Annotated in this window: 47 protein-coding genes (2 of these 47 only partly in view); 19 read left to right on the top strand and 28 right to left on the bottom strand. The window is 68.4% G+C overall.

Going from position 1 to position 56948, the window contains the following annotated elements; genetic code table 11:
- On the bottom strand, positions 1-1001 hold the 5' portion of the coding sequence (gene edd, locus BM133_RS00705) for a phosphogluconate dehydratase (RefSeq protein WP_093430941.1). Its footprint begins 835 nt before the window's first position; the window shows 1001 of its 1836 coding nt (coding positions 1-1001); its start codon is at positions 999-1001; the stop codon falls past the left edge of the window.
- Positions 1002-1192: 191 nt separating this feature from the next.
- Positions 1193-1753, bottom strand: coding sequence for an OmpA family protein (locus BM133_RS00700; RefSeq protein WP_093430940.1), 561 nt, complete (start codon positions 1751-1753; stop codon positions 1193-1195).
- A 147-nt stretch (positions 1754-1900) separates the two neighbouring features.
- Here BM133_RS00700 and BM133_RS00695 point away from each other — a divergent pair, with 147 nt between their 5' ends.
- Together BM133_RS00695 and BM133_RS00690 are read left to right on the top strand one after the other, a co-directional pair.
- Entirely contained in the window at positions 1901-2617 is a 717-nt protein-coding gene (locus BM133_RS00695; RefSeq protein WP_093430938.1) for a gamma-glutamylcyclotransferase, read from the top strand.
- On the top strand, positions 2614-3153 hold the full coding sequence (locus BM133_RS00690; protein WP_093430937.1) for a superoxide dismutase family protein: 540 nt from the start codon (positions 2614-2616) through the stop codon (positions 3151-3153). The genes BM133_RS00695 and BM133_RS00690 overlap by 4 nt, the downstream gene beginning before the upstream one ends.
- 4 nt (positions 3154-3157) lie before the next feature.
- Here the strand turns inward: BM133_RS00690 and BM133_RS00685 are convergent, their stop codons facing one another.
- Positions 3158-3733, bottom strand: coding sequence for a nucleotidyltransferase family protein (locus BM133_RS00685; protein ID WP_093430935.1), 576 nt, complete (start codon positions 3731-3733; stop codon positions 3158-3160).
- 29 nt (positions 3734-3762) lie between these two features.
- On the opposite strand from BM133_RS00685, the gene pdxH reads away from it, so the two are divergent.
- Entirely contained in the window at positions 3763-4416 is a 654-nt protein-coding gene (gene pdxH, locus BM133_RS00680; protein ID WP_093434928.1) for a pyridoxamine 5'-phosphate oxidase, read from the top strand.
- Between the two features lie 105 nt (positions 4417-4521).
- Here pdxH and BM133_RS00675 read toward each other — a convergent pair whose 3' ends face one another.
- Positions 4522-5724 carry an OmpA family protein gene (locus tag BM133_RS00675; protein ID WP_256219027.1) on the bottom strand — a complete coding sequence of 401 codons (1203 nt, stop codon included), beginning with the start codon at positions 5722-5724 and terminating at the stop codon, positions 4522-4524.
- A 27-nt stretch (positions 5725-5751) separates the two neighbouring features.
- Here BM133_RS00675 and BM133_RS00670 point away from each other — a divergent pair, with 27 nt between their 5' ends.
- A complete protein-coding gene (locus tag BM133_RS00670) occupies positions 5752-6105 on the top strand; it encodes a hypothetical protein (RefSeq protein ID WP_093430934.1) in 354 nt (117 codons plus the stop codon).
- 141 nt (positions 6106-6246) lie between these two features.
- Here the strand turns inward: BM133_RS00670 and BM133_RS00665 are convergent, their stop codons facing one another.
- The 4 genes from BM133_RS00665 to msrA form a co-directional block, all read right to left on the bottom strand.
- A complete protein-coding gene (locus tag BM133_RS00665) occupies positions 6247-7197 on the bottom strand; it encodes an AEC family transporter (RefSeq protein ID WP_093430932.1) in 951 nt (316 codons plus the stop codon).
- Between the two features lie 176 nt (positions 7198-7373).
- On the bottom strand, positions 7374-9473 hold the full coding sequence (locus BM133_RS00660; RefSeq protein WP_093434924.1) for a TonB-dependent receptor: 2100 nt from the start codon (positions 9471-9473) through the stop codon (positions 7374-7376).
- Positions 9474-9551: 78 nt separating this feature from the next.
- Positions 9552-9956 (bottom strand): hypothetical protein, encoded by a 405-nt coding sequence (locus tag BM133_RS00655; RefSeq protein ID WP_093430930.1) that lies wholly within the window; start codon positions 9954-9956, stop codon positions 9552-9554.
- 25 nt (positions 9957-9981) lie between these two features.
- Positions 9982-10533: a peptide-methionine (S)-S-oxide reductase MsrA gene (gene msrA, locus BM133_RS00650; protein ID WP_093430928.1), complete on the bottom strand. Its 552-nt coding sequence runs from the start codon at positions 10531-10533 to the stop codon at positions 9982-9984.
- A 104-nt stretch (positions 10534-10637) separates the two neighbouring features.
- Between msrA and BM133_RS00645 the strand changes: the two genes are divergently transcribed.
- The 4 genes from BM133_RS00645 (at position 10638) to BM133_RS00630 (ending at position 13998) form a co-directional block, all read left to right on the top strand.
- Complete coding sequence (locus BM133_RS00645) at positions 10638-11315, top strand: TetR/AcrR family transcriptional regulator (RefSeq protein WP_093430926.1); 678 nt, start codon at positions 10638-10640, stop codon at positions 11313-11315.
- A 92-nt stretch (positions 11316-11407) separates the two neighbouring features.
- Positions 11408-12085, top strand: a complete 678-nt coding sequence (locus BM133_RS00640; protein ID WP_093430924.1) for a protein-L-isoaspartate O-methyltransferase family protein — start codon at positions 11408-11410, stop codon at positions 12083-12085.
- Positions 12086-12098: 13 nt separating this feature from the next.
- Positions 12099-12434 carry a rhodanese-like domain-containing protein gene (locus BM133_RS00635; protein WP_093430922.1) on the top strand — a complete coding sequence of 112 codons (336 nt, stop codon included), beginning with the start codon at positions 12099-12101 and terminating at the stop codon, positions 12432-12434.
- 22 nt (positions 12435-12456) lie between these two features.
- The gene (locus tag BM133_RS00630) at positions 12457-13998 is read left to right on the top strand and encodes a TolC family outer membrane protein (RefSeq protein WP_093430920.1); all 1542 of its coding nucleotides are present in this window, start codon (positions 12457-12459) and stop codon (positions 13996-13998) included.
- 44 nt (positions 13999-14042) lie between these two features.
- Here the strand turns inward: BM133_RS00630 and BM133_RS34390 are convergent, their stop codons facing one another.
- The 4 genes from BM133_RS34390 to BM133_RS00615 all read right to left on the bottom strand — a co-directional run bounded on the left by BM133_RS34390 (position 14043) and on the right by BM133_RS00615 (position 19925).
- Positions 14043-14498 (bottom strand): hypothetical protein, encoded by a 456-nt coding sequence (locus tag BM133_RS34390; RefSeq protein ID WP_143100044.1) that lies wholly within the window; start codon positions 14496-14498, stop codon positions 14043-14045.
- Positions 14498-16882 carry a M23 family metallopeptidase gene (locus tag BM133_RS00625; protein WP_093430918.1) on the bottom strand — a complete coding sequence of 795 codons (2385 nt, stop codon included), beginning with the start codon at positions 16880-16882 and terminating at the stop codon, positions 14498-14500. The genes BM133_RS34390 and BM133_RS00625 overlap by 1 nt, the downstream gene beginning before the upstream one ends.
- A gap of 260 nt (positions 16883-17142) precedes the next feature.
- Positions 17143-18534 carry a 3-deoxy-D-manno-octulosonic acid transferase gene (locus BM133_RS00620; RefSeq protein ID WP_093430916.1) on the bottom strand — a complete coding sequence of 464 codons (1392 nt, stop codon included), beginning with the start codon at positions 18532-18534 and terminating at the stop codon, positions 17143-17145.
- An 8-nt stretch (positions 18535-18542) separates the two neighbouring features.
- On the bottom strand, positions 18543-19925 hold the full coding sequence (locus BM133_RS00615; RefSeq protein WP_093430915.1) for a phosphomannomutase/phosphoglucomutase: 1383 nt from the start codon (positions 19923-19925) through the stop codon (positions 18543-18545).
- A gap of 111 nt (positions 19926-20036) precedes the next feature.
- Between BM133_RS00615 and BM133_RS00610 the strand changes: the two genes are divergently transcribed.
- The 3 genes from BM133_RS00610 (at position 20037) to BM133_RS00600 (ending at position 23202) form a co-directional block, all read left to right on the top strand.
- Positions 20037-21641, top strand: coding sequence for a DNA-3-methyladenine glycosylase 2 family protein (locus tag BM133_RS00610; protein WP_093430913.1), 1605 nt, complete (start codon positions 20037-20039; stop codon positions 21639-21641).
- 6 nt (positions 21642-21647) lie between these two features.
- The gene (locus tag BM133_RS00605) at positions 21648-22145 is read left to right on the top strand and encodes a methylated-DNA--[protein]-cysteine S-methyltransferase (RefSeq protein ID WP_093430912.1); all 498 of its coding nucleotides are present in this window, start codon (positions 21648-21650) and stop codon (positions 22143-22145) included.
- Between the two features lie 124 nt (positions 22146-22269).
- Positions 22270-23202 (top strand): DMT family transporter, encoded by a 933-nt coding sequence (locus tag BM133_RS00600; protein WP_093430910.1) that lies wholly within the window; start codon positions 22270-22272, stop codon positions 23200-23202.
- Between the two features lie 109 nt (positions 23203-23311).
- Here BM133_RS00600 and BM133_RS00595 read toward each other — a convergent pair whose 3' ends face one another.
- Positions 23312-23965 (bottom strand): DUF1345 domain-containing protein, encoded by a 654-nt coding sequence (locus tag BM133_RS00595; protein WP_093430909.1) that lies wholly within the window; start codon positions 23963-23965, stop codon positions 23312-23314.
- Positions 23966-24160: 195 nt separating this feature from the next.
- On the opposite strand from BM133_RS00595, the gene BM133_RS00590 reads away from it, so the two are divergent.
- Complete coding sequence (locus BM133_RS00590; protein WP_093430907.1) at positions 24161-25000, top strand: hypothetical protein; 840 nt, start codon at positions 24161-24163, stop codon at positions 24998-25000.
- A gap of 57 nt (positions 25001-25057) precedes the next feature.
- Here BM133_RS00590 and BM133_RS00585 read toward each other — a convergent pair whose 3' ends face one another.
- Genes BM133_RS00585 through BM133_RS00575 form a run of 3 tightly spaced genes read right to left on the bottom strand, consistent with a single transcriptional unit; the run spans position 25058 to position 28570 of the window.
- Complete coding sequence (locus tag BM133_RS00585; RefSeq protein ID WP_093430906.1) at positions 25058-26599, bottom strand: acyl-CoA synthetase; 1542 nt, start codon at positions 26597-26599, stop codon at positions 25058-25060.
- Between the two features lie 5 nt (positions 26600-26604).
- A complete protein-coding gene (locus BM133_RS00580; protein WP_093430904.1) occupies positions 26605-27741 on the bottom strand; it encodes a DUF5938 domain-containing protein in 1137 nt (378 codons plus the stop codon).
- Positions 27742-27766: 25 nt separating this feature from the next.
- The gene (locus tag BM133_RS00575; protein ID WP_093430903.1) at positions 27767-28570 is read right to left on the bottom strand and encodes an SDR family NAD(P)-dependent oxidoreductase; all 804 of its coding nucleotides are present in this window, start codon (positions 28568-28570) and stop codon (positions 27767-27769) included.
- 258 nt (positions 28571-28828) lie between these two features.
- Here BM133_RS00575 and BM133_RS00570 point away from each other — a divergent pair, with 258 nt between their 5' ends.
- On the top strand, positions 28829-29461 hold the full coding sequence (locus BM133_RS00570) for a TetR/AcrR family transcriptional regulator (protein ID WP_256219026.1): 633 nt from the start codon (positions 28829-28831) through the stop codon (positions 29459-29461).
- 12 nt (positions 29462-29473) lie between these two features.
- Here BM133_RS00570 and BM133_RS00565 read toward each other — a convergent pair whose 3' ends face one another.
- The 4 genes from BM133_RS00565 to BM133_RS00550 form a co-directional block, all read right to left on the bottom strand.
- Positions 29474-30487 carry a LysR substrate-binding domain-containing protein gene (locus tag BM133_RS00565; protein ID WP_256219025.1) on the bottom strand — a complete coding sequence of 338 codons (1014 nt, stop codon included), beginning with the start codon at positions 30485-30487 and terminating at the stop codon, positions 29474-29476.
- Positions 30488-30517: 30 nt separating this feature from the next.
- On the bottom strand, positions 30518-32146 hold the full coding sequence (locus BM133_RS00560) for a tannase/feruloyl esterase family alpha/beta hydrolase (protein WP_093430898.1): 1629 nt from the start codon (positions 32144-32146) through the stop codon (positions 30518-30520).
- Positions 32143-33594 (bottom strand): FAD-binding oxidoreductase, encoded by a 1452-nt coding sequence (locus BM133_RS00555; protein ID WP_093430897.1) that lies wholly within the window; start codon positions 33592-33594, stop codon positions 32143-32145. Before BM133_RS00555 ends, BM133_RS00560 begins: the two co-directional genes overlap by 4 nt.
- A 61-nt stretch (positions 33595-33655) precedes the next feature.
- The gene (locus BM133_RS00550) at positions 33656-34975 is read right to left on the bottom strand and encodes an MFS transporter (protein ID WP_093430895.1); all 1320 of its coding nucleotides are present in this window, start codon (positions 34973-34975) and stop codon (positions 33656-33658) included.
- Between the two features lie 256 nt (positions 34976-35231).
- On the opposite strand from BM133_RS00550, the gene BM133_RS00545 reads away from it, so the two are divergent.
- The gene (locus tag BM133_RS00545; protein ID WP_093430894.1) at positions 35232-36065 is read left to right on the top strand and encodes a phosphate/phosphite/phosphonate ABC transporter substrate-binding protein; all 834 of its coding nucleotides are present in this window, start codon (positions 35232-35234) and stop codon (positions 36063-36065) included.
- A gap of 82 nt (positions 36066-36147) precedes the next feature.
- Positions 36148-36852: a glutathione S-transferase N-terminal domain-containing protein gene (locus tag BM133_RS00540; protein WP_093430892.1), complete on the top strand. Its 705-nt coding sequence runs from the start codon at positions 36148-36150 to the stop codon at positions 36850-36852.
- A gap of 13 nt (positions 36853-36865) precedes the next feature.
- On the opposite strand, the gene BM133_RS00535 is transcribed toward BM133_RS00540, so the two are convergent.
- The 7 genes from BM133_RS00535 to BM133_RS00505 form a co-directional block, all read right to left on the bottom strand.
- Positions 36866-39358 (bottom strand): penicillin acylase family protein, encoded by a 2493-nt coding sequence (locus tag BM133_RS00535; RefSeq protein ID WP_256219024.1) that lies wholly within the window; start codon positions 39356-39358, stop codon positions 36866-36868.
- A gap of 106 nt (positions 39359-39464) precedes the next feature.
- On the bottom strand, positions 39465-39704 hold the full coding sequence (locus BM133_RS00530) for a hypothetical protein (protein ID WP_093430889.1): 240 nt from the start codon (positions 39702-39704) through the stop codon (positions 39465-39467).
- Between the two features lie 119 nt (positions 39705-39823).
- Positions 39824-41296, bottom strand: a complete 1473-nt coding sequence (locus BM133_RS00525; protein WP_093430888.1) for an efflux transporter outer membrane subunit — start codon at positions 41294-41296, stop codon at positions 39824-39826.
- Entirely contained in the window at positions 41293-43308 is a 2016-nt protein-coding gene (locus BM133_RS00520) for a MacB family efflux pump subunit (protein ID WP_218158337.1), read from the bottom strand. Before BM133_RS00520 ends, BM133_RS00525 begins: the two co-directional genes overlap by 4 nt.
- Entirely contained in the window at positions 43305-44477 is a 1173-nt protein-coding gene (locus BM133_RS00515; RefSeq protein ID WP_093430885.1) for an efflux RND transporter periplasmic adaptor subunit, read from the bottom strand. Before BM133_RS00515 ends, BM133_RS00520 begins: the two co-directional genes overlap by 4 nt.
- 107 nt (positions 44478-44584) lie before the next feature.
- Positions 44585-45889, bottom strand: coding sequence for a lysine N(6)-hydroxylase/L-ornithine N(5)-oxygenase family protein (locus BM133_RS00510; protein ID WP_093430884.1), 1305 nt, complete (start codon positions 45887-45889; stop codon positions 44585-44587).
- 106 nt (positions 45890-45995) lie between these two features.
- Complete coding sequence (locus BM133_RS00505) at positions 45996-47675, bottom strand: cyclic peptide export ABC transporter (protein ID WP_093430882.1); 1680 nt, start codon at positions 47673-47675, stop codon at positions 45996-45998.
- Positions 47676-47949: 274 nt separating this feature from the next.
- On the opposite strand from BM133_RS00505, the gene fhuF reads away from it, so the two are divergent.
- The 4 genes from fhuF (at position 47950) to BM133_RS00485 (ending at position 53299) form a co-directional block, all read left to right on the top strand.
- Positions 47950-48753, top strand: coding sequence for a siderophore-iron reductase FhuF (gene fhuF, locus BM133_RS00500; protein WP_093430881.1), 804 nt, complete (start codon positions 47950-47952; stop codon positions 48751-48753).
- A 151-nt stretch (positions 48754-48904) separates the two neighbouring features.
- The gene (locus tag BM133_RS00495) at positions 48905-49792 is read left to right on the top strand and encodes a formyltransferase family protein (protein ID WP_093430879.1); all 888 of its coding nucleotides are present in this window, start codon (positions 48905-48907) and stop codon (positions 49790-49792) included.
- The gene (locus BM133_RS00490) at positions 49789-50919 is read left to right on the top strand and encodes a GNAT family N-acetyltransferase (RefSeq protein WP_256219023.1); all 1131 of its coding nucleotides are present in this window, start codon (positions 49789-49791) and stop codon (positions 50917-50919) included. Before BM133_RS00495 ends, BM133_RS00490 begins: the two co-directional genes overlap by 4 nt.
- 166 nt (positions 50920-51085) lie before the next feature.
- Positions 51086-53299 carry a TonB-dependent siderophore receptor gene (locus tag BM133_RS00485; protein WP_093430877.1) on the top strand — a complete coding sequence of 738 codons (2214 nt, stop codon included), beginning with the start codon at positions 51086-51088 and terminating at the stop codon, positions 53297-53299.
- A gap of 91 nt (positions 53300-53390) precedes the next feature.
- On the opposite strand, the gene BM133_RS00480 is transcribed toward BM133_RS00485, so the two are convergent.
- On the bottom strand, positions 53391-56948 hold the 3' portion of the coding sequence (locus tag BM133_RS00480; protein ID WP_093430876.1) for a non-ribosomal peptide synthetase. Its footprint extends 537 nt past the window's final position; the window shows 3558 of its 4095 coding nt (coding positions 538-4095); its start codon lies off the right edge, out of view; the stop codon is at positions 53391-53393.

The following is a 56948-nucleotide window of genomic DNA, read 5'->3' as shown; positions in this document are numbered from 1 at the left end:
ATGATGTCGGAGAGCCTGGAGAAATCGTCCCAGTCGATCACGATGCCCGCGGCGCGGGCCACCGCGACCCAGTGGATCAGGTGGTTGGTGGAACCGCCCGTGGCCAGCAGCGCGGCCATGGCGTTGACGATGCAGCGCTCGTCGACCATCTGGCCGATGGGCGGGCAACTGAATGCGGCTTCGTTCGCCTTGCCCAGCACCGTGCGCACCGCCTCGCGCGTGAGCGTTTCGCGCATCGCATCGCCGGGCTGGATGAAAGCCGTGCCGGGCACGTGCAGGCCCATGGCCTCGAGCAGCATCTGGTTGCTGTTGGCGGTGCCGTAGAAGGTGCAGGTGCCCACCGTGTGATAGGCGGCCATCTCCGCGTCGAGCAGGCCCTGCCGGCCCACGAGGCCCTGCGCCGCTTGCTCCCGCACCTTCGACTTGGCGTTGTTCGAGAGGCCCGAGGGCATCGGCCCCGCAGGCACGAACACGGTCGGCAGGTGGCCAAAGTGCAGCGCGCCGATCAGGAGGCCCGGCACGATCTTGTCGCACACGCCGAGAAGCAGCGCGCCGTCGAACATGTCGTGCGTGAGTGCGATGGCGGTGCTCATCGCGATGACATCGCGGCTGAACAGGCTCAGCTCCATGCCGGGCGTGCCCTGCGTGACGCCATCGCACATCGCAGGCACGCCGCCTGCCACCTGCGCCGTGGCACCCAGGCGCCGCGCCTCCTGCTTGATGATGTCCGGGTAGCCCTGGTACGGCGCGTGGGCCGAGAGCATGTCGTTGTAGGCGGTGACGATGCCGATGTTGGGCGCGCGCTCTGTCACCACCCTGAACTTGTCGTTGGCCGGGATGCCGGCCACGGCATGCGCCACGTTGGCGCAGCCCATGCGGTCGGAGCCGCGGTCGCGGTCGCGGATGTCGGCCAGCCTTGCCAGGTAGGCGCTGCGCGTGCCATGGCTGCGCTCGCGGATGCGATCGGTGACGTCGCGGACGGTGGGGTGTGTGCTGCTCATGGGGGTAGATGGCTCTTGCTGCGTGTCGCCGGAGCGACTGGGGGCCTGGAGGCCCATCGTACCAAGCCAGACGCGGGAGGCCGATGAAATCCGGGCGCCAAACGATACGAATTTACTCAGGCATGGCCCACCGTGCGGCGGGCATGAAAAAGCCCGGCGTCACCGGGCTTTTTTTGCGGAGCGGAAGGGGCTCAGTCCACCAGCCTGGCCTCGACGCGGCGCGCCTCGGCGTTGTTGCCCGAACCCGCGGTCACCTCGGGCTTCTGAAGGTCGATCTTGCCGGCCGGCACGCCCAGGCCCACGAGCACGTCGCGCACCATCTCGGCGCGCTTCTTGGCGAGCGATTCGTTGAGGGCGGCATCGCCCGTGGTGTCGTGAAAGCCCGAGACCACCACCTTGCGGCCGCTCTCCACGCCCTTGATGACGGCGGCCAGCGCCTCGGCCGCACCCGGTGCGAGATCGGCGCTGCCGGTCGCGAAGTAGAAGTTCACCACGCCGTTGACCACGCGGATGCTCGCGCCGTCGGGGATCGTGACCGTCACCGTCTCGGTCACTTCGGCCAGCTTGGGTGCCTCGCCGGGCGGGGGCGAGGAGATCACCACGGCCGGTGGCTTGCCCTGCGCCGCGGCGGCGCCGGAAGCGCTGTGGCCCTTGTGCCAGATCACGATGCCCACCACGAAGAAGATCACCAGCGCGATCAGCGCCATGAGGAAGCCGAGGATGAAATTCTGCTGGCCGTCGTCGTCGCTCATGGGTGGGCGTGCTCCGTAATTGAGGGGGCGGTAAATAATGGTGCGGTGAACCATGACACCGAAATTGTAGGCGGCGCCCCTGACAGCCCCGTGTCGGACCCCGCGCCGAGTCTTTCGCCGAACCCCGGACCACCCGGCCTGGACCCCATGCCCAAGCCCCTGCGCGACCCGCAGCCCATGCTCGAGCGCGCGATCGCCGACTGGGGCGGGAACGACGACCTCTGGCTGTTCGGCTACGGCTCGCTGATCTGGCGGCCGGAGTTCGGCTTCATCGAGCGGCGCCCGGCCTGGGTGCACGGCTGGCACCGGGCACTGAAGATGTGGAGCCGCGTGAACCGCGGCAGCGTGCAGACGCCGGGCCTCGTGTTCGGCCTGCTCTCGGGCGGCAGTTGCCGCGGCATGGTGTTCCGGGTGCCCAGGGCCGAGGGGCTGGAGACGCTGCGCCGCCTCTGGCTGCGCGAGATGCCCACCGGCGTGTACGACCCCAAGTGGCTGCGCTGCGGCACGGCCGAAGGCCCGGTCGACGCGCTGGCCTTCACGCTCTCGCGGCGCAGCCCCAATTTCACGGGCGATCTCAGCGACGAGCGCTACCGCCACATCTTCGCCCACGCGATCGGCCGCTACGGCAGCTCGCTCGACTATGCGCAGCAGACCCTGCTCGAGCTGCGGCGGCATTCGATCCACGATGCGGCGCTGGCCCGGCTGGTGGCGCTGGCCGAGGCCGAGCAGGCATCCGCGGCGGCCGCCGATTGCGATGCGCCCCCGGCTCCGGTATATGTTCCGGGGTCTTCCGACAAATCGTCCCCAACTTCTTCCCAACCTTCATCCGGGCCTTCATCCGGACCGTCCAAGGAAAAACCATGAACCATCGTCGTCTCTTCGCCACCGGCACCGCCCTCCTGGCCACCGCCGTGCTCGCCGCCTGCGGCAGCATGGGCGGCAAGCCGAGCACGTCCGTCGAGCTGGTGCCGACCGCCGCGATCACGCCCAACCCGACCCGCGGCACGGTCAAGCTCACCGCACTGGACCACGGCGTGCGCGTCTCGGGCGAAGTGCGCGGCTTGGTGCCGGGCAGCGAGCACGGCTTCCACATCCATGAAAAGGGCGACTGCGGCGACAACGGCAACGCCTCGGGCGGCCACTTCAACCCGAGCGGCGGCACGCACGGCAAGTTCGCCGCGCCCGGCAGCCATGCGGGCGAGTTGCCCAGCCTGGTGGCCGACGCCGGCGGCGTGGCGCGCTTCAGCGTGGACGACCACTCGATCTCGCTGACAGACGGCGCCACCAACAACGTGGTGGGCCGCGCACTGGTGGTTCACCGCGACCGCGACGACTTCACGACGCAGCCGGCCGGCAACTCGGGCCCGCGCATCGCCTGCGCGGTGATTCCCAAGGGCTGACCGGCTAGCGCGCTTCGCGCTCCAGCCACAACGCCTCGGCGCGCGCCAGGGCCTCGGGCGTGTCGATGTCGGTCACGATGCCGGCGTCGTCCACCACGAGGTCCGCGACCGAATCGATGGCGCGCATCGACCGCAGGACGGGCGCTGCGCCCAGGTTCCCCTCCAGCGCCGCGAGTTGCGCGCGGCAGCCGGCGGCAAAGGCGACCGGATGGCCTCGCTCCCCCCTGAACTGCGGCTGCACGGCATTGACCCGGCCGTTGAGCGCGCCGGCCACCGCCTGCAACGTCTCGGGCCGCACCAGCGGCAGGTCGCCCGGCAGGATCAACCAGCCGATGGCATCGGGCGTGGCGCGCACGGCGGCGGCGATCGAGTCGCCCATGCCCGGGTGACCCGCGTCCTCCAGGCGCCACGGCAGGCCGCTCGCGCGCACGGCATCGAGCGTGCGTTCGAGCACCGGCTTGCCCGCGAGCAGCGCCCACAGCTTGGAGCCCGAGCCGCCGGCCGCGATGAAGCGCTCGCCCCGGCCCGAGGCCAGCACGATCACCGTGGGGGAGTTCACCTTTGTCGCCTTCATCGTCATGGTCCGAGTATGTGCGCAACAATCCCGGCATGACTTCCCCTCTCTCCAACGAAGCGCTGGCCGCGCTGCGCAAGAGCTACGAGCGCGCCGAGCTCGGCGAAGCCCACAGCGCGGGCGATCCATTGAAGCAGTTCGAGCGCTGGCTCACCGAGGCCATCGACGCGCGGGTGCCCGAGCCCAATGCGATGACGCTGTGCACCGTGGGCAGCGACCTGCGGCCCTCCAGCCGCATCGTGCTGATCAAGGGCTGCGACGCGCGCGGCCTCGTCTGGTACACCAACTACGAAAGCCGCAAGGGCCGCGAGCTCTCGGGCAATCCGTATGCGTCGCTGCAGTTCCACTGGGTCGAGCTCGAGCGCGTGGTGCGCATCGAGGGCCGTGTCGAGAAGGCCGGTGCCGACGAGAGCGACGCCTACTTCGCGAGCCGCCCGCTCGACTCGCGCATCGGCGCCTGGGCCAGCCCGCAGAGCGAGGTGATCAACGGGCGCGACGTGCTGGTGAAGAACGCGGCCGTGGCCGCGGCCAGGCACCTGCTCTCGCCGCCGCGTCCGCCGCACTGGGGCGGCTACCGCCTGGTGCCGGACCGCTGGGAGTTCTGGCAGGGCCGCAAGAGCCGGCTGCACGACCGGCTGCGCTACCGGCTCGAAGGCGCGGACTGGGTGCGCGAGCGGCTCGCGCCCTGAATCCGTTCGTGGACCACCGCGGAACCGGCTCCGCCGGGCCGCAGGTGTTGCCCCCGGCGAGGGGGAAGGAGAAGCGGCACGAAGCGCGCGAAGCCTGGGAGAGTTTCAAGTGTCGCAGCCGACGACTTTGAATTCGACGCGACGATCGAGCGCGTCGCTCGCATCGTCCGCGCCCGTGCCGACGATGTTCTCGCGAAAGCCCATGCCCGATTCGCGCAGCTTCTTCGCAAGCGGCGGCGCCTCGGTCACCAGCCGCGACTTGACGCTCACCGCGCGCTGCAGCGACAGCCGCTCGTTGACCGACTCCGAGCCCGTGCGGCTCGTGTGCCCGGTCACCACCACGCACGAGTCGATCTGCGCCGCCTGGCGCGCGATCTGCCGCAGCCACATCGGGTAGGCGGCGCTGATCTTCGGATCGGAGAGGAAGTCGGTCGAGCCCGGCTTGAACAGGAACTTGACGCTCAGGTTGTTGGTTTCCAGGCCCAGGCGCGCGATGGTGCCGAAGGTCTTTTCCGCGTCGGCCGTGCGGCCCAGCTGCGATTGCGTGAGGTACATGCCGCTGTAGATGCGCAGCTGCTGCCCGTCGGGCCGCCTGGCCGCCGCCTCGTAGCGGCCGAGCGCCTCGCTCATGCGGCCGGCTTCGTAGGCCGCGGTGGCTTCCTGCAGCACGGTCGAAGTCGGCAAGCGCTCCAGGTACAGCGCATCGGCCGCCTGCCCCGGCTGGGTCTCGGCGGTGCGGATGTAGCCCTCCACCCCGCGGTCCTTGCCGTTCACCGGGCTGTCGCGAAAGAACGCGGTGGGCCGCGTGTCCAGCGTCGCATCGCTGATGCGCGCGACCGACTGCGCGATCACCACGCCGCTCTTGATCTCGGTGAGCGCCAGGTTCAGGCGGTAGCGCCCGCCGGCGGTGGCGTCCTTGTCGCGCATCAGCGTGCCGTTGAGCACGTACTGCGCGGTGCCCATCTCGGCGGTGTTGAACGGCGTCACGGTGAACTGCTTGAACTGCGCCTGCATGCGCTGCACGATGCGCTGCTCGGCCACGCGCGTCACCTCGGTCTGCTGGCCGCTCGCGCCTTCGAGCAGCGGGTCGATCACGATGCGGCGCTGCGAGAGCGACTCCACCTTCGCAAGAAATGCCGGCAGCTTCTGCGTCTGCACGATCAGGTCGTCCACCGCCTGGTTGACGGCCTGGTCGAAGGGCATGGCATTGCCGGGCGCGGGGCGGTTGGCGCAGGCGGCGGCGAGCGCGGCGGCGCACAAGGTCAGCACGCGCAGCGCGGTGCGCACTTGTCGAGTGGTGGTGTTCATCATCAGCACTGGCTCCTCAATGTCTTCATGTCTTCGTCCGACAACGGCTCGCCGACGGCGGCGCGCATGTTGATGTCGGTGCAGCGCCTGGAGGGCGCGGGCCTTTTCGCAACGGGCTCTCTCTGCGCTTCGTACGGATGCGGCGCAGGCGCGGCCGATGCCGTGGCCTGCGGCCTGGGCCTTGCGTTCGGCCTGGCTGCGGTGGCGGGCTTCGCTTCGGCCTCCGCCGGCTTTTCAGGCGCCTCGCGCGGCACGTTGACCGAGAGGCACGGCGTGCGGCACGGCTTGCCGTCGGCCGCCGCCTGCGCGGGTGGGCCGAAGAGCGCGATCACCGTCGCGACCACCGCCATAGCAACAAGAGGCGAAGAGCACGCCGGGTAAATCATCAGCCGGCAAATGTAGGGCGGCAGGCGCCGTGCGCCATCCCACCAAACGGCCACCCCTGCCAAACGGCATAGGGGCTCGCGGACGGCCGATAAAGCGAAAGACCGCCGATCGGCTGCGAAGGGAAGACCGAAGGACTCAGGGGAGCCGCTGCACCCACACCATCACGAGCGTGAGGGTGCTCAGCGCCAGCACCGTGGACACGGCCACGCTGGCCGTGACGAGGTCTTCGGCCGTGCGATAGCGCTGCGAGAACAGGAACACGTTGGCGCCGATGGGCAGCGCCGCCGCCACCACCATCACGGTGAGCGGAATGCCGCGCACGCCGAGCAGCCAGCCGATGCCCGCCACCAGCAGCGGATGCAGCAGGTTCTTCACCAGCGCCTGCACCAGCGCGCCGCGCCAGTGCCGCCCGATGGGCGTGAGCGCGAGCGTGATGCCCACCATCACAAGCGCCACCGGGCCGAAGGCCTGGCCGAGCAGCTGGATGGGCTTGTCGATCACCTCGGGCATCACAAGGCCGGTCTGCGCGAACAAGAGGCCCGCGATGATCGGCAGCGGCACGGGGTGGATGATGGCGTTGCGCAGGGCGCGCAGCACGGTGCGCGCCATCGAGCGTTTCTCTTCGCCGCTGACCACCGCGTGCTCCCGCGCGACCGCCAGTTCGAGCACGAGCGTGGCACTGGTCATGAGCACCAGCGAGTGCAGCGAGATGAGCGTCAGCAGCACCAACATGCCCGCCTCGCCATAGGCCAGGCCGACGAGCGCGATGCCGATCATCACGGTGTTGCTGTAGGTGTTGGCCAGCGCGATCACCGCGGCCGTGCGGTTGAACCCGCGCAACGCAAGCGTGCCCGCGAACAGCAGGCCCGAGGCAATGAAGTACGCCGCCACCGGCTTGAGGCTGAGCTCCTGCACGTGCACCGTGCTCATGGCGCGGAACAGCAGCGCGGGCGCAAGCAAGAGGAAGATGAGGTTCGACAGGTCCTTCACCGCATTGCCGCCGATCCATCGGCGCCTGCCGGCGAGATAACCCGCGGCGATGAGGATGACGACGGGGAGCAGCGAGGAGATGACAAAGGAATTCACCGCATCGAGGATAGCCGTTCAGGGTGCGTGCACAGGCCACCGGGTACTCCCCTCCGCGAATGTCCCCCGGGCTTCGCCCTCCTCCTTTATTTCGCTGCGGGGAGCACCCGATGCCCTGCGCACGGGGCACGGGGCACGCTGCCGAGGTGCGGCCGGTCAACGACCGCACCGGTGGATCAGAACGTCACGCGCAACCCGACCTTCAGCGAACGCCCCGGCAACGGCGCGTTCGGATACACCGTCGTCGTGAGGATCGACGTCGGGCTGTAGGCCAGCTTGTTGGTGATGTTGTCGATGCGCGCATACCAGGTGAGGTTCGCGCGCTGCACCTTCATGCGGTAGGAGATCGCGGCGTTCCACAGCGTGTAGGCATCGGTCTCGCGCGCGCCGACGCTCGGCACGTGGCGTTGCGCCGCGTTGTAGTCGAAGCCCAGGCGCGCGCTCCACGGACCGTTGCCGTACACCAGCGTCGCGCCCGTGCGGAACGGCGCGATGCGGGGCAGCGGCTCGCCGGTGTCCAGGTTCTTCGCGCGCACCACGTCGCCGCGCCATTCGAGATCGAGCGTCGACGCGGCGGTCATCGGCGCGAAGCCGTCGGTGCCCAGCAGGCGCAGGTTGCCGCTCGCCTCCAGGCCGGTGAAGCGCGCGCGCACGCCGCTGTAGACGTACTCGGCCAGCGTGTCGGTCGCGGCCGGGTCGGTCACCACCTGGCCTTCTTCGTCGAGCGTGCGGCCCGATGCGGTGAGGCCGATGTAGTTGCTGAAGCGCGTGACGTAGGCGTTCACGCGGGCCGTGTTGGGGCCCGACTTCCATTGCGCGCCGAGGTCCAGGCCGGTCGACTTTTCCTTCTGCAGGTTCGGGTCGCCGAGTTCCCACGCGGCCGTGGCCACGTGCGGGCCGTTGGCGAGCAGCTCGTAGTCCTTCGGTGCGCGCTCGGTGTAGGCGAGGTTGGAGGTCAGCTGCCACTGTGGCGTGAGGTTGAAGAGCGCGCCGAACGCCGCGCTGTGCGGATTGAAGGTGCGCTCGCCGACGGCGAAGCGGGTGACCGACGGATCGTCCGGATAGCCCAGCGACCGGATGCGGACCTTCTCGGTGCGCGCGCCGAAGCTCAGCTTGCCCCACGAGGCGCCGTACTCTTCATAGAGGAAGAGCGCGTTCGAGCGCGTGCGGCTGTGCGGCGCGAAGGCTTCTTCACCGTCGGCGGCGAAGCGGTTGGTCTCGCTGCTGAAGCCCACCAGGCCTTCGAAGTTGCCGATCTTCTGGTGACGCGCCTCGATGCGCAGGTCGTTGCTCATGTTGGAGAACGTGGTGCCCGCCTCGGGGCCCTCGAACTCGGTGTGGCGGTAGTCGGTGTGGCTCAGCTTCGCGTGGATGCTGCTGATGATGCCGCCCGGGCGCCATTCGCCTTCGAGCGCGTAGCGGTCGGACTTCATGCGGATGGTCACGTCGTCCTCGGCCACGGTGCCGTAGTTGCTGCGGTAGGTGCTGGCCGAAGCGCCGATCCAGCCCTGGTCGAAGAACAGCGTGCCGCCGACCGCGCCGCCATTCGCCTCGTTGGCCGAGTTGCAGATCTTGCGGGCGCGCCACGGCGAGCCGGGCTTCTCGCAGTTCAGGTCGATCGGCACCGAGACGTCCTTGGAGTCGCGGTTGAAGGCATCCACGTGCAGCGCGAAGCGGTCGTTGCCGCCTTCGAGCACCACGCCGCCGTTCTTTTCCTTGTTGCCGGTGGAAAAGCCCAGGTCGGCGCGGCCGCCGAAGCCGTTGATGGGCTCGGTCGGGATGCGGTTGTCGATCACGTTGACCACGCCGCCCACGGCGCTGCCGCCGTACTGCAGCGCCGAGGGGCCGCGCAGCACCTCGATGCGGTCGGTGACCAGTGCGTCGACCGGCACCGCGTGGTCGTAGCTCAGCGCGGAGGCGTCGGGCGCGCCGCCGCCGTTCTGCAGGATGCGGATGCGGTCGCCGTCCTGCCCGCGGATGATCGGGCGGCTCGCGTTGGGGCCGAAGTAGCTGCTGCTCACGCCAGGCAGGTTGTTGAGCGTTTCGCCGAGGGTCGAGTCGGAACGCAACAGGAGCTTTTCGCCCGAGAGCGTGACGGTCGGCGCGATCAGGTCGTTGGTGCCGAGCGGGTTGCCGGTGACGGTGATGGCGGCCAGGCCGGGGCTATCTGCGGACGGCGCCTGGGCGGCTTCCTGGGTCTGGGCATGGGACGCGCCGGCGAAAGCGAGCGAAAGAACGGCGACGCCGATGGCGTTGCGACGGAAATTGGGAATCATGGTGAACACTCGTTGAATCAATGGACGGCACGCCGTCACCCGCACAAGGCGGGCGCAGCGACCGGAACACGGGGGGATTCAGCGAGTGGAAGGCGGGCCGCGCGCGTCGAACAGCGCAACCCATCGGGCGATGGCTTCGCCCTGCAGATAGGCAAACGTGGCCGAGGGCAGCAGCACCGGCAGCACCACGAGCGGCACGCCGGGGACGCTCGATCCGTGCGAGAGCTGGTCGTACAGCCGGCATTCGGCGTCGGTGTGGTCGCCGAAGAGGCTGACCACGCCATGGCCCGCGTGGACGTGGGCGCCCTTGTCGGCCTGGACCGTCTTTTCAGCCTGGACCGTGGCCGCCGCAGCCGGCAGGCCCGGCACGTGCAGCGAACGGTGCATCACGCCCAGCGTGCCCGCGAACCACAGCGCGATCGCCAGCACGACGAGGATCGCGCGGGTCGAGAAATGCGGGGTTGGGCGGGCGGAGATCTGCACGGAAACGGAGGAAATCAGGCTTGGATCAGGACTTGACGCGCGAGGCGAAGGTCTTCTGGAACTTCTCGACCTTGGGGCCGACGACGAACGCGCAGTAGCCCTGGTTCGGGTTGTTCAGGAAATAGTCCTGGTGGTAGGCCTCGGCGGTCGAGTAGTTGGCGAGCGGCGCCACCTCGGTCACGACGGGTGCGCTGTAGGTCTTGCTGGACTCGATCTCGCGGATCACGTCTTCGGCCACCTGCTTTTGCGTGTCGCTCGTGTAGTAGATGCCGCTGCGGTATTGCGTGCCGACGTCGTTGCCCTGGCGGTTGAGCGTTGTCGGATCATGCACGACGAAGAAGATCTCCAGGATCTCGCGAAGGCTGATCTGCGCGGGGTCGAATTCGAGCTTCACGACCTCGGCGTGGCCGGTGCGGCCGGTGCAGACCTGCTCGTAGGTCGGGTTGACGACCTGGCCGTTGCAATAACCCGACTCCACATCGAGCACGCCCTGCACCCGGTCGAAAACCGCCTCGGTGCACCAGAAGCAGCCCCCGCCAATCACGATGGTTTCGGTGGGCGACGGTGAGGAAGACATGGGCACTGCTCCGGCAGGTTGGGAATCGGCGAACCCGATATTGTCGCGGCTTGACGTGACGGATGCCGGTCACTACATTACTAACCCGCGAGTCATTAACCCACATGCCCACTCCCCGTTCCCTTGTCGACAAGTTCTGCCCGGTGCGCTCCAAGCGAGAACGCCGCAAGGAAGCGCGCCCCGGCGAACTGCTGGCCGCCGCGCTCGACCTGTTCGTCGAAAAAGGCTTTGCCGCCACGCGGTCCGAGGAGGTGGCGGCGCGCGCCGGAGTCTCCAAGGGCACGCTCTTTCTCTATTTTCCGAGCAAGGAAGAGCTCTTCAAGGCCGTGATCATGGAGAGCCTGGGCGGCCGTTTCACCGAGTGGAACGCCGAATTCGAGGCCTTCGAGGGCACCACCGCCGAGATGCTGCGCTACTGCATGAACGTGTGGTGGGAGCGTGTGGGCCTGACCAAGGCCTCGGGCCTGACCAAGCTCATGATGAGCGAGGGCGGCAATTTTCCCGAACTGGCGGAGTTCTACCGCCAGCAGGTGGTGCGCCCCGGCCACGACCTGCTGCGGCGCATTTTGCAGCGCGGCATCGACCGCGGCGAATTCGCGCCGGTCGACATCGACCATGCGATCTATTCGGTGATCGCGCCCATGGTCTTCCTGATGCTCTGGAAGCATTCGGCCATGGTCTGCGTGGACGGGGAAAGCGCCCTGGACCCCGAGAAATTCCTCGCCACCCAGGCCGAAACCGTGCTCTACGGGCTCAGCGCGCGCCCCGGGGACAAGGCATGAAGAAGACTTTTGTATGGCCGAGCGGGCCGCTGGCGTCGTCCGGGCCACCTAAAATTGAAGGTTTGTCCTGAGCCCACAAGGAAAGCCACGCCATGAACCCCACCCCCACCCTCGAGCGCTTGCGCTTCAACATGATCGAACAGCAGATCCGCCCCTGGGATGTGCTGGACCTGGACATCCTGGACCTCTTGGCCGCCATCCATCGCGAAGACTACGTGCCGGAAGCCCACCGCACGCTCTCGTTCTTCGACATGGAATTGCCCCTCCTGGACGGCTCGGTGCCCGGCGAATTCATGCTGTCGCCCAAGGTCGAGGCCCGCACGCTGCATGACCTGAAAGTGCAGAAACACGAGTCCGTGCTCGAGATCGGTACCGGCTCGGGCTTCATGGCCGCCCTGCTCGGCGCCCGCGCCGCCCAGGTGCTGTCGCTCGAAATCAACCCCGTGCTGGCCGCCCGCGCCGCCGAGACGCTGCGCCAGAACGGCGTCGGCAACGTCGAGGTGCGCAACGCCGACGGCGCCGTGCCCCTGGCCAGCGGCCCCAGCTTCGACGTGATCGTGCTGAGCGGCTCGGTCGCCCGCATTCCGCAGAACCTGCTGGGATCGCTGAAGGTCGGCGGGCGCCTGGCGGCCATCGTGGGCGAGGAGCCGATGATGCGCGCCCACTTCGTCACCCGTTCGAGCGAAAGCAAGTGGGACACGGTGCAGCCCTGGGACACCGTGGCGCCGCGCCTGCTGAACTTCCCCGAGCCTTCGCGCTTCTCGTTCTGAGCGGGCCGCACGCATGATCGACCAAGTCCGCCCCGCCGACCTTGCCGCCTGGTTCGCGCAGGACGCCGATGCCACCCCCGTGCTGCTCGATGTGCGCGAACCGTGGGAGCTGCAGACGGCGAGCGTCGCGCCCGCGGGCTTCACGCTGGTGGCGATTCCGATGAACGAGATCCCGGGCCGCCTCGCCGAGCTGGGCGACGGACAGCGGATTGCATGCCTCTGCCACCACGGCGCGCGCAGCCAGCGCGTGGCCGCCTTCCTGAACCAGAACGGCTTTGACCAACTCGCCAACGTGGCGGGCGGCATCGACGCCTGGTCCTCGCACGACCCCTCGGTCCCGCGCTACTGATTCTTTCCCTCAAGGACGTTCAATGCCTCCACGGCCCCGGCTTCTGCCACTTTCCGCAGCACTCGCCAGCGTTATCGCGACCCTGCTTGCACTGCCGGCCCAAGGCCAGACACTGAACGAACTCTATGACTCCGCCCGCGGCTACGACGCCACGTACCAGGGCGCGCGGGCCCAGTACGACGCGAACGTCGCGCGCGCCGCGCAGGCCAAGGCCGGCATCCTGCCCGCCGTCGGGCTCACGGCCGGCGTGAACCGCAGCAACCTGGACATCGACACCCTCACCGGCTCGAGCCGCGGCGCCAGCGCCTCGCGCGACTTCAACACGCAGAACGTCGGCATCAACGCCACGCAGCCGCTCTACCGCCCCGCCAACTGGGCCACCTACGAGCAGGGCAAGCGCCAGACGGAAATCGCGCTGGCGGTGCTCACCACGGCCGAGCAGGACCTGATCGTGCGCGTGAGCCAGGCGTATTTCGACGTGCTCGCCAGCCAGGACAGCCTGGCGCTCGTGCGCGCGCAGAAAGTCGCCGTGGCCGAGCAGCTGGCATCGGCCAAGCGCAACTTCGAGGTCGGCACTTCCACCATCACCGACTCGCGCGAAGCCCAGGCCCGCTACGACCTGGTGATCGCGCAAGAGATCGCCGCCGAGAACGACCTGCAGGTCAAGAAGATCGTGCTCGACCAGCTGGTCGGCCGCCCCGGCAGCGTGCCCGTGCCGCTGGCCGTGCCGGTCGTGCTGCCCACCGCGCAGCCCGCGGACATCAACGCCTGGGTCGCGCAGGCCGACGAGGTGCATCCGGCGATCCAGCAGGCCAGGCTCGGCCTGGACGTGGCCGGGCTCGAAGTGCAGAAGGCGCAGGCCGGCCACAAGCCCACGCTGGACGCCAACCTGGGCTACAACGTCACGCGCAACCCCACGGGCACCAGCACCAGCACCGTGGGCACGCGCGTGAATGCCACGACGGTCGGCGTCACGTTCAACCTGCCGCTCTTTGCCGGCTTTGCGACCGAGAACCGCATCAAGGAAACGCTGGCGCTGGAAGACCAGTCGCGCAGCGTGCTCGACGGCACCCGGCGCAGCGTGGCCCAGGCCACGCGCGCGGCCTACCTGGGCCTCGTGTCGGGCGCGGGCCAGGTGAAGGCGCTGGAGGCGGCCGAATCCTCCAGCCAGAGCGCGCTGGACGCCAACAAGCTGGGCTACCAGGTGGGCGTGCGCATCAACATCGACGTGCTCAATTCGCAGAGCCAGCTGTTCCAGACCAAGCGCGACCTGGCGCAGGCGCGCTACAACGTGCTGCTCGGGAACCTGAAGCTGCGCCAGGCCAACGGCACGCTGACGACGGCGGACATGGACGCGATCAATGCGACGCTGGCGAGCAATGGGAGCACGCCGGCGGTGCCCTCGCCCACGCCTGCGAACCGTTCTTCCGCGCCTTCGACGACGGTGACGCCGCCTAGCATTCCGGTGGTGCCGCCCGTGCCGGTGCAACCGTTCAACCCGACGCCGCCGACGATGCCTTCGGCGCCCGTGCCGCCGGTGATCGTGAATCCGCCGGTGCGCTGAACGAGGCGATTAGTCGAGCGTAGGTTTGGCAAACGCCCGACCGCTCAATTAACCCATTTGCAGCCCGACTCTTCGAAGCCGGCAGCCGGGTCCAATACGAAATTTCGCGCCTTGTTTTTTTCGTAATTCCGGTACGTCGCTACATAGCCCGAGACCCCCGTCCCGACGCCTTCGCGCATGAAAACATACTCCCCGGAAATTCTGCCGCGCGATATCTCCAGCCATTTGGACGAGGGCTCGAGTATGCCCTCGCCTAAATCGCTTGCCATGGTTGATGAAATGAATATCACCGGTACCGACTCCGTTGAATGCTCATATCTGACGAATCCACCACTCCATTTACGCCCCGAATCATGGTAGGAGTGGAATTCAAACCGTGCGGGTTTTCCATCGCTGGAAACATAGCACGCGGTTTCATTGGAGATATCGGCACGGACGATTTCAAAAAACTGCAGGCATAGAAAAATCATTATCGCCATCGTTTTGGCAATTTCCTTCATCACGGAGTTTGCCTTTCAAGAGAGATATTCATGGCGTGTTGGCCGAGATAATATTTCATCGCGGGACGTGGCGGACTTCCAGTTAAAACCGGCCGGCCTTGGGCATCCATAACAACCTCTTTTCTACTATTGCGACGCCACGCAAAATTGATCGTCTCCATAGCGTTGCGGACCACATCATCAAGAAGTACATATTTGAGGTAAATCACGCTTTGCAAGCGGGCATCCAGACCGTTCAAATTCTCGATTGCCACATAGCCATTGACATCTTTACTGACTGTGATGGCATCCGCTTGCGAAACCCCGGAATCCATATGGTTTAGCATATTTGCTCTCCTTGCCAAATAAAAGCACGCGCTGTCCACGCAGTTTTCAGAATTTCGCCCGCCCCTGTTGTCTCGGGCAATCAAGACATCCGGATCCCATCCAAGCTGAGGGAAAGTAGTTGCAGGAAATGTTCTTTTGAAACCTCGGAATTCTCCATATTCCTTGTAATTTTCGAGATGCGTCAATTGAATGAGTCCACGCCCGTAATAGGGACTGTAGGTCGCATTCTCCCCGCCACCTTCTTTCACCATGCTCAAATTTGCAGTTTCGGGAATGACGTGGGAGAAAAGATGAAGCAATCGCTGCCTGGATGTGCTGATTCCATATTTTCTTGCAGCCCTATTGAACGGAAGCACCCATTCGTTTGCTCGCCCAATTGCCGTTTGCCACGCAAACGTCGATGAACTGAAAGAAATTCCGCTCAGATGCAACTGTCTTCGCGGAAAGCATTGCGCCATTTCCTGCGCACTCAGCCATCCGCATCGCCTCATGTGCCCTACAAACTCCCTCGGATGAAAGCGCCATTGGGCATCTCGTAGCTCCGCCGGAAGTTCGAGGAAGCTGAGCGCTTTTCCATGTTTTACGAAGCGATTCCACTTCTGCGCGCCAGTCGCGTCATCGTCCGTGGGCTTGAAGTCTTCGGTTTCCAGCCAGCCATAGCGCGCCTCGATGCTTCGCTGGTCCCATTCGCTGGGAAAGTTGCAGATGGTGCGGCGCAATTTTTTCCTTACTTCGGGCTCGCCCAATCGACGCGCCAACTGCGCAAGCTGCATGCGTTGCGCATTCGCGGGATCGGGGTCACGAATCAGCGTTTTCATGTGTGGTGAGTCGCACCGCTGATCGGTGGGTACAGGGTCGTCGCCGAAGTAGTTCCAGCCCATGACTGCCAGGAAATCAGCATCGCTGAACTTGAAGGTGCCTTGTGCATTGAGGTCGGCCCATACCTCTCCCGAGGACGTGACGATCTTTCGCCAATGCGCGGCATCGGCAGGAAGTGGATCGACTCCCAGATTGCGCCCGAAGCGCAGCAGTTCATACCAGCCGCTGGGGCTGCTTGTGGCTTGGGCCGCAGCGCTCAATGCATCGTGGCGATCATTGGCCGCGACGCACAGGTCGTATTCGAATTTGCGACTGGCTGCTGACGGCGTATTGGCACGGCGAATGTAGTCGTCCCGACTATCGCTCCTGGGCGAGCCGACAGGCACACCATGCGGGTCGTAGCTGGCCAAAGTCGCGCCTCCGTTCACATAGTCGATCTGCACCCACAAAGGGGCGCGCAGCGTATTGGGCGAATGGTCGGAAGCGGCGCTTGCCGCGCCACCCACATTGCCGCTTGGGCGCAAATGATGGGTCGGCTGGCTCGTACTTGTGGGCGTGCCGGCAGGCAGATAGATGTAGATGCTGCCAAAGACGCTGTCAATGCGGCCATCGGCGACAGGCGGCGGCAAGGCCAGCGGGTCCGCCCAGTCAGCCCGGCGCCCCGTCAACAACGCGAGGTTCGCCTTGTCGCAGCAAATCTCGAAATGGATCTGCCCGGCGTGGCCGTAGATCTCCCCCGGCGCCCCAAGCTCTTCCTTGCGGTAGACAGCATTGCCCACCGACCATGAGGCCCCTGTCCTGGGGCAAGCGGCAATGCTGCCCAGGTGCATGTACACGCTGTAGTAGACGATTTCGACAGGAAGCGCTCCCGCGGCACCGATCTCCGTCCTGTGCTCGATGACGAGGAATCCGTCGCTGGTCCACGCGGCGGAGGGTGTATCGGCGTGGAACGGGTTGTAGTTGAGCGGGTGGTCGAGTTCGGCGTTCTGCGCAGTGGGGGAATGAACAAAGACAACCTTGCCATCCGCAATGGCGCGCACCGGCAAATACGCCGCGCCGTCGATGGGTGCCTGGATATGGACTCCGTTGTGCCAGGCCAATTTCAGGCTCAGGGGGAACGAGCCTTCAGGCGCGTTGGTGCTAGTGAGGCGGGAGGTGGGTTGTGCCATGGCCATGTCGAGCCATGCATCCTCGGATTGGCCGGCGCGATCGGGCAGGAAGGGCGGGCTGATGATCATGTGCGCGCCTCGCGGAAAGATTCGCAGAGACCAACGCCGGCATCCGCCGCACGGGGAAGAAAGGGAAACACAGGAAAAGATCGGATCGGGCGCATGCAGGGCATCGACGGCTTCCATGGCAAGGAAATAGGTCGAGGCAGTTTGCGAGGGCTGCGCTGATCACACTGCGAACAATCGTCACCCGGAACCCGGGTCGACGGGCCTGGCTTTCAACTACCAGGCCGATCCGTGAAAAATTCGATACCGCCGCCGGGCGGAGATCAGTCGAGCGTAGGTTCCGCCCGCTGCGGTTCGTCGCCCATCGGCACGCCTTCCACCATCGCAGGCTCTGCGGGCTCCGCCGCCTGCGCAATGGCCAGCACGGCAGCCGCCGTGCGTTCGGCCGCGCCCCGGTTCGACGACGAGAACGCCAGCGCGGCCTGTGCCATCGCCGCGCGGCGCTCGGGGTTTTCGACCAGCTTGAGCGCCGCCGTCACCGCCTGCTCCATGCCTTCGACGCGCAGCGAGGCGCCGGCCGCGAGCGACAGCTGCGCGGCCTCGGCGAAGTTGAAGGTCGACGGGCCCATCACCACCGGGCAGCCGCACGCGGCCGGCTCGATCAGGTTCTGCCCGCCCAGCGGCTCGAAGCTGCCGCCCAGGAGCGCCACGTCGGCCAGGCCGTAGTACAGCGCCATCTCGCCCAGCGAATCGCCCAGCCAGATCTCCGCGTCCGTCGGCTGGCCGGCCGCGCTGCGGCGCGCCACCGCGAAGCCTTGCGATTCGATCAGCGCGGCCACTTCGTCGAAGCGTTGCGGATGGCGCGGCACGATCATCCATTGCACGTCGTGCACGCGCTTGGCGATCGAGCGGATCGCGCCCTGCTCGGGCGGCACGGGCGACGTGGCGCCGAAGCGCTTGAGCACCTCGAGCAGCAGCCGCTCCTCGCCGTCGCGCGAACTCGCGAGCACGACCATCGGCTTGGGCAGGCGTTCGCGCAGCGAGGTCGCCGCGGTGAGCTGCCGCGCGTCGGGCGTCGCGTCGAACTTGAGGTTGCCGTAGATACCGGCCACCTTGGCGCCCAGCGACACCAGCCGGTGCGCGTCGGCCTCGGTCTGCGCCCACACGGCCGCAAGGGCCGAGTACGCGGGCCGCGCGAGCCAGCCCAGGCGCTCGGCGGCGGCCAGCGATTTCTCGTTCAGCCGCGCATTGGCCAGCACCAGCGGAATGCGGCGCTCGGCGCAGGCCGCGGCCATCTCGGGCCAGACCTCGGTTTCCATCAGCACGCCGATGCGCGGCTTGAAGCGGTCCAGGAAGCGCGCCACGGCGCCGGGCGTGTCCCACGGCTGCCAGACCTGCGTGTCGCCGGGCTCCAGCAGCTTGGCGCCCTCCTCGCGACCGGTGGCGGTGCCGTGCGTGAGCAGGATCGGAATGCCCGGGTACTGCCGCCGCAGTTCGGCAATGAGGATCGCGGCCGCGCGGGTTTCGCCGAGCGACACGGCATGCACCCAGCACTGGGCCTCGCCGGTGATGGATTCGTCGTACTGGCCGAAGCGCTCCTCGACGGCCACGGCATAGCCGGGCTCGGCCTCCGCGCGGCGCCTGAGCTTGCGGCGCACCAGCGGTTGCACGACGGTGGTGAAGGCGCCGTACAGGCGCAGCAGCAGGGAACGCACAGGGGGTGTCAGTGGGAAGCTTCGGCCAGCTTGGCGTCGGGCTTGACCGTGCGCAGCAGCGCCAGCATCTCGGCTTCGATGCGATGCAGCGCCGCGTCGGTCTGGCCTTCGAAGCGCAGCACGAGCACGGGGGTGGTGTTGGAAGCGCGGATCAGCCCGAAGCCATCGGGCCAGTCCACGCGCAGGCCGTCGATGGTCGAGACCTTGGCGGGTGCGGCAAAGCTGGCGCTCTTGACGAGCGTGTCGACCACCGCATGCGGCTCGCCTTCGGCGCAGGCCACGTTCAGTTCGGGGGTCGAGAAGCTGGTGGGCAGCGCGTTGAGCACCGCGCTCGCATCCGGGCTCTTGCTCAAAATCTCGAGCAGGCGGCAGCCGGCATAGGTGCCGTCGTCGAAGCCGAACCAGCGCTCCTTGAAGAAGATGTGGCCGCTCATCTCGCCGCCCAGCGGCGAATCGATTTCCTTCATCTTCGCCTTGATGAGCGAGTGGCCGGTCTTGTAGATCAGCGGCTTGCCGCCCGCGGCCTCGATGGCCGGCGCCAGGCGCTGCGAGCACTTCACGTCGTAGACGATGGTGCCGCCCGGCACGCGCGAGAGCACGTCCTGCGCGAACAGCTGCATCTGGCGATCGGGGAAGATGTTCTGGCCGTCCTTGGTGACGATGCCCAGGCGGTCGCCGTCGCCGTCGAAGGCCAGGCCCAGTTCGGCCTGGCCCTTGGCCAGCTCGGCCATCAGGTCCTTGAGGTTTTCCAGCTTGCTCGGATCGGGGTGGTGGTTGGGGAAATCGCCGTCGACCTCGCTGAAGAGCTCGACCACTTCGCAGCCGATGGCGCGAAAGATGGCGGGAGCGGTCGCGCCCGCGATGCCGTTGCCCGAATCGACCACGATCTTCATGGGGCGCGCCAGCTTGATGTCGCCCGCGATGCGCTGGACGTAGGCGTCGGTCACATCGACCTTGCGCACGCTGCCGCCGGGTGCGAGCCTGGCGGTGCCGTCTTCCATCGTCTTGCGCAGGCCCTGGATCTCGTCGCCGTAGATCGCGCGGCCGGCCAGCACCATCTTGAAGCCGTTGTAGTCCTTGGGGTTGTGGCTGCCGGTGACCTGGATGCCGCTCGTGCACAGCGTGTGGGCCGCGAAATAGAGCATGGGCGTGGTGACCGCGCCCACGTCGATCACCTCGACGCCGGTGGCCACCAGGCCCTTGATCAGCGCCTCGGCCAGTGCGGGCCCCGACAGGCGGCCGTCGCGACCCACGGCCACGGCCTTCTCGCCGGCGGCGCGGGCGGCGCTGCCGAATGCGCGGCCGAGGGCTTCTGCCACCTCGGCATCGAGGGTGACGGGCACGACGCCCCGGATGTCATAGGCCTTGAAGATCGACGCGCTGAGCTGCATGAAAGGCGTTTCCCTGTTGGTTCTTGGAACGGGGCATTGTAGGCAACGCCCCGCCTGCCCACATGTCCGGAAACGGCCAGTTGAAACGGGGCGAAACCGTATCATTTGCCCATGCCTTCCACCCACGCCCCCTCTGAAGCGCTCCAGAGCGACGCCTGCTACCTGGCGATGAAGACGCACGATGCGCGCTTCGACGGGTCGTTCTTCACCGCCGTGACCTCCACCGGCATCTATTGCCGGCCGGTGTGCCGCGTCAAGCTGCCGCGGCGCGAGAACTGCCGGTTCTTCGTGCATGCGGCGCAGGCCGAGGCCGAGGGCTTTCGCCCGTGCCTGCGCTGCCGGCCCGAACTGGCGCCGCGCGCGGCGAGCTGGTCCACCGAAGACGCCTCGCGCATCCTCGCGCTGCAGGCCGCACGGCTGATCGACGAGCCCGATGCATGGGTCCACGGCGACGACAGCGGCCCCGGTGCGGCGCAAGTCGCGGCGCGCCTGGGCGTGAGCGACCGGCACCTGCGGCGCATCTTCGAGGCGCAGTTCGGCGTCTCCCCGCTTCAATACCTGCAGACGCGGCGCCTCTTGGCCGCCAAGCAGCTGATCGCCGACACCCGCCTGCCGATGACGCAAGTGGCACTGGCCAGCGGCTTTGCGAGCGTGCGGCGCTTCAATGCGGCCTTCGTCGAGCACTACGGCCTCAACCCGAGCGCGCTGCGGCGCGCGGGCGGCGCCAAGGACGGCGACGGCAAGGCCATCGAGGTGCGCCTGGGCTTTCGCCCGCCCTACGACGTGAACGCGATGCTCGGCTTCTTCGCGCGCCGCGCCCTGCGTGGCATCGAGAGGGCGACCACGGCCGACGGCAAGGAACCGGCCAAGGGCAGCACGCCGACCTTCGTGCGCCTGGCCCGCACGCTGCGCGTGCAGCAAGGCGGGCAGGCACACGCCGGCTGGCTGCAGCTGCGCTTCGACATCGAACGCGAGCAGATGCTGCTGTCGGTCAGCGATTCGCTCGCCGCGGTGCTGCCGATCGTCATCAGCCGCGCCCGCGCCATGCTCGACCTGGATGCCGAACCGATGGCGATCAACGCCGCGCTGCACGCGGCCTTTCCGCACGGCGACGGCCTCCGCGTGCCAGGCACGGTCGATGGCTTCGAGCTCGCGGTGCGCGCGGTGCTGGGCCAGCAGATCACGGTGGCCGCGGCGCGCACGCTGGGCTCGCGGCTGGTCCAGGCGTTCGGCGAACCCATCGCCACGCCCATCGACGGTTTGGACAGGCTGTTCCCCACGCCGGCGGCCATTGCTGCGGCCAGCGGCGATGCGCTCGGACAACTGGGCATCGTGCGGCAGCGGCAGGCCGCGCTGCAGGCCATCGCGCGCGAAGTCGCCGACGGCAAGCTGGCGCTGCATGCGGGCGCAGACGTGCCCGCGACCATCGCCGCGCTGCAGGAGCTTCCCGGCGTCGGCGCCTGGACCGCGCAGTACATCGCGATGCGCGCCTTGCGATGGCCCGATGCGTTTCCCGCAGGCGATATCGCGCTGCAGAAGGCGCTGGGCGTGACCACCGCGCGCGCGGCCGGCGAGGCGTCGCAGGCGTGGCGGCCCTGGCGCAGCTACGCGGTGCTTCGTGCATGGCATGCGCCCTCGCCCTCTTCTCCTTCCACGGCTGCCGCGCAAGTGGCAGCAGATTCTTCCAGCATCACAACGGCAGGCCTCACCGCCTGAAATGTCATGAAGTTCAAGAGCAAGACCATCTACACCTCGCACATCGACACGCCGCTGGGCGGCATCACGATGGCGGCCACCGACCAGGGCCTGGCCGGCGTCTGGTTCGACCAGCAGCGCCACTGGCCCGACACCACGGGCTGGATCGCGAAAGACGACCACCCCGCGCTCGTCGAGGCCGGCACGCAGCTGCGCGACTACTTCGCGGGCAAGCGCGGCGACTTCGACATGCCGCTGGACCTGTCGCACGGCACCGCCTTCCAGCAGAGCGTGTGGCAGGCGCTGCTGGGCATTCCCGCGGGCAAGACCATGACCTACGGCGCGCTCAGCGCGCACGTGGGCAACCCGGCCGCGGTGCGCGCGGTGGGCGCGGCGGTCGGGCGCAACCCGATCAGCGTGATCGTGCCCTGCCACCGCGTGCTCGGCTCCGACGGTTCGCTGACCGGTTACGCTGGCGGGCTTGACCGCAAGACCGCCCTTCTGGAGCTGGAAGGCGCAAGGTAAGGCTCGCCCCCAGGCTGCGCGCACTTCGTGTCGCTACGCCTTCCCTTCCGGGGGCAACACCTGCGGCCCGGCAAAGCCGGTTCCGCGGTGTTTCCGGAAGGGGCCCTGGAACCATGAGAGACGCATGAACACGACAACACAGAACAACATCGCCACCAGCACCGCCAAGCCCTGGCTCATCGACCTCGTACTGCTCGGCGCGCTGTGGGGAGCGTCCTTTCTTTTCATGCGCATCGGGGCGGCCGAGTTCGGCGCGCTGCCGACGGCCGCCGTGCGGGTGGCCATCGCCGCGCTGTTCCTGCTGCCGATCGCGCTGCTGCGCGGGCAGGGGCCGGCCATTGCAACGCACTGGAAGGCCACCTTCGGGGTCGGCGTCTTCAACTCGGGGATGCCGTTCGCGCTCTTCTGCTTTGCGCTCCTGACCATCAACTCCGGCCTGGCCGCCGTGATCAACGCCACCGTGCCGATGTTCGGCGCGCTGGTGGCCTGGGCGTGGTTCCGCGAGCGCCCGAACGGCTCGCGCATCGCCGGCCTGGTCATCGGCTTTGCCGGCGTGGCAATGCTCGCGAGCCGCAGCGCCGGCCTGCACGCGGGCGCCAGCGGCAATGCCGCGCTGTGGGCGGTGATGGCATGCCTGGGCGCATGCCTGTGCTACGGCATCTCGGCCAGCGCCACGCGCCGGTATCTCGGCGGCGTGCCGCCGCTGGCCACCGCGACGGGCAGCCAGCTGGGCGCCACGCTCTTCCTTGCCCTGCCCGCCATCTGGCTCTGGCCCGCGCAGATGCCGAGCCTGCGCGCGTGGCTCGCGCTGCTGGCGCTGGGCATCGCCTGCACGGGCGTGGCGTACATCCTGTTCTTCCGGCTGATCGAGCGCGCCGGCCCGGCACGCGCGCTGACCGTGACCTTCCTGGTGCCGGTGTTCGCGCTCTTCTACGGCGCGGTGTTCCTCGGCGAGAACATCACGCAGTGGATGCTGATTTCCGCCGTGGTGATCGTGTGCGGCGTGGCGCTCTCCACGGGCATCGTCCGGCTCGGCCCCAAGCCCAAGACGGCCTGACTTTCTTCTTCGCGGGGGGCCACCGCGCACGGCCGCCCGAAGCGGCCGGCCCGCCCCCGGCAGGGGGTGGGCGAAGCGACACGAAGTGCGCGCAGCCTGGGGGCGAGCCCTATATGGCGCCGGCCACCACATTGACCGACAAGGCCAGCACCAGCATGTTGAACGCGAAGGCCAGCACGCTGTGGATCAGCGTGATGCGCCGCATCTCGCGCGAGGTGGCCTGCACATCGGACACCTGCGAGGTCATGCCGATCACGTACGAGTAGTAGAGAAAGTCGAAGTAGTCCGGCTCGTCCTTGCCCGGGAAGTCGAGCCCGCCGTCGGGCGAGCCGCCCTTCTGGTCGATGTAGTAGCGGTGCGCGTAGTGAAAGGCGTAGATCGTGTGCATCATCAGCCACGAGCCGGCCAGCGCGATCACGCCGAGCACGACGTGGCCGGCACGCTCCCAGCCGGTCAGCTGCTTCACCTGCTGCAGCAGCATCGCGATGGCGATCACGCTCACGGCCACCACCACCAGCATCGACACCAGGATCATCAGGTTGGGCTGGTCCAGCGACTGCGCGCGCTCGCGCGTGCGCCGCGCATCGAAGGTCTCGATCAGCCACCAGGTGAGCACCTGGTAGACCAGCACCCCGGCGCACCACCCCGCCAGCCCGCGCGACATGCCGCCGACAGGCCACGGCGCCAGCGCCACCGCGACACCGACCACCGTGCCATAGAGAAGACGCTGCGGGCCGGTGGTCGTGGAGAGGTGTTTGCGCATGCGGCACTGTAGCGCCGGCCTCGCGCGATCAAGAAATTCCTACACGAAGACCCGCATTCGGCGCATGCGAGGCGCCGGGCCGCCTTACTAAGGTACGGCTGGTTCAAGGGAGCCTGGCCCCGAGGTATCCATTCGCAGCCCATGACGCTGCGCCACGCGATCTGCCCGAGGCTTTTTTTGTTCTGAAGGATTCTCATGCTGTCGCTTCGCTCCCGCCCGTTCGACTGGACGGTCAGATTCGGCGCCCTCGGCGCGCTTGTCGGTTCCGGCTTGCTCTTCGCCACCGCACCGGCGCTGGCCGACCCCTCGCCGGCGCTGGACCGGTTCAGTTTCTCGGTGGGCGCCTTCAGTGCCGATCCGAAATTCAACGCCTCAGTGGCCACGCCCTACGGCTCGCTCGATTCGGGCGACATCAAGCCCGGCCGCGTGACGATGCCGCGCATCACCGCCGACCTGCTGCTGGGCGACAGCCAGGGCATTTCGTTCGACTACTACCAGTACAAGCGCGACTACGACGGCCAGTTCAGCAACAACACCTCGCTCGGCCCCTTCGGCACGCTCAGCGCCATCGGCAACGCGAACTTCAACACCAAGCTGGACTTCGCCAAGCTCTCCTACAAGTGGTGGCTCGGCTCGGGCAACACCGTGTTCGGCCTGGGCGCCGGCGCGGCCTACTACCGCGCGACGCTGGGCGCCAGCGCGCTGGTCTCGGTGAACGGCCAGGTCGGCACGCTGAACCAGAGTTCGAGCGACAACGCCATCGCCCCGTTGCTGGAGATCGGCGTGCGCCATGCGATCACGCCCGACCTGCGCCTGTTCGCCGATGCCTCGGGCGTCTGGAAGAGCAGCGGCCGCTTCCACGGCAACATCTACAACGCCGCGGCCGGCGTCGAGTGGTTCCCGGTGAAGAACGTGGGCGTGGTGGTCTCCTATGGCGTGACCAACATCGACCTCACACGCGACAGCGACTCGGCCGACTCGCGGCTCAAGGTGCGGCTGCAAGGCCCTTCGGCCTTCCTGAAGGCGCGCTTCTGACCCGCACGGTGCACCCGGTCGCGTCGCTCCCCGCCGCGCTCGGCGCAGTCACCGCAGTCAGCGCGACTGAGGCGGCAGCAGCGACGCGCGCACTTCCTTCTTGAGCACCTTGCCCACCTTGGAGCGCGGCAGGTTGGCCCACACCTCGACCTGTTTGGGTGCCTTGACGCTGCCGATGCGCGCCTTCACGAAGGCCTTGATGTCCTCGGCATCCACCTGGCGGCCGGCATGCAGCTGCAGCACCGCCACCACGCGCTCGCCCCACTTCTCGTCGGGCAGGCCGACGACGGCGCTGTCCTGCACGTCGGGGTGCTGCATCAGCACCTGCTCCACTTCGGCGGAGTAGACGTTGAAGCCGCCCGAAATGATCATGTCCTTGGCACGGTCGACGATGTAGAGAAAGCCGTCGGCATCCAGGTAGCCGATATCGCCCGTGTGGTGCCAGCCGTGGCGCGAGGCCTCCTCAGTGGCCTTCGGGTCCTTGTAGTAGCCGAGCATCACGAGCGAGCCGCGCACCACGATCTCGCCGCTCTCGCCCGTCGGCAGCAATGCGCCGTCGCCGTTCATCACGCCGACCTGCACCAGCGGGCCGGGCCGGCCCGCCGAGGAAAGGCGTTGCCGTGCAACCGTTCCATCGGCGTTGAAATGCGCCTGCGGCGACATCATCGAGATCATCATCGGCGCCTCGGTCTGGCCGAAGAGCTGCGCCATGACGGGGCCGATTTTTTCCAGCGCCTCCTCGAGCCGCGCGGCCGACATGGGCGCCGCGCCATACCAGAAGCACTGCAGCGAATCGCGCTTCGTCGCGGCCAGCTGCGGATGCTGCAGCAGCATGTAGATCAGCGTCGGCGGCAGGAAGGTGTGGGTGATGCGGTGGCGCTCGATCAGCGCAAGGAATTCGGCCAGATCGGGCTTGGGCATGATGACCACCTGCCCACCGAGCGCCATCACCGGCAGGCACAGCACGCCGGCCGCATGCGTGAGCGGCGCGAGCGCCAGGTAGGCGGGCCGGCCCTCGAACGGGTAGCCCATCAGCGTGAGCGCCGACATGGTCTCCAGGTTGCGGCCCGAGAGCATCACGCCCTTGGGCTGGCCGGTGGTGCCGCCGGTGCCGGCGATCATCGCGACGTCGTCGATCACGGGCACGTCGATCGGCGCGTCGTCCGTGCCGGCAAGCCATTGGTCCAGCGACGGTGCATACGGCATCGCCTGGTCCAGGCACACCAGCGTCTTCACCTTGGGCAGGTCGGCGCGCATCTGCTCGACCAGCGGCGCGTAGTTGCTGTGGAAGATCAGGCAGCTGCAGTCGAAGGCGTCGAGCACGAAGCGGTTTTCGGCCGCCTCGTTGCGCGGGTTGATCGGGCACCACACCGCCGCGGCGCGCGACACGCCGAACACGCAGGCGAAGGCGACCGGGTCGTTGCCGGACAGCACCGCCACCTTGCTGCCCGGTGCCACGCCGCTGCGCTGCAGCGCGCGGGCCACGCGGTGGCTCAGGCGCTGCACGTCGCCGTACGAAAGCCGCGTGTCACCCATGCACAGGCACGGCGCGTCGACGCCCGACTGGGCGCCCTTGTCCAGGTAGTCGACCAGGCGCATCGCCGTCACCCCATCCGGGTGAGCAGGGGTTCCTGCACGAGTCCGAAGCTGCGCAGCGCGCCCAGCAATTCGCGATGCCCGAAGGCCTGGCAACCCGAGGCGAAGCCGGCGCGCCGCGGCGCCTGCTGCAGCAGCGAGGCCGCCGCATAGGCCTGCAACAAACCGGTCTGCTTGTAGTTGCAGTTGCCGAAGATCACGCAGTGCATGCGGCCCAGCGGTCCGGAGGCATGCACCGAATCGACGGACTTGTTGATGCGCGGGTTCTCGCGCGGGGGCATGGTGTTCATGACGCCCGCCGCCGTCTCGGCCAGCGCGGCATAGCGGTCCTCCTCGTTCATGCCCTCGGTGGCCTTGAGCGCGGCGGCCACGATCAGCGGCACGCCCTGCATCAGCGCCTTGTTGAAGACCCCGCCGAGCACCTTCACGTTCGCCACGCGCGGATCGCGCTTGAACCAGACCGGGTGCGAAGTGCCGCCCCAGGGCAGCGCCAGCGCCGCCTCGTGCTGCCCGGGAATCGACAGGTGGTAGAGGCCCGCGTCGGGCTGCCACTCGGCGTACTCGTTCTGCTCCAGGTAGTAGGCCTTGGACGTGGCCGCGTTCACGAGGATGGTCTGCGTGGATGCGATCGTCGGGCTGCCGCCCCAGAACACGGCGATGTCCAGCGTGTCCAGGCCGGGCGTCTCCAGGCACAGCTGCGCGGCGATCTCGCCGGTGGTGTACATCTGCGCGAGGCCAGGCGAGAGCAGGAGGCCCGCGGCGGCGAACTTGTCGCCGTATTCCCGCTCGAGCGTGATGAGCCAGTCCTGCTCGCCGGTGGTGTCGGTGTAGTGGCAACCGGCGGCCAGGCAAGCCTGCACGACCTCGGGGCCGAACTTCGCGAAAGGCCCCACCGTGTTGAGCACCACCGAAGCGCCGGTAAAGAGCTCGGTGAGCGCCTCCACCGAATGCGACACCTCCACCACTTCATAGCGCGCGGTCTCGATGCCGGGCACGTTGGACTTCATTGCCGCGTCCAGTTTCTCCTTGCTGCGGCCTGCGGCGATGAAGGGGATGTTGTACTCGCGCAGGTACTCGCACACGAGGCGGCCGGTGTAGCCGGAGGCACCGTAGACGACGACGGGTTTCTTCTTGCTGCTGCTCATTCTTGTCTCTCCTTTTGATGACCGGTCACATGCCCATGCCGCCATCCACCGCGAGGCCCGCACCGGTGATGAACCGGGCAGCGTCGGAGCAGAGGAAGACCACCACGTCGGCCATGTCGCCGACTTCGCCCAGGCGCCCGAGCGGGGTCTGGCCGATCACGTCGCCGACCGCGGCCTCGACGCTGGGCGCAAGCCCCGCGGCCACGATGTCGCTCGCGAGCTTCATGCCCATGTCGGTGGGCACGAGGCCCGGGTAGATGCAGTTCACGCGCACGCCGTAGCCCAGCTTGCCGGACTCCATCGCGGCCACGCGCGTGGCGCGATCGACCGCGGACTTGGTGGCGGAATAACCGGCGATCGCAGGGAACGCGATGGTGGCCGCGACCGATGCGATGTTCACCACCGCACCGCCGCCGCCCGCGCTGCCGCCGGGCCGCATCGCGCGGAACGCGTGCTTCATGCCCAGCAGGGTGCCGGCCACGTTCACGTCAAGCATGCGGCGCAGGTCGTCGCCGTCGACGTCGATCACCAGCGAGGTGATCTCGATGCCGGCGTTGTTGACCAGGATGTCGAAGCCGCCGAGCTCCTTCACCGTGGTCTCCGCGGCGGCGGCCCAGTCGGCGTCCTTCGTGACGTCGAGCGGAACGAATCCCACCGTGGCGCCGGAGGCGGAAAGCCTCTTTGCCGTTTCGCGCCCGACGTCGGCGAGCACGTCGCCGATCATCACCGAGGCGCCTGCCTGAGTCAGCGCTTCGGCGATGCTCGCGCCAATGCCGCGCGCACCACCGGTCACCAGGGCCTTGCGCCCTTTCAAGTCGAACTTGGCCATCACTTGTCTCCTGTAGATATGTTGTCGAGATGGAGGAGGCATCCTAGAAATCGACTTGACGGGTGTCAAGTTTTTCTTTGACGAGTGTCAAGATTTCATAAAATGACATGCACGTCACAGGATGTGGGGCTTCTCCCGCATGCGTGCTATGGTTTGCAATCATCAGGAAACACGGCGGCCGGCATCCATGCGGCCGGGCTCGAAATGACGTCACATGAACGGGTAAAGAAACACGCCGCGCGCGTACCCAAGGCACGGGTGGACAAGTTCGCCGAGCGCCGCGCCGAACTGGGCGAAGCCGCCCTCACCACCCTGGCCACGCTCGGCTACGCGCGCACGAGCCTGCGCGAGATCGCGCAGAACTCCGAGTTCTCCCATGGCGTGCTGCACTACTACTTCAGCGACAAGGTCGACCTGATCATCTGCAGCGTCAAGCAGTACAAGGCGCGCTGCGTCACGCGCTACGACCATGCGGTGGACAGCGCCACCACCTACGACGAGTTGATGGAGGGCTTCCTGCAGAGCCTGGGCGACACGCTGCGCGACGAAGGCCATGTGCACCGACTCTGGTACGACCTGCGCTCGCAGGCCCTCTTCGAGAAGGCCTTCCACGACGACGTGGTGCACATCGACAAGAGCCTGGAAGACATGATCTGGCGCATCATGAGCCGCTTCGCCGCGCTCTCGGGCGAACAGTCCGGCCTGCCGCCTTCGGCCACCTACGCGCTGTTCGATGGCCTCTTCCAGCAGGCGCTGCTCAAGCACCTGTCGGGCGATGCGAAGGCCATCGAGGAGATGCAGGCGGCGGTGCGGCACTCCATCTCGCGGCTGTTTGCCGCCACCACACAGGTACCTACATCCAGGGCCGTTGCGCGCAAGCGCAAGGCGTGAACCCGCGGGCGGCTACGCCCGCTTCGGCTTGCCGGCCGGCGCCGCCAGCCGCGTGCCTTCCCACTGCCCGCTGGTGCACAGGTCGCGAATCACATCGCTGATCAGCGTGCAGATCGCACGCTTCGCATTGGTCGTCGGCAGGTGCACCGACACGCACAGGCCGAGCGTTCGGAACATCGCGGGCGAGTCGATGCGGTGCGCCCTCAACCGGTCTTCGCGCACTTCGCGCTGCGCAAGGCCCAGCGGCATGATGGTCGCGCCGAGCCCCGCCTCCACCGCAGCCTTCAGCGTGTAGACCGAGTTGATCTCGGCGGCCACGCGCGCGGGCGGCTGGCCCGCCGCCTCGAGCACCGCGTCCACCAGCCAGCGCGTGCAGTGGCCGTGCGCATTGGCCGGCCACACCAGCGGACGCGCGGTGGCTTGCGCGATGCTCACGTCGCCCGGCGGCAAGGCGCGCGGGTCCTGCGGCGATTCGAGAAAGACGAAATCCTCCTCGACCAGCGGCGTGAAGGCGATGTCTTCCGCGGGCATGGTGGGCGAGAAGATCGCCACGTCGACGCGCCCACGCAGCAACTGGTCGGCCATGTTGCCGGTGAGCTCTTCGTTGAGATGGAACACCACGTCCGGATAGCGCCGCGCGGCCGCGCGCATCAGCGGCAGCGCGATCATCGGCGACACGCTCTGCGGCAGCGCGGCCACCACCGAGCCGACCACCGAATCCGCCGCCACGTGCACCGCGGCCTTCGCATCGCCGACCTGCTTGGTGATGCCCTGCGCGTATTCGTAGAACACCTTGCCCGCCTCGGTCACCGCCACGCCGTTGCGGCTGCGCAGCAGCAGCTGGGTGCCCAGTTCGCCTTCGAGCTCGGCCATCTGCTTGCTGAGCGCCGACTGCGCCACGAAGAGCTGCTGCGCCGCGCGCGAGAGGCTCCCGCAATCCACGATGGCGACGAAATACTTGAACTGGCGCAACTCCATCGGCGTGTCTCCGGCCGCCGGCTGCGGGGTGCAGGGGCGGCCGGTCATTCTAGGGTGACGGTTTTTCCGCGCGACCCTTCAGTTCACGCAATCGAAGCTCGCCGCATCGTTCACATCGCCCGCGCCCTTGTAGCGCGGATACGCGGGGTACTTGCACATCGGGCGCGCCATGGTGGTGACACCCGCCACATCGACCTTGCGGTGCACCAGCTTCTGCGCCGAGGCGGGAACGCCCTGCTCCACCCAGGTGGACATCGCCTTCAGCAGGTCGACCTTGTCGGGCCCCGCGCCGCCGAAGCAATGGCCCACGCCGGGCGCAAGGAACAGCTCGACCGTCTCGTCCGCCTTCTGCGCGCCGAGGGTGCTCACGACCTCTTCGTAGTAGTGCGCGTTGTCGCGCGCGCTCACCGAGGTGTCGTTGGTGCCGTTCCACATGATCAGCTTCGCGCCGCGTGCATGCAGGCGCCCCAGGTCCGGGTCGGCCGCACTGAACAGTCCGCCGATCACGCCCATCCGGGCGAGCCACTGGTCCGCATTCCAGGTGCTGGTGTCGAAGGCCGCATCGCGCGTGATGAACGAGCGCACGAAGCCATCGGAGAAGAGCCCCTGCACGGACGCGCCGCCGAACGCCGCCTGCGGCCAGATGTACTCGCCCCAGCCCTTGGGCGAGTTCTCCGCGCCGAAGTTGTAGCCCGTGTGCGACCACGCACCGTCCGACGTCGCGATCGGTGAGGTGATGGTGTTCACGGTGGCGATCTGCGCATCCGACAGGCAACTGTCGCCGGTGTCCGCGCCGCCCGCGCAGCGCAGCGCCGTCGCGTCGAAGGTGCACGCTGCCGGCCTGGAGATGATGCCGTCCGCCACGCCATCGAGCCCGTCGCATTGCGCGAGCACCGCGTTGGCCAGCAGCGTCTGCTTGGCCGGATTCAGCGTGTTGGCCGGCACGCGCACCTGCTTGGCGATGCGGTTGAACTGCATGAAGAGGCCCATGACGTTGCCGGCCGGCGCGCGCGCCACGATGCCGTCGAAGTCTTCGGGAAAACGCTGCGCCTGCATCATCGCGTCGTGCCCGCCCATCGAGCAGCCTTCGAAGTAGCTGCGCGCGGGCGCGGTGCCGAAGAACTGCGCGATCACCTCCTTGCCCGGCGGCAGCGCGCGGTGCTCGGACTGCTGGGTGAAGTCGAGCAACTTGGCATCGTCGAGCGCGAATTCGCCCTTGAAGTAGTTGAGATCGGTCGCGCCGGGATAGTCGTAGCCGCCGTTGGTGCCGACGGTCGCGTAGCGCTCGGTGAAGATCGACTCGCTGAACTGCGCGGCGGTGGCCGTGGGCATCTGGCCGTCGAATCCGCCGCCGCCGATGAAGGCGAGCTTGCCGTTCCATCCGGAGGTCGGCAGGCGCGCCTCGAAGCGCAACGTTGAGCTCTTGAAGCTCGCGCTCACCACGCAGTACTCGGGCTGCGGTGCCGATGCGGCGACGAGCTTCGCATCGTCGATGGCGACGGTGCCTCCCGCCAGCGTCTGCCCCTTGAGCGTGGGGCACTTCTCGCCGAGCGACATGGCCGGCGGCGGCGGTGCCGCGGGCGGAGGCGCTGCAGGAGCGGCCGGAGGCAGCAGCGGCGAGAAGCCCCCGTTGGCCCCGCCTCCGCCGCAACCGGCCGCAAACATGACAACCGCGATCGAGACCAGCGTGTGCCTGGTGTTGTTCATTCTTGTGTCTCCTGGTGGGTGTGGACAGCCTCGGCCGGGCCGATGATCTTTCCGGGATTGAAGATGTCGTGCGGGTCCAGCGCCTCTTTGATCGCGCGCATCAGCCCGACGGTGTGCACGCCGTGTTCCTCGACGAGGTATTGCATCTTGTGAAGGCCCACGCCGTGCTCCCCGGTCGATGTGCCGCCGTGGCGCAGCGCGCGTTGCACGAGCCGGTGGCTGAAGGCTTCGGCCGCTTCGTTCTCTTGCGCGTTCTGCGGATCGACCAGCACGAGGCAATGGAAATTGCCGTCGCCCACGTGGCCGAACACGGGCGCGAGCAGGCCGTGCTCGGCGATGTCCGCCTGCGTTTCTTCCACGCACTGCGCGAGCGCCGAGAGCGGCACGCAGGCATCGGTGGTGAGGCTGCGGCTGCCCGCTTTCAGCTGCAGGCAGGCGAAGTAGGCGTGATGGCGCGGCGTCCAGAGGCGCGAGCGCTCTTCCTGCAGATGGGCCCACTGGAACGCGCCACCTCCGTGGCTGGCGGCGATCTCGCGAACGATGTCCGACTGCTCGTCGATCTGCGTCTTGCTCGCCCCGAATTCGAGGAACAGCGTGGGGTTCTCGGCGAGCGCGGTGCGGCTGTGCGCATTGACCGCGCGGATGGTGAGCGCGTCCAGCATCTCGGCGCGCGAGAGCGGAATGCCCATCTGGATCGACTCGATCACGCAGTCGACCGCCGCGGCCACCGTCGGGAAATGCACCACCGCCGCCGCATAGGCCTCGGGATGCGGATGCAGCCGCACGGTTGCTTCGGTGATGAGCCCCAGCGTGCCCTCGGAGCCGCAGTACAGCTGCGTGAGGTTGTAGCCCGCCGAGCTCTTGCGCGCCTGCGACGCGGTGCGCACCACGTCGCCGTTCGCGGTGACCACGGTGAGGCTCACGAGGTTGTCGCGCATCGTGCCGTAGCGCACGGTGTTCGTGCCGGATGCCGCGGTGGCGACCATGCCGCCGATGGAGGCGTCCGCGCCCGGATCGACCGAGAAGAAAAAGCCGGTCTCCTGCAGCGCTGCATTCAGCTGTCCACGCGTCACGCCCGCCTCCACCGTGGCCGTGAGGTCGCCGGGGCGAATGGCCAGCACCTTGTTCATCTGCGAGAAGTCGACGCAGACCCCGCCTTGCACCGCGAGCAGGTGCCCCTCGACCGACGAGCCCACGCCGAAGCCGATGACCGGCACGCGCTCCCGCGCACAGGCCCGCACGATGAAGGCCACCTCCTCGGAGTTCTGCACGAACACCACCGCATCGGGCGGTTGCGGAAGATAGGCCGACTCGTCGGTGCCGTGCTGCAGCAGCACGGCCTGGCTGGTCGAACAGCGCTCTGCGAAGCGGCGCTGCAGCAATGCGAGCAACTCGCTCGATGGCGCGCGGCGTTTCGCGCGCGCAGGGGGACTCACAACCGCATCCATGGGGTCTCTCTTTCCTGAACTGGAGAAGCACCGCGGACGAATGCCGCGGTGCGGGAACGCTTCAGCGCCTGTCGGGCGAAGCGGTTTGCGGCTTGACGAAAAGCACGAGCACCGCGCCGACGACGAGCAGCGCGGCCAGCATGTGCAGGCCCGCATCGGTGCTCTGTGTCGCGTCCTTGATGAGGCCGATCATGAAAGGCGCGCTGAAGCCCGAGAGGTTGCCGAACGAATTGATGAAGGCAATGCCCGCCGCCGCAGCCGCGCCGCCGAGGAACGCCGTCGGCATGCCCCAGAAGATCGGCAGCGTGGCCATGATGCCCATGGTGGCGAGCGTGAGCCCGGCCATCGCATACACCGCGTTGCCATGGAAGGCCACGCTCAGCACCAGCCCGGCGGCGCCGACCACGGCCGCGATGGCGCTGTGCCAGCGGTACTCCAGGCGCCGGTCCGCGCTGCGCGCCACCAGGTACATCGCGACGACGCCGAAGGCCCACGGAATCGCGCTGACGAGGCCGATGTCCAGCGCGCTCTTCACGCCGATCGCCTTGATGATGCTCGGCAGCCAGAACGAGATGCCGTAGAGGCCCGAGACGAACGAGAAGTACACCAGCGCGAGCAGCCAGACGCGCGGGTTGGCCAGCACGGTGAGGATCTTCGCGTCGGGCTTGCCCGCATCCTCGGCCGCGATGTCGCGTGCGATGAGCTCGCGCTCGGCCGGCGTGAGCCATTGCGCGTCTTTCACGCGGTCGTCCAGATAACGCCAGACGACCACGCCCAGCACCACGGTCGGCAGGCCCTGCAGCAGGAAGAGCCACTGCCATCCGGCCCAGCCATGCACGCCGCCCATGCCCTGCAATATCCAGCCCGAGATCGGTCCGCCCAGGATGCCCGCGAACGGAATCGCCGCGAGAAAGAGCGAAGTCGCCTTGCCGCGCCGCGCGGCCGGGTACCAGTAGGTGAGGTACAGGATGATCCCGGGGAAGAAGCCCGCCTCGGCCGCGCCGAGCAGGAAGCGGATCACGTAGAACGACATCGGCGAGCTCACGAACATGGTCGCCGCCGAGAGCACGCCCCAGGTGACCATGATCCGCGCGATCCAGCGGCGCGCGCCCACGCGGTGCAGCACCACGTTGCTCGGCACCTCGAAGAGGAAATAGCCGACGAAGAAGATGCCCGCGCCCAGGCCATAGACCGCCTCGCTGAACTGCAGGTCGCCCTGCATCTGCAGCTTGGCGAAGCCGACGTTCACGCGGTCCAGGTAGGCCACGATGTAGCAGAGGAACAGCAGCGGGATCAGGCGCCAGCTGACCTTGCGGTAGACCGCGTCGGAGGTGCTGTCGAATCGGCCTTCGTAGGGCTTGGTCATTGCGGGAGTGCTCATGGGTGGGGTGCCTCGCTTTCGTTGTGGGGACGATGGTCGTGGCGCCACGCGGCCTTGCCGCAGCGGGTTAACGCGCAAGATTCATATGGATTGAAGACCTGCGTATCTCCGAACGAGATGGCTGCGGGGCGTTGCCTCTGCGCATCAAAAAATGTTGTCCTTGGTACTAACCCCTGAGGCCGCGACGCTTTCGGCTGTCTATGATCGGCGCGAACATGTTGTAACAATCTGGCCACAATCTGAAGGAAAGCTCTCGATGGAACTCCGCACCCTCCCCTCGTCGCTTCGCGTGGCCGCACACGGGCTGGCGGCCGTTGTTCTCATGGCCGGCGCCTCGGCCCATGCGCTGGTGATCGGCGTCACCGAAGGCGTGAGCTACCAGGTCACCGAGGCGCAGATCGCGCCGCGCTTCGAGCCCATCGCCGAGGCCCTGAGCAAGGCGCTCAAGCAGCCGGTGACCGTGAAGGTGCTGATCTCGTACAACAGCGCGCGCGAAGCGATGAAGAAGAAGGAAGTCGACCTGGTCTTCATCCATCCCGCGCACGTGGCGCTGGAGGGCATCAAGTCGGGCAACTACAAGGCGGTGGCCTGGACCGCGGGCTTCACCGACTACAAGGTCTCGTTCCTGTGCAAGCAACAACCCATCTCCAACTGGAAGGACGTGGCGGGCAAGAGCCTGGTGCTGCCCGACGTGGACTCGATCACCTCGGTGATCACGCGCGCGATGCTGCGCGAGCACGGCGTGGCGGAGTCCGCGGTCAAGGTGACCAACACGCGCTTCCAGGATGCCGTGCCCTTCTACGTGACCAACGGCTTTGCCGCCTACGGCGCCACCGCGTCGGCGGGCGTGGTCAAGACCTGGACCGAGGGCGGCGGCAAGGTCTGCGCGGAATCTCGCGCCGTGCCCATCAAGCAGTGGCTCCTGGCCACCAAGACCGATGCCGCCGTCGCGGCCACGGTGCGCGAGACGCTGATCGGGCTCAACCAGAGCGACGCCGGCAAGCGCGCGCTCTCCGCGGCGAACTACACGGCTTTCGTTCCCGCATCGGGCGATGCGGAGGCGGACACGATGCGCTGGCTGGGCATCTGAGGGCACCTGAGGGCACGTGACACTGGGCACCTGAAACGCAGCGGGGGCAGAATCCCCCGCTTGCGCTTTTTCAGGAACACCCATGACCGATCTCTCCAGCTTTCCCATCACCGGCAAATGGCCCGCCCAGCACCCTGAACGCCTGCAGCTGTACTCGCTGCCCACGCCCAACGGCGTGAAGGTGTCGATCATGCTGGAGGAAACCGGCCTCGCCTACGAGCCGCACCTGGTGAGCTTCGAGACACAGGACCAGATGTCGCCGGAGTTCCTCACGCTCAACCCGAACAACAAGATCCCGGCGATCCTGGATCCCGACGGTCCCGGCGGCAAGCCGCTCGCGCTGTTCGAATCGGGCGCGATCCTCATCTACCTGGCCGAGAAGACCGGCAGGTTCATGCCGAAGGACGCCGCCGGCCGCTACGAAACCATCCAGTGGGTGATGTTCCAGATGGGCGGCATCGGACCGATGTTCGGCCAACTGGGCTTCTTCAACAAGTTCGCCGGCAAGGCGTACGAAGACAAGCGCCCGCGCGACCGCTACGTGGCCGAATCGAAGCGCCTGCTCGGCGTGCTCGACAAGCACCTGGCCGGCCGCGCGTGGATCATGGGCGACGACTACACCATTGCCGATATCGCCTCGTTCCCGTGGATCCGCAACCTCATCGGCTTCTACGAAGCGGGCGAGCTGGTGGGCTTTGGCGATTTCAAGAACGTCGCGCGCGTGCTCGAAGCCTTCGTGGCGCGGCCGGCGGTCGTGTCGGGCTTGAACATTCCCAAGCGCGGCTGACCGCGGCCGGCCCTCAGGGCCGCAGCGTCTGCCGCACCAGCGACGGATCGCGCGCGATGTCTTCCTCGCGGAACGGAAAGCGCAGCCACGCCTTCCTCGCATAGCGCGCCACCGGTGCGGCGCCCCGGCCGCCCGCCACGGCGGTGTCCGTCTCGCCGTGCGCCAGCAGCGTGCGCGCGTGCACGCCGCGCCGGTCGAACCAGACGACCTGCAGGTAGCTGTTGCCGTGCGACGTCGGGCCCATGGTGTAGTCGCCCCCGTAGTCGCCCTCGGCGCTGCACGACACGGCGAAGTAGCCCTCGGTGTCGCAGCCGCCGAAGAGCGCGACCTCGCGGCCTGCGCTGCGCGCGAAGCGCTTGCTGCCCAGCGGCGCATCGAGCGCCCAGCCCCGGCGGCGCATGTCGTCGGCCGCGCCCGCGAGGGCCTGCGCGACGCGCGGGTCCGCGGCGTTCACTTGGGCCGGCGTGCGCAGGGGCGCATCGGCCGAGAACGCCTTGGCATACAGCTCGGCTTCCGGGATCTGCTGCAGGCGCGTCCAGAAGGCGTCCCACAGCAGCGCGCCGCGATCCCCGGCATCGGCCCGGTTCGGCCAGTTGCGAAGCACCTGGCAGGCGCGGCGCACGTCCACCGTTCGCGCCCTGGCCTGGGCATCGGGCTTGAACTCGACGCGGCCCGGCACGCAAGCGCGATCGAGCAGCGGCTTCTTGTACTGGTCCGCCGAATACGCGCGCGCCTCGAGCGTCGTTCGCATCACGCGCTGCGCGAGAGCGTCGGCCGAACTGGCGCCCGCGCCGGCCAGCTCCGCCGCGATGCGGTGCCCTTCGCGGCCGCGCAGCGTGAGCGGCTGGCCCTCGCCGCCCAGGATCGATGCGAAGCCGGTCAGCGGTTGCGCCGGGTTCGCGAGCCAGTAGCTGCCGTTCATGTTCGCGACGTAGTCCTCGCGCAGCAGGCCGGGCATCTGCGCCGCCGGCATCGCGCCGCGCTGCACGGCGGTCGCGTCGGCCTTCCATTCGCAGGCCGAGCGGCTGCCATCGAGAAACGGCGTGCCGGGGTCGATGGCGGCGAAGGCCTTGGAGATCGGCGTGGCGCAGGCCTCGCGCAGGTCGTCGGGCACGTTGGGCACCGCGCCCACCTCCGAGAACCACGCGCGGCCGTCGCCGCGGCCGATGGCGGTGGTGGTGACCCAGGGCACCGCCGCTTCCTGCCGCTGGATCTCGATGAAATCGTCGAGCGACCTGGCCTGGTCCCACCGAAAGAAGTTGCGAAAGATGCGGTGGTTGCCGGCGTTGACGTCGCGCATCGCGAGCGCGGTGCCGGCGCTCCAGCCCAGCGCCTCGTTCTGCGCGCCCAGGTCGACCACCGGGCCGAAGCGCGTGCGGTAGAGCGTGCGGCGCACGGTGTCGGTGGTGCCGTCGGCGCGGCGCACCTGCACCGCCAGCGGCACTCTGCGCATCGGCTCGGACACGCCATCGACGATGTAGCGCGTGGGGTCCTTCGCATCCAGCGCGAGCTGGAACAGCCCGAAGCGCCGCGCGGACGACACCGTGTGGCTCCACGCCACGTCGTTGTTGAAGCCGATCATGACGAGTGGAATTCCCAGGAACGAAACGCCCGCCACGTCCAGCTTGCCCGGCAGCGTGAGGTGCACCTGGTAGAAGCGGTCCGGCCCGCCCCAGTACCAGTGCGGATTGCCGAACAGCACGCTGCCGCCGCGCTCGCCGGCCGCCGCCTGGCCGAAGGCCAGCACGTTGCTGCCGATGCCGCGCACGTCGCCCACGGGAATGTCCAGGCGCGATTGCAGCGAGCGCTGGCCGGCCGGCGCGGGCGATGCCGCCGCCGTGGTGGCAGCAGGCTGCGCGTTGACGATCTCGGAGACGAAGCGCGCGTAGCCGCCCGCGAGGCCGGCGGCGATCATGCGGCGATAGATGTCGTCGGGCTCGATGGCGCCGACCCAGGGCGCCCCGGCGCAGGCGTGCTGCGCGCGCGCCTTGCCGCCACGCTGCGCTTGCGGCGCGAGCGTTCGCACGTAGCGGCTGTAGCCCTCCGCGTAGCCGGCGATGAGTTCGTTCAGTTCGGCGGGCTGTTCGCGACGGAACGCCTCGACGGCATCGGCATCGGCGAAGGCCTTGAAGAAGAAATCGAGGTCGATGTTCTTCGGCTGGCCGAAGGTCGAGCGCGTCGGCGGTTTTTCGTCGGGGCCGAAGCGCAGCGAACGCTCTCCCCTGAACGTGACGAACTGGTCGGCCAGCGTGCACAGCGCGTCCTCTGCCTGTGCGTAGCCGTAGCCGATGCCCAGGGCGCGCCAGCTGTAGGCGCGCACGTGGGGAATGCCGTCGGCGGTGCGGCGGATGTCGATCGGAGCTGCCGTCGAGGCTGCCGATGCCGGTTCAGCCGGAGGCCCGCGCCGGGCCCATGCCGGTGCGCCGGCCATGAAGACGCCCGCGAAGGCAACGATGGCCGCGCTGCGGCCCCACGCATGTCTGCGCGATCTGGATGTGGTTCTCACGGTGTTCCTCGATGGGCATGACAGGCGAGCGGCGCGGCGGAACGTTCCGCCGGCTGCCGTGCGTCGTGGAGAAGAAAAGGAAAGGGATGCGCGGGCGCCGCGCCGCTCACTGCAGGTCGGGACCTGCGCGCAGCGACTCGTCGAGCACGGGCTTCATCAACGCGGCACCCGCGAGCGCCCACAGCGTCAGCGCCTCGTCGAGCGCGCGCACATGGCCGGGACTCTCGGCCAGCCAGACCACGAGCTGGTCCGCGTGCGCGCGCGAGGGCGTGTCGTGCAGCTGGCAGAAGAGCGCCCACGCCGTATCGAAAACGGCATTTGCAGGAACATGGGTTCGGGTGGTCATCGTCGACTGCCTTCGTCTGTGGCCGGATTCGACCTCGTTCTGGTATTGACGAAGGAGCGCCGCATATGTTCATTTCGGACTGTTCCGAGGAAGCGGGCGCACACATGGGCGAAGCGCCGTCAGGCCCCGCCCTGCGCCAGCGGCGCGGCCGCATCGCCGCGCCATCCGCCGCCGAGCGCGCGGTACAGCGCAACGCGCGACTGCAGGCGTTGCTGTTGCAACTGCACGGCAAGATCCTGCGCGGCATAGAGCGTGCGCTGCGCGTCGAGCAGCACCAGCAGCGTCTCGGCGCCCGCGCGGTAGCGCGACTCCGAAAGCGCCGCGGCGCGGCGCGCCTGCAGCAGCTCCTCGGCCTGCGCCGAGGCCTGGGCATCGGTGCCGGCGACGGCGTTGAGCGCGGTCTCCGCATCGGCCAGAGCGCCGAGGATCGCGGCCCGATAACCCGCGAGCAGCTCGCTGCGCCGCGCTTCGGACAGGTCGCGTTCGCCGCGCAGCCGCCCGCCGTCGAAGATTGGCGCCACGACGCCGGCTGCGAGGCTGTAGAGCGGGTTGTCGATCAGCCGGCCCGGCGCCTGCCCCTGCAGCCCGATGGTGGCGCCGAGGCTCACGCCCGGCAGCAGCGCCGCGCGCGCGGCCTGCAGGTTCGCGTCGGCGGCCGCCAGGCGAGCCTCGGCGCGCGCGATGTCGGGACGGCGGGTGAGCGCCAGCGCGGGAATGCCGGCTTCGATCGAAGGCATCTTCAGCGATGCGAGAGGCGTGGCGCCCTGTATGCCCTCTTCCCGGTCGGCGCGCAGCGCGGGCGGCCATGCCGGCGCACCCAGCAACTGCGCCAGCGCTGTCTCGGCATCGTTCGCCTGTCGCTGCAAAGCCGCCAGCTCGCGCTGCCGCGCGGCGACCAGTCCGCGCTGCTGCGCGAGGTCCAGCGGCGTGACCGCGCCGGCGCGGCTGCGCGCCTCCACCAGCTGGAGCACGCGCCCCGCGTTGGCGACGTTGTCCCGTGCGATGGCTTCGCGCTCGCGCAGTCCATGCAGTTGCAGCCACGACGAGGCGACCTCCGCCGTCACGCCCAGGCGCACCGCATCGCGGTCGAATTCGCTCGCGCGCAGGCCCTTCAATGCCTCCTGGTGCAGCGCACCGCGGCGCCCCCAGAGATCGAGTTCGTAGCTTGCGGCGAAGCCGACGAAGCCGGTGTTGCCGTCGACATCCGCGCGGCCGCCCATGCGCGCCTCGCGGGCCGCGTCCAGGCGGCCCGAGAGGTCGGGCGCCAGGGCCGCCCCGGCGATGCGGGCCCGCGCCCGCGCGGCATCGACGCGGGCCAGGGCCGTCGCGAGGTCCTGGTTGCGGGATTGGGCCTCTTCGATCAGCGCGTCGAGTTCGCCGCTGCCGAAGCTGCGCCACCAGTGCGCATCGACCACGGCGGCGCCGTTGCCGCCAGCCTGCGCGTTGCGCCAGGCTGCGGGGGGCTCGACGGCCTGCGGCCGCGGATCGTTCGCCGTCGCGGCACAGCCGGACAACAGTACGCACACGCACGCCCACTCGCACAGCAACGACGGGAGGCTGCGCGGTACGCTCGGGTTCGCCGTGCCGCTCATTGCGATGCCAATGCCACGACCGGGTCCAGCCGCGCCGCGTTGCGCGCGGGCATGAAGCCGAACACCAGCCCCGTCAGCACCGCGCAGCCGAAGGCCCCGATGCTCGCGAGCAGCGAGAACACCACCGGCACGTCGGCCAGCATCAGCGCGGCGACGATGAGAAGGCCCACGGCCACGCCCACCGTGCCGCCCACGGAGGTCACCAGCACCGCCTCGGTCATGAACTGGCGCAGGATGTCGGTCTGGCGCGCGCCGGTCGCCATGCGGATGCCGACTTCGCGCGTGCGTTCGCGCACCGTCATTAGCATCACGTTCATCACGCCGATGCCGCCCACCACCAGCGAGATCGCGGCGATCAGGCCGAGCATCATCGTCATCGCGCGGGCGGTGGCCGACTGCACGCGGATCGCCTCGACCCGGTTCCACACGCGCACGTCGCGCACGCGGCGGCGCGCAGCCAGCTCGGTCTCTATCGCCTCGGCCGTCTCGGTGGCCTGCTCCATGTCGCGCACCTGCACGCCGATCCAGGTCGGGTTCTGGTGGCCAAAGAGGCGCGCGGCGGCGGCCGAGAACGGCACGACCACGCGGTCGTCCTGGTCCTCGCCGTCGCTGGTGCCCTTGGCGGCGAGCACGCCCACGACCTGGAAGGGCACCTTGTCGATCAGCACGTCCTGCCCGATCGGGTCGGTGCCGTCGGCGAAGAGCGCGCGGCGCACGGTCTGGCCGATGACCGCGACCTTGGCCACGCGCTGCTCGTCGGCCTCGTCGAACATGAGGCCTTCGCTCACGCCCCAGCCCAGCACGTGCGCGAAGCCCACGGTGGTGCCGCCGCCCTCGGCCGCATGGTCGACGTTGCCGCGGCGCACGACCACGCGGTCCTCGATGTAGGGCGCCACGGCCTCCACGTTGGCCAGGCCCCGCACGGTTTCGACGTCGGCCAGCGTGAGCGGCGCGCCGGGCGTGCGCACGCTGCCCTCGCGCGCGGCGACGAACATGGTGCGCACGCCGAAGGTCTCGAACTGCGCCATCACCTGCTGCTGCGAGCCGCTGCCGACCGCGAGCATCGCGATCACCGAGGCCACGCCGATCACGATGCCCAGCAGCGTGAGGCCGGTGCGAAAGCGGTTGCTCCACATCACGCGCCAGGCGGCGCGCGCCGCCTCGTGCAGGTCGGCGGCGAGCGAGGCCTGGGGGGCGTGGCTGGCGTTGCGCCGCGATGCAGCCGGTGCAGCAGGGCAAGCAGAGATGGCCGGCCGGGCGCCGCCCGAATCCGCCACGATCTGCCCGTCGCGAATCTCGATCACGCGCCGCGCCTGCGCGGCCACGTTCCGGTCGTGCGTGATGAGGATCACCGTGTGGCCCGCATCGGCCAGCTCGTTGAGCAGCTTCATCACCTCGGCGCCGCTCTGGCTGTCGAGCGCGCCGGTGGGCTCGTCGGCCAGGATGATGCGCCCGCCGTTCATCAGCGCCCGCGCGATGGCCACGCGCTGCTGCTGCCCGCCCGAGAGCTGGTGGGGCCGGTGGTCCAGCCGCGCGCCCATGGCCAGCCGCTCGAGCAAGGCGGTGGCGCGCACGCGGCGCTCGGCCTCGGGCATGCCGGCGTAGAGCGCTGGAATCTCCACGTTCTCGCGCGCCGATTCGGTCGGTACGAGGTGGTAGCCCTGGAACACGAAGCCGAAGGCCTCGCGGCGCAGCCAGGCGAGCGCGTCAGCGTCGAAGCCGGCCACGTCCTCGCCCTCGAAGAGATAGCGCCCGCTGCTGGGCCGGTCGAGGCAGCCCAGGATGTGCATGAGCGTGGACTTGCCCGAGCCCGAGGCGCCGACGATGGCGACGAACTCGCCCGCGAAGAGCTTCAGCGAGATGCCCCGCAGCACCATGGCGGGTGGCGGGGATTCGGCGCCTTCGGCGCTGTCGCCCGCCGCGGGGCCGTAGGACTTGCGGATGTCCTGCAACTCGATCAGCGGCAGGCCCACCGCAGGCGTCGCGGATGTCGCGGATGTCGCGGGTGTCACGGCTTCCCTGCCTTGCGCTCGGCGGTGCCGGTGACGATGCGCTCGCCCACCTGCACCCCGTCGAGCACCTGCGCGGCGACGCGGTTGCGCACGCCGATGCGCAGCTCGCGCGTCTGCACCGATCCGTCCGCGTGCAGCACGCGCACCATGGCCCGATCCGTGCGGTCGGCGCGGCCGCCCGCCACCGGCACCAGCGCGTTCGCGGGCACCGAGACCGCATCCCTGGCCGACGCCTCGACGAAGGCGACCTGCGCGGTCATCTGCGGCATGAGTTCGCCATCGGCGTTGTCCACGTCGAAGAGCGCCGTGTAGACCACGACCTTGCTCGCGGCCGTCTGCGGCGCGGAGCCGCCCTCGGAGCCTCCGGCCTTGGGCGCCGGCGTCGGCGGCGCGGGCAGCAGCTGGCGCACCTTGCCGTGCCAGCGGCGCTGGTCGGCGCCCAGCGTGGTGAAGTAGACCGGCATGCCGGGCTTGACGCGCCGCACGTCCGCCTCGGACACCTCGGACCACACCGTCATCGACGACAGGTCGGCGATGCGCAGCACGTTCGGCGTCTGGTAGGTGGCGTTGAGGGTCTGGCCCTCGCGCGCCTCGACCGAGACGACCGTGCCGGCCATCGGCGCGAAGATGCGCGTGTAGCCCAGCCGCGCCTCGTCGGCCTTGAGCGTGGCCTGGGTCTGCGCGATCTGCGCGGCGAGGTTGTCGATGCGCGCGGCGGCCGAGGCGAGCGCGGCTTCGGCGCCCTGCACGTCTTCCTCGCGCGTGGCGCCGTCGGCGGCCATGCGGCGCTGGCGCGCATGCTGCTGCTCGGCGAGCCGGTGCTGCGCGCGCTGCTCGGCCAGCTGCGCGCGCAGGCCCGCGAGCGAGGCGCGGCCCGCATCGACGGTCGCGCGCTGCACGCTGGGGTCGATCTCGACCAGCAACTGCCCCTTCTGCACGGCGTCGCCCGGCTGCACGGGCAGCCGCAGGATCTGCCCCGAGACCTGCGCGCCGACATCGACGTAGCGCCGCGGCTGCAGTGTGCCGAGCGCCGTGACATTGGATTCGATGTTGGCGCGCACCACCGGCACCGATTCGATCTCGGTGGCCGGGCGGCGCGCCCAAAGATAGCCGGCACCGGAGGTGACCGACAGCACGGCAAGAAGCAGGAGAGGAACGATTCGGCGCATGGGAAGAAGGCAAGGCGTGCGGGCCGCGAGCCGCCCTGCCCGCCGCGAAGCGAACGGAGCGACGGGCGGGCGCGGTCCGGGCGGGACGCCGGTCGGAGGCGGGCGGGCTAGATCTGGGCGAGCGTCGATTCTTCACTGCGCGCGCTGCTGCGCATGCGCGGCATGGCGGCCAGGAGCGCGTTGCCGATCTCGCCGGTGCGCACCGAGGTCACCGACAGCAGCGTGTCGCTGATGCCGTGGCTGTCCTCGCAGGCGCCCTGCAGGAAGATGCCCGGGTGGAAATCGGGCGTGGCCGCCAGGCGGTAGTAGCGGTCGACCGAGAAGTCGCCCAGGTAGGGGGCCAGGGGCTGCAGCAGGTCCTTGTGTTGCTCGCGCATGTAGCCGGTGGCGAGCACCACGGCGTCGTAGCGCACGCTGCTCTCGCGGCCCGCATCCTGGTCGAATAGCTGCAGGTGCACGCCGTCGTTCGCGGCGCGCACCGCACGCACGTCGTGCTGGCGCAGCATGCGCAGGCGGTTGCCGCGCGCCACCTTCTGGTCGTAGAAGACTTTGAAGATCTGCTGGATCAGGTCGAGGTCGGCCACCGCGTAGTTGGTCTGCGACACCTCGTCCAGCAGCGCGGCGCGTTCGTCCTGCGGGCGGCTGTAGACGTAGTCGGTGAATTCGACATTGAAGACTTCGTTGACGAACGCGCTGTCGTCGGCCGGGCGGATCGAACGCGCGCGCATGATGAGGTCGACCTGCGGCGCGTTCGGGCGCCCCTGCAGGTCCATGAAGATCTCGGCCGCGCTCTGGCCGGCGCCGATGATCGCGACGCGCTGGGCCTGGCCGTGGCGCGCGATGTCTTTGAGGTAGCTGTTGGAGTGAAAGACCCGGCCGTCGCCGCGCAGCGCGCGGAAGCCCTCGGGAATGTTGGGCGTGCCGCCGATGCTCACCACCAGGTTGCGCGCCAGGCGCTCCTGCACGCGCCCGTCGTCGCCGCGCGAGCGCACGCGCAGCAGCGAGACTTCGCCGCCCTGCTTTTCGGGCAGCACCTCGAACACCTCTTCGCCGTAGGCGCACGACGCCTCGAACTGGCGTGCGGCCCAGCCCAGGTAGTCGTTGAATTCATGGCGGCTCGGAAAGAAGCTCTTGAGGTTGATGAAGTCCGGCAGCCGGCCGCTCTCGTGCAGGTAGTTGATGAAGGTGAAGCGGCTGGTCGGGTTGCGCAGCGTGGCCAGGTCCTTCAGGAACGAGATCTGCATGTGCGCCTGGTCCAGCAGCATGTGCGGATGCCAGGCGAAGCTGGGCTGGCGCTCGATGAACAAGGCATCCACCGGCTTGGCGCCATGGCGCTTTTCCTCGAGCGCGATGGCCAGCGCGATGTTCGACGGACCGAATCCGACGCCGATCAGGTCATGGATGTGTTGCATGGAATGTCGACTCCTGTGGTGATGTGCGAACGCCCGCGGATGCACGGCATCGGAAATTCGGGGCGGTGAACGAAACGGCGGGCGTGAAAGAAGCGCTCCGGCGCCCTCACGCGGCAAGGCCTTGCGGTGCGCGCGCGCGGTCTTCCGCGATGCGGCCCGACTTCATCGTGATGACGCGGTCGGCCAGGTGGAAGTAGCGGTCGTCGTGTGAGATGACGACCAGGAGGTGCCCCTTGGCGCGCAGCTCGGGCAAGAGCTCGGTGTAGAACAGGTGGCGGAAGGTCGGGTCCTGGTCGGCGGCCCATTCGTCGAACACCAGCACCGGACGGCCTTCGAGGTAGGCGTGCACCAGCGCCAGGCGCTTGCGCTGGCCGGTGGAGAGGTCCACGGTGCTGAAGGAGCCGTCCTTCACGCTCACCTTGTGGGCGATTTCCAGGCGCTGCAGGTACGGCAGCGCCGCCTGCGGCAGGGACTGCGCGCTCTCTTCGCCCTTGTTGTTGGCGACCAGGTCCTCGAACAGGTAGAAGTCGGAAAACACGGTGGTGAAGAGCTGGCGGTAGTCGTCGCGCGTCTCGGGCGTCACGACGGCGTCGTCGCGCAGCACCTCGCCCTGCTGCGGCGCATAGAGGCCGAGCAGGAGCTTGATGAGGGTGGTCTTGCCCGAGCCGTTGTCGCCCACGACGAACACCATCTCGCCGCGGCGCAGCTGCAGGTCGATCGGGCCGAGCACGAAGGGCTCGCTGCCCTCGGCCGGCTCGAAGGCATAGCGCACGCCGCTCATGCCGATGCCGTGCGAGAGCGCGGCGATGCTGGCCGGGTGCTCCAGGTGCAGGTGCGGCTCGGGCGTGGCAAAGCGCGCCGAGAGGTCGGCGATGCGCTGGAACGCGACCTTGGCGCGGCCGACGTTGGGCAGCGCGAGCGCGATGGAATCGATGGGCCCTTTCAGGAACAGCAGCACGAGGACGAAGCCGCTGAGCACGGCCGGGTCGGTGTTGCGGAACGCGGCCCAGCCCAGGATGAGCGCGATCAGCAGGAAGAAGAGGGCCGAACCGAAGGCGGAGGCGATCACGTAGGTGTTGATCGCGCGGCCGTTGACTTTGCGGATGATGTCCACGATGCGCTCGATCTGGCCGCCGAACATGTGCGTGCGGCGCGCGCGGTGCATGCGCAGCTCCTTGGCGCCCTCGCTGATCGCACGGTAGGCCTTGTGCAGCTGGTCTTCGTATTCGCGCGCCTTCCAGAAGCCGACTTCGGCGCGGGCCTGCGCCATGATCTGGATCGTGGCGCCGATCACCAGCATCACCACCAGCAGGCCGAACAGCGGCAGCGAAAGAATGGCCAGGTAGACCAGGCAGCCGAGCGCGACGGCGATCGCGATCAGCGTGGACGAGAGCACGAAGGCCACGTCGCTGATCATGTCCACGTCCTGCGACAGCACGGGCATCAGGCGGTGGGTGCGGTAGCGCTCCAGCGCGTCGATGGGCGCCGCGAGGATCTTCTGCGCGAGGCTCTTGCGCACCTGGGCCACCAGGCGCTGGCCGACGAAGTTGGTCGACACGTCCGAGGCCATGCGGCCGAAGAGCGCGACGCCGCACAGCGCGATGAAGGTCAGCAACAGGCCGCCGGCCATGCCGCCTTCCTGGTTGAGCACCTGGTTGATGGTGCGCAGCAGCGCGACCGTGGCGACGCCCGCGGCGATGCCGGTGACCGCGGACAGCACGAACCAGGGTGCGAAGGGTTTCAGCAGGCGCCGGACCTCCGCGGCATTGCCACTGGCAGATGACATACGAGAACTCTTTCCGCCCGTGAAGGCGACACAGCGGCCGCGCGGCACGGACACCCGCCGCCGGACCGGAAACGATTGGAGAACGCCTCTGCCAGAAGACAGGGGCCCGGCGGCATCACGCCGCTCCTTGCATAGACGATCCGGCCTCGCCGATGTTCACGCGGCGCCGCCGCGGGCCGCCGAAACGGGATGGCGCATGAACATGCGGGCGGCTGGCACGTCTTTCCTGGATGGACTCCGCGCACCGTTTCACCGCCTTGCGGCCCACGCACCCATGATCCCGATCCTGGCGCCGCTCTTCGAGGGCGAGGACCTCCGGCCGTTCGGCGAAAGGCTGCAGTGCGCGCCGGCCGTACCGGCCGGCGCCGTGCGCGTGGCCGACCTGCTCGCGCCCGACGCGCTGATGGACGTGATGCGCCGCAACGCCCGCTTTCGCCGCAGCGACGGGCGCGACCTGCGTCCGATCGCCTCGGCCTGGAGCCTCGAGTACCTGGCGGCGCTGCTGCCGCCGGTGATTGCGGCGGCCACGGTGCTGGAGCAGGTCTTTCCCATCGGCGCGGACGAGACATGGGTGGTGCTGGACGACGACGGCCATCCCGTGCGCTTTCACATCCTGCACACGGGCACGCCGATGCCGGGTGCGGCGACGACCGTGCGCTACGCGCCCTTGCTCTGGCAGCACCTGGCGCCGCTCTTCGAGACGCTGGCCCGGCTGACGCGGCTTGCGCCCAAGATCCTCTGGGGCAACGCGGCGCGCGAATTCGACGTGGTCTTCGAGCAGGCGCTGGCGCTGACCGGGCTGCCGGCGATTGCCGAAGACTGGGCGCGGCTGGTGCGCGACCCGGTCTGGCCCTCGCGCCACTGCGGGGGCGGCGAGCCGATGCCGCAGCAGGGCTTCGACAACCCGCTGCACGGGCGGCAGCGCGAAGTGCGCATGTTCCACGACGACCACTACGACACGGTGAAGCTGCACCGCCAGTGCTGCCTCTACCACCTGCTGCCCGGCGAGGACTACTGCGGCGCCTGCCCGCTCGCGCCGGCGCACCGCGAGACCGAAACCGAGACGCCCGGCGCCTGACACCCGGCGCGGCGCACGCGGCGCACGCGGCTCAACGCGGCGCATCGCCGGTGCGATGAACAGATCCGGCGCGATTTCGTCTCCCTTGGAGGCGCGCCCGCCCCACAGGGGTGCCGCGCCGATTTCAACGTCCCTCATTCATCCCACACCCATGCCCAAGGCAAAGCTCGTCTACATCCTGTCCCTGCGAAACGCCGCCGCCGACAAGGCAGGCCAGCACATCGACCACAAGGGAGAGCAGCGCTACATGAAGTCGCCGCTCGAATACCTGGCCGAGGCGCTCGACACCACGCCGCTGGGCGACGACTATTCGCTCGAAGGCATCGTCTACGACGACGACGCGCAGTCGCCGCGCGACCAGGCGGCGCTGCAGGACTACGGCTTCGCCTGGCACCCCGCGCGCAAGTGGATCTTTCCGAAGGACCTGCGGGCGCAGGGACGGCTCCTGCGCGACATGCTGCATCCGGTGCCCTCGGCGTACCGTCGCCTTCCGCTCGATGCCAAGGCCGAGCGCGCCGCCGGCAAGAGCGCCTTCGAGCGCGCGCTGCTCGACAAGCTCCTGACGTTGCAGGCCGACGCGGTCGTGCTCGATGGGCTCCTGGTCATCCTCGATGAGCTGGTGCGGCCCGGTGCGCACTTTCATCGCAAGATCGTCAACATCCATCCGGGCATCACCCGCATCGAGTCGCCGTATGAACGCCGCGGCGCGTGCGCGACGCTCGATGCGCTGCACGGCGTGCACGGACAGAAGGTCACGGACTGGACCACGATGGAGAAGACGACGGTGCCGGCGGTGCGCAAGACCGGCGCCTCGCTGCACTACGTGGACAACGGCATCGACTCGGGCGAGGTGATCTTCGACGTGCTCGGCACCGACATCGAGCCCGAGGACACGATCCTGGAGCTGCGCTGGAACAACTTCAACCGCAGCCTCTTCCCGGCCATGCACCAGGGGCTGGCGCTGCTGGCCCCGCACATCCGGCGCCCATCCGATGCACACGGCGCGCATGGCGCACACAACACCCAAGGAGACCTATGACGCTCGTCACACCGCAGCCGGCCCCGGCTGCAGACACGGGACCGAAGAACCCGCTGATTTCGTACGCCGACGGCCAGGCGCATGACGTCACGCTCGAAGGCACGAGCCTGATGGTGCGCACGCGCGCGACCGGCGCGCTGTCGCAGTGGAAGATCACCAGCGTGGCCACCGCGGCCGCTGCCCCGGGCCTTGCACTCGCGCAGGTCGAGGGCGAGACGACCGGCCCGGGTGCGGCGACGCATCTGCTCGCGGCGCTGGAGGCCGCGTTCGCCCACCATCCCGCGAACCGCTCGATCGTCGTGGCCGACGCGCAACGCTTCGGGGAGCTCGCGCAGTCGGGCGTGCTGCTGCCGATCTCGGGCGGCACCGACGCGCGGGCCTGGCGCGACATGCTGTGGCAGCACGCGCGGATGTGGCTGCCCGCGGTGCACGCGGCGCCCGCGCCCATCGCGCTGCAGTACGCGCTGACCCACGGCAAGCGCCATCCGGTGCGCCCGCCCAAGCCGCGCGGCGTGCTCTACCAGCGCTTCATTCCGTGGCTGGGCAAGACCTTCTCGTTTCGCAGCATCGACTTCGAGCGCGACCTGCCGCTGTTCAACCGTTGGATGAACGACCCCGACGTGGCCAAGATCTGGGAGGAAGAAGGCGACCTCGGCAAGCATCGCGCCTACCTGGATGCGATCGACCGCGATCCGCACATGTACTCGATGATCGCGAGCTTCGACGGCGAGCCTTTTGCCTACTTCGAGATGTACTGGGCCAAGGAAAGCCGCATCGCGCCCTTCTACGACGTGGACGACCACGACCGCGGCTGGCACGTGCTGGTGGGCGAGCCCGCGTACCGCGGCAAGGCGTATGCGACGGCCTGGCTCACCTCGATCTCGCACTACATCTTTCTTTGCGACCCGCGCACGCAGCGCGCGATGGGCGAGCCGCGCATCGACCACGTGCAGCAGATCCGCAACCTGGACAAGTCGGGCTACGCGAAAGTGAAGGAATTCGACCTGCCGCACAAGCGCGCGATGCTCGTGATGATGCTGCGCGAGCGCTATTTCTGCGATGCGCTCTGGCTGCCGCGCGACGACGCGGCGGTGATCTCGGGGCGTCCGTTGTCGGCGACGCCTTGACGCTCATGGCCGCCTGCCGGCGGCCTGCATCCGGCGGCAAGGGAACGGCTCTTGTAGTGGAAATGCGTCATATGTACCCATGCGATTCCACAGTCTGATCAAAATAAGAACCATTCTCATTAGAATCCGCGCGGTCTACCCATTCATCCATCCATTCGTTCTACTCATGCGCACTCTTCCCCTGCCTCGCCAACGCCTGCTGAATGCCTCGCTCGCGGCGGCCTTCGGAACTGTCATCACCTTCTGGGGCCTGTCGGCTTCGGCCCAGACGGACGCGCAACCCGCTCCGGCCAACACCAACACGGGCGCCGCGCTGCCCCCGGTCACGGTGAATGCCGACCTGGAAGAGAACGGCCATGTCAACGGCTACCTCGCCCGCCGCAGCACGGCCGGCTCCAAGACCGACACGCCGATCATCGAGACGCCGCAGTCGCTGTCGGTGATCACGGCCGACCGCTTCCAGGCCATCGGTGCGACGCGGCTGCGCGATGCGCTGGGCTACACGCCGGGCGTGAACATCGCGCCCTTCGGCTCCGATTCGCGCTACGACTGGATCGCCGTGCGCGGCTTCGATGCCTACAGCCCCGGCTTCTATGAAGACGGCCTGCCGCTGCGCAACGCCAACAGCTTCTCGGTCTGGAAGACCGAGAACTACGGCGCCGAACGCATCGAAGTGCTGCGCGGCCCCGCCTCGGTGCTCTACGGCCTGAGCAGCCCGGGCGGCGTGGTCAACGTGGTCAGCAAGCTGCCCACGGCCACGCCCATCCGCGAGCTGCAGCTGCAGGTGGGCAGCAACAACCATCGCCAGGTCGCGGGCGATTTCTCGGGCGCCCTGGACGCCGATGGCAAGGTGCTCTATCGCCTCACCGGTGTGCTGCGCGATGCGCAATTGCCGGCCGGCAAGATGGCCGACGACCGCACGTACCTCGCGCCCTCGCTCACCTGGAAGATCACCAACGACACCACGCTCACGCTGTACGCGCAGGTCATGCGCAACCGCGCGGGCGTCTACACGCGCAACCGCCCGTGGGCCGGCTCGCTGGTGCCCAGCGCCATCGGCACGTTCATCCCGGCCAAGCTGTTCCAGGGCAACCCCTACTTCGATCACTTCAACCAGGACCAGGAGCTGTTCGGCTACAACTTCGAGCACCGCTTCAACGACACCGTCACCTTCCGCCAGAGCGCGCGTGCCGGCCGCCTGAAGGTGGACTACCGGGGCCTGCAGGCGCCCAGCTTCACCACGGTCAATCCCGACAACGAGTTCGATCCCGTCAACTTCCAGAACCTCACGCGCAGCCTCTTCGGCAGCCGCGAATCGGTGCGCGCCTTCGCCATGGACAACCAGGCCCAGGTCGATGTGCGATCGGGCGACTGGAAGCACAAGATCCTGGTGGGCGTGGACTACCAGCACAACAACTTCGAGACCAACACCTACAGCGGCGGATCGGCGCCCGACCTGAACATCGCGAACCCGTACTACTTCAACGGCCCGTTCGAGATTCCGGACCCGTACGAGATGAACGCCACGCGCCTGACCCAGACCGGCGTCTACCTGCAGGACCAGATCAAGTGGCGCGACACGCTGCAGTTGACGCTGGGCGGGCGCTACGACACCGCCAAGAGCAGCGTCTTCAACCGCCTGGACGGCACCTCGACCGCCGTGTCCGACCACAAGTTCACCAGCCGCGCGGGCCTGGTCTACCTGGCACCGAACGGCTGGGCGCCCTACCTGAGCTACTCCGAATCGTTCCAGCCGACCGGCGTGGTCGATCCGGTCACCAAGGAGCCCTTCAAGCCCGAATCCGGCCGCCAGTACGAGGTGGGCCTGCGCTACCAGCCGCCGGGCACCAAGAACAGCTTCAGCGCCGCCATCTTCGACCTGCGTCGCAAGAACTACATCAGCTACGACACCGAATTCCAGCCCAAGCAGACGGGCGAGATCTCCGTGCGCGGCCTGGAGCTGGAAGCCATGACGCAGCCCATCGACCGCATGAACCTCACCGCGTCGTACAGCTACACGCCGCGCGCCATCGTCACGTCGAGCGCGCGCCCCGAGGAAATCGGCAAGCAGGCGAACGCCGTGGCGCGCAACCAGTTGTCGGCATGGGGCGACTACCGCTTCACCAACGGCATCAAGGTCGGCCTGGGCGTGCGCTACACCGGCCCCACCAACGGCAACGGCGGCGGCTCGCCGATCAAGGTGCCCGGCGTGACGCTGCTGGACGCGATGGTGGGCTACGACTTGGAGCACTGGAGCCTCGCGCTCAACGTGCGCAACCTGACGAACAAGACCTACATCGCCAACTGCGACACGCCGTCAAAGAGCTGCTACTACGGCGACCAGCGCAAGGTGCTCGCAACCGCGACCTACCGCTGGTAAACGAAGAGCACCACACGGCAAAAAAAGGCCGGATGCCCACGAGGCATCCGGCCTTTTTTTCATGCGGCGCCCGAAGGCGCCGCCAAGGAAACTACGCCGCGTCGACGGCCAGCAGCCGGCGCTTGACGAGCGCGCTCAACTGCGGATGGCGAATGATGTCCAGGTGATCGGCGTTCTCGAGCACGTCGGTCGCCGCCACCGGCGCATGGGCCGACCAGTCGCGCAGCCGCCCGTCCCTGCGCAGCGAGCTCTCCGCCTGGAACACGTGCACCGGCCGCGCCGACGATTCGTACGCATGGCGCATCGACTGCACGCGGCTGTCGAGCGTCGCCCACAGCAGGTATTCGGCCGCTTCGTCCCCGGCACCGTCCGACGGAAACGCCTCTGCGGGGTCGAGCATCTGCTCGGCCACCCAGTCGCGCTCGCGCGCGTCCATGCGCGCCATCAGCGCCGTCCATTGCGCAGCCATCTCCGAGCGCGCGAGCCATTCGGCCAGCGCCTGGTCGGCCTGCGCGCGCTGCGCTGACGTCAGCGTGCCGGCGGGAATCATCGGCTCGGTCTCGAACACGTCCACCGCGCCGATGAACGCCACCTCGATGCGCCCTTCCAGCTGCCGCGCGACCTCGAAGGCGAGGTCGCCGCCGAGCGACCAGCCCAGCAGCGCGCAGCGCCCGCCCGTGGCCGTCGCGAGGATGAAGTCCGCGTACTCGGCGGCCAGCTCGCGGATCGCGAAACCGCGCCAGCGCTTGGCGGTGTAGACGTGGCTCACGAAGCCGTACACGGGCCGATCGCCCTCGAGCGCGCGCGCCAGCACCTGGAACTCGCGCGTGTTGACGATCAGGCCCGGCATGCAGAACAGCGGCACGCCCGCACCGCCCGCATGCAGGCAGACCGCGTGGTGCGAATCGCCCAGGCGCTGCTGCAACCGGTCGGCCAGCGCGGCGAGGCTGCCCGCCTGCATCACGTCGGCCAGGCCCAGCCGGCTGCCGCCCGGCAGTTGCTGGCGGACCTTCGCGATGAGCTTGAGGCTCAGGATCGAATCGCCGCCCAGCTCGAAGAAGTTGTCGTTGCGCGCCACGCGCTCCACGCCCAGCACCTCGCGCCAGATGCCGGCCAGCGCCTCTTCGGCATCGCCCTGTGGCGCATCGAACGCGCGCTCGCGCCCGAGCACTTCGGGGTCGGGCAGCGCGCTGCGGTCCACCTTGCCGTTGGCATTCAGCGGCAGCGACGGCAGCGTGACGACGACGCGCGGCACCATGTAGTCGGGCAGCACGCGTCCGAGGCGCTCGCGCAGCACGACACTGTCGGCCACCTGCCCGGCATGCGCCGCGACATAACCCACGAGCGAGGCGCGACCGCCGCCGGGCGCCTGCCGGGCCACCACCACCGCCTCGCGCACCTCGGGCTGCGACAGCAGCTGCGCCTCGATCTCGCCCAGCTCGATGCGGAAGCCCCGGATCTTTACCTGGTGGTCGATGCGGCCCAAATACTCGATCTGACCCTCGGCGTTCCAGCGCACGAGATCCCCCGTGCGGTACAGCCTGCCGCCGCTGCCGAACGGGTCCGCCACGAAGCGCTCCGCACTCAGCCCCGGTTTGTTCAGGTAGCCCCGAGCAAGACTCACCCCGCCCAGGTACAACTCCCCCGCCACGCCCCGTGGCACCAGGTTCAACTCCGCATCGAGCACATAGCCCTGCGTGTCGCTGATCGGCTGGCCGATCGGCACCAGCGCCTGTCCGTCGTCCCGGCAGGTCCAGCGCGTGACGTGGATGGTGGTCTCGGTCGGGCCGTACAGGTTCTGCAGCGTCGCGCCGCTCAAACGCTGCAAGGCCTCCTTCTGCGTCTCCGAGGGCATGGCTTCCCCCCCGCAGATGATGTGCTTCAGGCGCGTGCTCGCCTCGATGCCCGGGTGCGCCAGGAAGGCCTGCAGCATCGCCGGCACGAAGTTCAGCGTGGTGATCTGGTGGCGCTGGATCAGCTGCACCAGCCGCTCGGGATCGCGGTGGTCGCCCGGGTTGGCCACCACCAGCCGGGCCCCGGCGGTCATGGGCCAGAACAGCTCCCAGCACGAGACGTCGAAGCCGAACGGGGCCTTGTGCAGCACGGTGTCTTCGCGGCCCAGGCCGTAGACGCGCTGCATCCAGGCCATGCAGCTGTGCAGGGCGTCGTGGCGGATGGCTGCGCCCTTGGGGCGGCCGGTGGAGCCGGAGGTGTAGATGACGTAGGCGAGATGTTCGCCGTGCAGGGCAACGTTTGGATCGCTCTCGGGTTCGTTGGCGAGATCGAGGTGCTCGACTTCGAGCGTGACAAGACCTTCGCGCGCAGCGATGTGATCGCGCGTGGCGCGATGGGTCAGCAGCAACTCGATGCCGCTGTCCTCGACCATGTACGCCAAACGCTGCGTCGGGTATTCGGGGTCCAGAGGAAGATATGCACCACCAGCCTTGAGGATGGCCAGGATGCCCACCACCATCTCCACGCTGCGCTGCATGGCGATGCCCACGAGGACATCGGGGCCCACGCCCAGGGAGATCAGGCGGTGGGCCAGGCGGTTCGCCCTGCGGTTGAGTTCGAAGAAGCTCAGGGCTTCATCGGCGAACAGCAGCGCGGTGGCCTGCGGCTGGCTGCGGGCATGGCCTTCGATGAGGCGGTGCACCGGCTGCAGGCCGGGCTCGCGGCGCGTGTTCACGCTCCATTGCGCGAGCTGAGCCTTCTCGGAGGCTCCGAGCAGGTCCACATCGCCGACGGCCTGCTCGCCCCGGCTGGCCAGTGCACTCAGGATCGCCACGTAGTGACCCGCCATCCGCTCGATGCTCTCGGCATCGAACAACTCGGCCGCATACGCAAAGAGCGCATTCACCCGTCCGTCCGCATCCTCACTGGTGTTCAACACCAGTTCGAACTGCGCCGCCGGATCGCCGAGCGCATAGCCCTCGACGTCGATCCCCGGCAGTTGCGCAAACGCGCGTCCATCGATCCGCTCGTGGTTGAACACCACCTGGAACAGCGGGCTCACGCTCAGGCTGCGGTCGGGCCGCAGGGCCTCCACCAGTTGCTCGAACGGCAGGTCCTGGTGCGCCTGCGCGCCCAGCGCTGCCTCCTTGGTCTGCGCCAGCACCTTCGACAGCGGGGTGCGGCTGTCCATCACGTTGCGCTGCACCTGCGTGTTGACGAAGAAGCCGATCACGCCCTCGATCTCGGCGCGCGTGCGGTTCGCCACCGGCACGCCCACGCGGATGTCGCGCTCGCCGCTGTGGCGATGCAACAGCACCTGGAAACCCGCGAGCAGCACCATGAAAAGTGTCGCGCCGTTGCCGTGTGCCAGCTGGTGCAGCTGCTGCACCAGTTCGCGCGACAGCTCGACGGTGTGCCCCGCCGCCTGGTAACGGCCATCGGGCCGGCGGCTGTGGTCCGTCGGCAGTTGCAGCACCGGGTTGGCGGTGCCCAGTCGCTCGGTCCAGTAGGCGAGCTGGCGTTCCTTTTCGCCTGCCTCGAGCCAGTTGCGCTGCCATGCGGCGTAGTCGGCGTAGCGCACCGGCAGCGGCGCCATCGCAGGCGTCTCGCCGCGCACGCGCGCGCGATATTGCTGCATGAACTCATCCACCAGGATCTGCTTGGACCAGCCATCCGAGACGATGTGGTGCATCAC

This window comes from Variovorax sp. 770b2 (genome assembly GCF_900115685.1).
In the GTDB taxonomy this organism is placed as follows: Bacteria; Pseudomonadota; Gammaproteobacteria; order Burkholderiales; family Burkholderiaceae_C; genus Variovorax.
This window is presented reverse-complemented; position numbering and strand designations above follow the sequence as displayed.

What these genes read in the sequence shown, in the direction of transcription:
- BM133_RS00700 (WP_093430940.1), bottom strand. Translation starts at nt 1,753, where the DNA reads ATGAGCGACGACGACGGCCAGCAGAATTTCATCCTCGGCTTCCTCATG.
- BM133_RS00695 (WP_093430938.1), top strand. Translation starts at nt 1,901, where the DNA reads ATGCCCAAGCCCCTGCGCGACCCGCAGCCCATGCTCGAGCGCGCGATC.
- BM133_RS00690 (WP_093430937.1), top strand. Translation starts at nt 2,614, where the DNA reads ATGAACCATCGTCGTCTCTTCGCCACCGGCACCGCCCTCCTGGCCACC.
- BM133_RS00685 (WP_093430935.1), bottom strand. Translation starts at nt 3,733, where the DNA reads ATGACGATGAAGGCGACAAAGGTGAACTCCCCCACGGTGATCGTGCTG.
- pdxH (WP_093434928.1), top strand. Translation starts at nt 3,763, where the DNA reads ATGACTTCCCCTCTCTCCAACGAAGCGCTGGCCGCGCTGCGCAAGAGC.
- BM133_RS00675 (WP_256219027.1), bottom strand. Translation starts at nt 5,724, where the DNA reads ATGAACACCACCACTCGACAAGTGCGCACCGCGCTGCGCGTGCTGACC.
- BM133_RS00670 (WP_093430934.1), top strand. Translation starts at nt 5,752, where the DNA reads ATGTCTTCGTCCGACAACGGCTCGCCGACGGCGGCGCGCATGTTGATG.
- BM133_RS00660 (WP_093434924.1), bottom strand. Translation starts at nt 9,473, where the DNA reads ATGATTCCCAATTTCCGTCGCAACGCCATCGGCGTCGCCGTTCTTTCG.
- msrA (WP_093430928.1), bottom strand. Translation starts at nt 10,533, where the DNA reads ATGTCTTCCTCACCGTCGCCCACCGAAACCATCGTGATTGGCGGGGGC.
- BM133_RS00645 (WP_093430926.1), top strand. Translation starts at nt 10,638, where the DNA reads ATGCCCACTCCCCGTTCCCTTGTCGACAAGTTCTGCCCGGTGCGCTCC.
- BM133_RS00640 (WP_093430924.1), top strand. Translation starts at nt 11,408, where the DNA reads ATGAACCCCACCCCCACCCTCGAGCGCTTGCGCTTCAACATGATCGAA.
- BM133_RS00635 (WP_093430922.1), top strand. Translation starts at nt 12,099, where the DNA reads ATGATCGACCAAGTCCGCCCCGCCGACCTTGCCGCCTGGTTCGCGCAG.
- BM133_RS00630 (WP_093430920.1), top strand. Translation starts at nt 12,457, where the DNA reads ATGCCTCCACGGCCCCGGCTTCTGCCACTTTCCGCAGCACTCGCCAGC.
- BM133_RS34390 (WP_143100044.1), bottom strand. Translation starts at nt 14,498, where the DNA reads ATGAAGGAAATTGCCAAAACGATGGCGATAATGATTTTTCTATGCCTG.
- BM133_RS00625 (WP_093430918.1), bottom strand. Translation starts at nt 16,882, where the DNA reads ATGATCATCAGCCCGCCCTTCCTGCCCGATCGCGCCGGCCAATCCGAG.
- BM133_RS00615 (WP_093430915.1), bottom strand. Translation starts at nt 19,925, where the DNA reads ATGCAGCTCAGCGCGTCGATCTTCAAGGCCTATGACATCCGGGGCGTC.
- BM133_RS00610 (WP_093430913.1), top strand. Translation starts at nt 20,037, where the DNA reads ATGCCTTCCACCCACGCCCCCTCTGAAGCGCTCCAGAGCGACGCCTGC.
- BM133_RS00605 (WP_093430912.1), top strand. Translation starts at nt 21,648, where the DNA reads ATGAAGTTCAAGAGCAAGACCATCTACACCTCGCACATCGACACGCCG.
- BM133_RS00600 (WP_093430910.1), top strand. Translation starts at nt 22,270, where the DNA reads ATGAACACGACAACACAGAACAACATCGCCACCAGCACCGCCAAGCCC.
- BM133_RS00595 (WP_093430909.1), bottom strand. Translation starts at nt 23,965, where the DNA reads ATGCGCAAACACCTCTCCACGACCACCGGCCCGCAGCGTCTTCTCTAT.
- BM133_RS00590 (WP_093430907.1), top strand. Translation starts at nt 24,161, where the DNA reads ATGCTGTCGCTTCGCTCCCGCCCGTTCGACTGGACGGTCAGATTCGGC.
- BM133_RS00585 (WP_093430906.1), bottom strand. Translation starts at nt 26,599, where the DNA reads ATGCGCCTGGTCGACTACCTGGACAAGGGCGCCCAGTCGGGCGTCGAC.
- BM133_RS00580 (WP_093430904.1), bottom strand. Translation starts at nt 27,741, where the DNA reads ATGAGCAGCAGCAAGAAGAAACCCGTCGTCGTCTACGGTGCCTCCGGC.
- BM133_RS00575 (WP_093430903.1), bottom strand. Translation starts at nt 28,570, where the DNA reads ATGGCCAAGTTCGACTTGAAAGGGCGCAAGGCCCTGGTGACCGGTGGT.
- BM133_RS00565 (WP_256219025.1), bottom strand. Translation starts at nt 30,487, where the DNA reads ATGACCGGCCGCCCCTGCACCCCGCAGCCGGCGGCCGGAGACACGCCG.
- BM133_RS00560 (WP_093430898.1), bottom strand. Translation starts at nt 32,146, where the DNA reads ATGAACAACACCAGGCACACGCTGGTCTCGATCGCGGTTGTCATGTTT.
- BM133_RS00555 (WP_093430897.1), bottom strand. Translation starts at nt 33,594, where the DNA reads ATGGATGCGGTTGTGAGTCCCCCTGCGCGCGCGAAACGCCGCGCGCCA.
- BM133_RS00550 (WP_093430895.1), bottom strand. Translation starts at nt 34,975, where the DNA reads ATGAGCACTCCCGCAATGACCAAGCCCTACGAAGGCCGATTCGACAGC.
- BM133_RS00545 (WP_093430894.1), top strand. Translation starts at nt 35,232, where the DNA reads ATGGAACTCCGCACCCTCCCCTCGTCGCTTCGCGTGGCCGCACACGGG.
- BM133_RS00540 (WP_093430892.1), top strand. Translation starts at nt 36,148, where the DNA reads ATGACCGATCTCTCCAGCTTTCCCATCACCGGCAAATGGCCCGCCCAG.
- BM133_RS00530 (WP_093430889.1), bottom strand. Translation starts at nt 39,704, where the DNA reads ATGACCACCCGAACCCATGTTCCTGCAAATGCCGTTTTCGATACGGCG.
- BM133_RS00525 (WP_093430888.1), bottom strand. Translation starts at nt 41,296, where the DNA reads ATGAGCGGCACGGCGAACCCGAGCGTACCGCGCAGCCTCCCGTCGTTG.
- BM133_RS00515 (WP_093430885.1), bottom strand. Translation starts at nt 44,477, where the DNA reads ATGCGCCGAATCGTTCCTCTCCTGCTTCTTGCCGTGCTGTCGGTCACC.
- BM133_RS00510 (WP_093430884.1), bottom strand. Translation starts at nt 45,889, where the DNA reads ATGCAACACATCCATGACCTGATCGGCGTCGGATTCGGTCCGTCGAAC.
- BM133_RS00505 (WP_093430882.1), bottom strand. Translation starts at nt 47,675, where the DNA reads ATGTCATCTGCCAGTGGCAATGCCGCGGAGGTCCGGCGCCTGCTGAAA.
- fhuF (WP_093430881.1), top strand. Translation starts at nt 47,950, where the DNA reads ATGATCCCGATCCTGGCGCCGCTCTTCGAGGGCGAGGACCTCCGGCCG.
- BM133_RS00495 (WP_093430879.1), top strand. Translation starts at nt 48,905, where the DNA reads ATGCCCAAGGCAAAGCTCGTCTACATCCTGTCCCTGCGAAACGCCGCC.
- BM133_RS00490 (WP_256219023.1), top strand. Translation starts at nt 49,789, where the DNA reads ATGACGCTCGTCACACCGCAGCCGGCCCCGGCTGCAGACACGGGACCG.
- BM133_RS00485 (WP_093430877.1), top strand. Translation starts at nt 51,086, where the DNA reads ATGCGCACTCTTCCCCTGCCTCGCCAACGCCTGCTGAATGCCTCGCTC.